This is a genomic window from Aquabacterium sp. A08, from assembly GCF_011742065.1.
In genome coordinates this window covers 1-51,083 of sequence record NZ_JAAQQT010000689.1, presented here as the reverse complement: position 1 = coordinate 51,083, position 51,083 = coordinate 1, and the positions used below count along the sequence as shown (strand labels likewise).

At 70.0% G+C, this 51,083-nt stretch carries 43 protein-coding genes, 1 tRNA gene and 1 pseudogene; 15 read left to right on the top strand and 30 right to left on the bottom strand.

The features are described 5' to 3' along the window. From HA630_RS22515 to HA630_RS19080, 3 genes are all read left to right on the top strand, one after another. Positions 1–1,080: ATPase, T2SS/T4P/T4SS family (locus HA630_RS22515; RefSeq protein ID WP_208300174.1), on the top strand; the 1,080-nt coding region annotated here is incomplete at its 5' end. A gap of 44 nt (positions 1,081–1,124) precedes the next feature. Further along, positions 1,125–2,339 (top strand): type II secretion system F family protein, encoded by a 1,215-nt coding sequence (locus HA630_RS19085; protein WP_166836861.1) that lies wholly within the window; start codon positions 1,125–1,127, stop codon positions 2,337–2,339. A 14-nt stretch (positions 2,340–2,353) separates the two neighbouring features. Then, positions 2,354–3,145 (top strand): exodeoxyribonuclease III, encoded by a 792-nt coding sequence (locus tag HA630_RS19080; protein WP_166836859.1) that lies wholly within the window; start codon positions 2,354–2,356, stop codon positions 3,143–3,145. A gap of 45 nt (positions 3,146–3,190) precedes the next feature. On the opposite strand, the gene ntrC is transcribed toward HA630_RS19080, so the two are convergent. The 6 genes from ntrC to HA630_RS19050 form a co-directional block, all read right to left on the bottom strand. Further along, positions 3,191–4,729: a nitrogen regulation protein NR(I) gene (ntrC, locus tag HA630_RS19075; protein ID WP_166836857.1), complete on the bottom strand. Its 1,539-nt coding sequence runs from the start codon at positions 4,727–4,729 to the stop codon at positions 3,191–3,193. A gap of 84 nt (positions 4,730–4,813) precedes the next feature. Beyond that, positions 4,814–5,902: a nitrogen regulation protein NR(II) gene (gene glnL, locus HA630_RS19070; RefSeq protein ID WP_166836855.1), complete on the bottom strand. Its 1,089-nt coding sequence runs from the start codon at positions 5,900–5,902 to the stop codon at positions 4,814–4,816. Beyond that, on the bottom strand, positions 5,899–6,435 hold the full coding sequence (locus HA630_RS19065) for a hypothetical protein (RefSeq protein ID WP_243855529.1): 537 nt from the start codon (positions 6,433–6,435) through the stop codon (positions 5,899–5,901). The genes glnL and HA630_RS19065 overlap by 4 nt, the downstream gene beginning before the upstream one ends. Before the next feature lie 158 nt (positions 6,436–6,593). Beyond that, positions 6,594–8,009, bottom strand: coding sequence for a type I glutamate--ammonia ligase (gene glnA, locus HA630_RS19060; protein WP_166836853.1), 1,416 nt, complete (start codon positions 8,007–8,009; stop codon positions 6,594–6,596). A gap of 148 nt (positions 8,010–8,157) precedes the next feature. Beyond that, entirely contained in the window at positions 8,158–8,988 is an 831-nt protein-coding gene (locus tag HA630_RS19055; protein ID WP_243855528.1) for a molybdopterin-binding protein, read from the bottom strand. A 6-nt stretch (positions 8,989–8,994) separates the two neighbouring features. Continuing rightward, positions 8,995–9,906 (bottom strand): EI24 domain-containing protein, encoded by a 912-nt coding sequence (locus tag HA630_RS19050; protein WP_166836851.1) that lies wholly within the window; start codon positions 9,904–9,906, stop codon positions 8,995–8,997. Between the two features lie 48 nt (positions 9,907–9,954). On the opposite strand from HA630_RS19050, the gene HA630_RS19045 reads away from it, so the two are divergent. Continuing rightward, on the top strand, positions 9,955–10,773 hold the full coding sequence (locus tag HA630_RS19045; RefSeq protein WP_166836849.1) for an alpha/beta fold hydrolase: 819 nt from the start codon (positions 9,955–9,957) through the stop codon (positions 10,771–10,773). 12 nt (positions 10,774–10,785) lie between these two features. Here HA630_RS19045 and HA630_RS19040 read toward each other — a convergent pair whose 3' ends face one another. Beyond that, positions 10,786–11,526 (bottom strand): 16S rRNA pseudouridine(516) synthase, encoded by a 741-nt coding sequence (locus HA630_RS19040; RefSeq protein WP_166836847.1) that lies wholly within the window; start codon positions 11,524–11,526, stop codon positions 10,786–10,788. Positions 11,527–11,651: 125 nt separating this feature from the next. On the opposite strand from HA630_RS19040, the gene HA630_RS19035 reads away from it, so the two are divergent. Further along, positions 11,652–12,233: a DUF2062 domain-containing protein gene (locus HA630_RS19035; protein ID WP_166836845.1), complete on the top strand. Its 582-nt coding sequence runs from the start codon at positions 11,652–11,654 to the stop codon at positions 12,231–12,233. A gap of 1 nt (position 12,234) precedes the next feature. Here HA630_RS19035 and HA630_RS19030 read toward each other — a convergent pair whose 3' ends face one another. The 5 genes from HA630_RS19030 to HA630_RS19010 are packed head-to-tail and all read right to left on the bottom strand — an operon-like array spanning position 12,235 to position 17,349. Then, complete coding sequence (locus HA630_RS19030; RefSeq protein WP_166836843.1) at positions 12,235–13,518, bottom strand: heme biosynthesis protein HemY; 1,284 nt, start codon at positions 13,516–13,518, stop codon at positions 12,235–12,237. Between the two features lie 16 nt (positions 13,519–13,534). Next, complete coding sequence (locus HA630_RS19025; RefSeq protein WP_166836841.1) at positions 13,535–14,791, bottom strand: uroporphyrinogen-III C-methyltransferase; 1,257 nt, start codon at positions 14,789–14,791, stop codon at positions 13,535–13,537. Positions 14,792–14,793: 2 nt separating this feature from the next. Continuing rightward, positions 14,794–15,558: a uroporphyrinogen-III synthase gene (locus HA630_RS19020; RefSeq protein ID WP_166836839.1), complete on the bottom strand. Its 765-nt coding sequence runs from the start codon at positions 15,556–15,558 to the stop codon at positions 14,794–14,796. Continuing rightward, positions 15,555–16,526 (bottom strand): hydroxymethylbilane synthase, encoded by a 972-nt coding sequence (gene hemC / locus HA630_RS19015; RefSeq protein WP_166836838.1) that lies wholly within the window; start codon positions 16,524–16,526, stop codon positions 15,555–15,557. The genes HA630_RS19020 and hemC overlap by 4 nt, the downstream gene beginning before the upstream one ends. 28 nt (positions 16,527–16,554) lie before the next feature. Beyond that, positions 16,555–17,349 carry a LytTR family DNA-binding domain-containing protein gene (locus tag HA630_RS19010; RefSeq protein ID WP_166836835.1) on the bottom strand — a complete coding sequence of 265 codons (795 nt, stop codon included), beginning with the start codon at positions 17,347–17,349 and terminating at the stop codon, positions 16,555–16,557. 139 nt (positions 17,350–17,488) lie between these two features. Here HA630_RS19010 and argH point away from each other — a divergent pair, with 139 nt between their 5' ends. Then, entirely contained in the window at positions 17,489–18,943 is a 1,455-nt protein-coding gene (argH, locus tag HA630_RS19005; protein WP_166836833.1) for an argininosuccinate lyase, read from the top strand. A gap of 7 nt (positions 18,944–18,950) precedes the next feature. On the opposite strand, the gene HA630_RS19000 is transcribed toward argH, so the two are convergent. The 4 genes from HA630_RS19000 to HA630_RS18985 all read right to left on the bottom strand — a co-directional run bounded on the left by HA630_RS19000 (position 18,951) and on the right by HA630_RS18985 (position 24,009). Beyond that, on the bottom strand, positions 18,951–20,282 hold the full coding sequence (locus tag HA630_RS19000; RefSeq protein ID WP_166836831.1) for a diguanylate cyclase: 1,332 nt from the start codon (positions 20,280–20,282) through the stop codon (positions 18,951–18,953). Beyond that, positions 20,279–21,115 carry an ABC transporter substrate-binding protein gene (locus tag HA630_RS18995; RefSeq protein ID WP_166836829.1) on the bottom strand — a complete coding sequence of 279 codons (837 nt, stop codon included), beginning with the start codon at positions 21,113–21,115 and terminating at the stop codon, positions 20,279–20,281. The genes HA630_RS19000 and HA630_RS18995 overlap by 4 nt, the downstream gene beginning before the upstream one ends. Before the next feature lie 97 nt (positions 21,116–21,212). After that, a complete protein-coding gene (locus HA630_RS18990; RefSeq protein WP_166836827.1) occupies positions 21,213–23,204 on the bottom strand; it encodes a TonB-dependent siderophore receptor in 1,992 nt (663 codons plus the stop codon). A 139-nt stretch (positions 23,205–23,343) separates the two neighbouring features. Continuing rightward, positions 23,344–24,009, bottom strand: a complete 666-nt coding sequence (locus HA630_RS18985; protein ID WP_166836825.1) for a cytochrome c — start codon at positions 24,007–24,009, stop codon at positions 23,344–23,346. A 98-nt stretch (positions 24,010–24,107) separates the two neighbouring features. Between HA630_RS18985 and HA630_RS18980 the strand changes: the two genes are divergently transcribed. The 6 genes from HA630_RS18980 to HA630_RS18955 all read left to right on the top strand — a co-directional run bounded on the left by HA630_RS18980 (position 24,108) and on the right by HA630_RS18955 (position 32,943). Continuing rightward, a complete protein-coding gene (locus HA630_RS18980; protein WP_166836823.1) occupies positions 24,108–24,950 on the top strand; it encodes a MoxR family ATPase in 843 nt (280 codons plus the stop codon). 12 nt (positions 24,951–24,962) lie between these two features. Next, positions 24,963–25,601, top strand: coding sequence for a GNAT family N-acetyltransferase (locus HA630_RS18975; protein ID WP_166836821.1), 639 nt, complete (start codon positions 24,963–24,965; stop codon positions 25,599–25,601). Between the two features lie 16 nt (positions 25,602–25,617). Then, on the top strand, positions 25,618–26,805 hold the full coding sequence (locus HA630_RS18970; RefSeq protein WP_166836819.1) for a VWA domain-containing protein: 1,188 nt from the start codon (positions 25,618–25,620) through the stop codon (positions 26,803–26,805). Continuing rightward, on the top strand, positions 26,802–28,691 hold the full coding sequence (locus HA630_RS18965) for a BamA/TamA family outer membrane protein (protein WP_166836817.1): 1,890 nt from the start codon (positions 26,802–26,804) through the stop codon (positions 28,689–28,691). Before HA630_RS18970 ends, HA630_RS18965 begins: the two co-directional genes overlap by 4 nt. A 68-nt stretch (positions 28,692–28,759) precedes the next feature. Further along, a complete protein-coding gene (locus HA630_RS18960) occupies positions 28,760–32,878 on the top strand; it encodes a translocation/assembly module TamB domain-containing protein (RefSeq protein WP_166836815.1) in 4,119 nt (1,372 codons plus the stop codon). After that, positions 32,869–32,943, top strand: a tRNA-Arg gene (locus HA630_RS18955). Before HA630_RS18960 ends, HA630_RS18955 begins: the two co-directional genes overlap by 10 nt. A gap of 728 nt (positions 32,944–33,671) precedes the next feature. Here HA630_RS18955 and HA630_RS18950 read toward each other — a convergent pair. The 11 genes from HA630_RS18950 to HA630_RS18895 form a co-directional block, all read right to left on the bottom strand. Continuing rightward, entirely contained in the window at positions 33,672–36,191 is a 2,520-nt protein-coding gene (locus HA630_RS18950; protein ID WP_166836813.1) for a DUF927 domain-containing protein, read from the bottom strand. Positions 36,192–36,308: 117 nt separating this feature from the next. After that, positions 36,309–36,650 (bottom strand): PriCT-2 domain-containing protein, encoded by a 342-nt coding sequence (locus tag HA630_RS18945; RefSeq protein ID WP_166836812.1) that lies wholly within the window; start codon positions 36,648–36,650, stop codon positions 36,309–36,311. Beyond that, positions 36,647–36,922 carry a helix-turn-helix domain-containing protein gene (locus HA630_RS18940; RefSeq protein ID WP_166836810.1) on the bottom strand — a complete coding sequence of 92 codons (276 nt, stop codon included), beginning with the start codon at positions 36,920–36,922 and terminating at the stop codon, positions 36,647–36,649. Before HA630_RS18940 ends, HA630_RS18945 begins: the two co-directional genes overlap by 4 nt. A gap of 233 nt (positions 36,923–37,155) precedes the next feature. Next, positions 37,156–37,380: an AlpA family transcriptional regulator gene (locus HA630_RS18935; protein WP_166836808.1), complete on the bottom strand. Its 225-nt coding sequence runs from the start codon at positions 37,378–37,380 to the stop codon at positions 37,156–37,158. 192 nt (positions 37,381–37,572) lie between these two features. Beyond that, positions 37,573–38,616: a hypothetical protein gene (locus HA630_RS18930; RefSeq protein ID WP_166836806.1), complete on the bottom strand. Its 1,044-nt coding sequence runs from the start codon at positions 38,614–38,616 to the stop codon at positions 37,573–37,575. Beyond that, complete coding sequence (locus tag HA630_RS18925) at positions 38,613–38,975, bottom strand: hypothetical protein (RefSeq protein ID WP_166836804.1); 363 nt, start codon at positions 38,973–38,975, stop codon at positions 38,613–38,615. Before HA630_RS18925 ends, HA630_RS18930 begins: the two co-directional genes overlap by 4 nt. Then, a complete protein-coding gene (locus HA630_RS18920) occupies positions 38,972–39,277 on the bottom strand; it encodes a hypothetical protein (RefSeq protein WP_166836802.1) in 306 nt (101 codons plus the stop codon). Before HA630_RS18920 ends, HA630_RS18925 begins: the two co-directional genes overlap by 4 nt. Further along, positions 39,274–39,522: a hypothetical protein gene (locus HA630_RS18915; RefSeq protein WP_166836800.1), complete on the bottom strand. Its 249-nt coding sequence runs from the start codon at positions 39,520–39,522 to the stop codon at positions 39,274–39,276. The genes HA630_RS18920 and HA630_RS18915 overlap by 4 nt, the downstream gene beginning before the upstream one ends. Then, complete coding sequence (locus HA630_RS18910; protein WP_166836798.1) at positions 39,519–39,770, bottom strand: hypothetical protein; 252 nt, start codon at positions 39,768–39,770, stop codon at positions 39,519–39,521. The genes HA630_RS18915 and HA630_RS18910 overlap by 4 nt, the downstream gene beginning before the upstream one ends. A 312-nt stretch (positions 39,771–40,082) precedes the next feature. Continuing rightward, on the bottom strand, positions 40,083–40,463 hold the full coding sequence (locus HA630_RS18905) for a DUF2335 domain-containing protein (protein ID WP_166836796.1): 381 nt from the start codon (positions 40,461–40,463) through the stop codon (positions 40,083–40,085). A gap of 637 nt (positions 40,464–41,100) precedes the next feature. After that, positions 41,101–42,306, bottom strand: coding sequence for an integrase arm-type DNA-binding domain-containing protein (locus tag HA630_RS18895; protein ID WP_166836792.1), 1,206 nt, complete (start codon positions 42,304–42,306; stop codon positions 41,101–41,103). A 109-nt stretch (positions 42,307–42,415) separates the two neighbouring features. Between HA630_RS18895 and HA630_RS18890 the strand changes: the two genes are divergently transcribed. Then, entirely contained in the window at positions 42,416–43,762 is a 1,347-nt protein-coding gene (locus HA630_RS18890) for a voltage-gated chloride channel family protein (RefSeq protein ID WP_166836790.1), read from the top strand. 78 nt (positions 43,763–43,840) lie between these two features. Here the strand turns inward: HA630_RS18890 and HA630_RS18885 are convergent, their stop codons facing one another. From HA630_RS18885 to HA630_RS18875, 3 genes are read right to left on the bottom strand one after another with little or no spacing between them, the layout of a single operon-like run. Further along, positions 43,841–46,561, bottom strand: coding sequence for a bifunctional diguanylate cyclase/phosphodiesterase (locus HA630_RS18885; RefSeq protein WP_166836788.1), 2,721 nt, complete (start codon positions 46,559–46,561; stop codon positions 43,841–43,843). Beyond that, positions 46,561–47,541 (bottom strand): TRAP transporter substrate-binding protein, encoded by a 981-nt coding sequence (locus HA630_RS18880; protein ID WP_208300173.1) that lies wholly within the window; start codon positions 47,539–47,541, stop codon positions 46,561–46,563. Before HA630_RS18880 ends, HA630_RS18885 begins: the two co-directional genes overlap by 1 nt. 50 nt (positions 47,542–47,591) lie before the next feature. Further along, positions 47,592–49,235, bottom strand: coding sequence for an iron ABC transporter permease (locus HA630_RS18875; RefSeq protein WP_166836784.1), 1,644 nt, complete (start codon positions 49,233–49,235; stop codon positions 47,592–47,594). A 41-nt stretch (positions 49,236–49,276) separates the two neighbouring features. Here HA630_RS18875 and HA630_RS18870 point away from each other — a divergent pair, with 41 nt between their 5' ends. Together HA630_RS18870 and HA630_RS18865 are read left to right on the top strand one after the other, a co-directional pair. Beyond that, the gene (locus HA630_RS18870) at positions 49,277–50,389 is read left to right on the top strand and encodes an ABC transporter ATP-binding protein (protein ID WP_166836782.1); all 1,113 of its coding nucleotides are present in this window, start codon (positions 49,277–49,279) and stop codon (positions 50,387–50,389) included. A 149-nt stretch (positions 50,390–50,538) separates the two neighbouring features. After that, positions 50,539–51,083: pseudogene (locus HA630_RS18865) on the top strand (NADP-dependent malic enzyme); the annotation flags it as partial.

The following is a 51,083-nucleotide window of genomic DNA, read 5'->3' as shown; positions in this document are numbered from 1 at the left end:
CACCAGTACCGGGTGCGTTTCCGGATCGATGGCGAATTGCGCGAAATCGCTGCGCCGCCGGTGGCCATCAAGGACAAGCTGGCTTCTCGCATCAAAGTCATCTCAAAACTCGACATCTCCGAAAAGCGCATCCCGCAAGACGGGCGCATGAAGCTGAAGGTCGGCCCGGACAAGGTGATCGACTTCCGCATCAGCACCCTGCCCACGCTGTTCGGCGAGAAGATCGTGATCCGGATCTTGGACCCGAGCAGCGCGCAGATGGGCATTGAAGCGCTGGGTTACGAGCCCGAAGAGAAGGAAAAGCTGCTGGAAGCGATCCACCGGCCGTACGGCATGGTGCTGGTGACCGGCCCGACCGGTTCGGGCAAGACGGTGTCGCTCTACACCTGCCTGAACATCCTGAACCAGCCCGGGGTGAACATTTCCACGGCGGAAGACCCGTCGGAGATCAACCTGCCCGGGGTGAACCAGGTCAACGTCAACGAAAAGGCGGGGCTGACCTTCGCCTCGGCGCTCAAGGCCTTCCTGCGGCAGGACCCGGACATCATCATGGTGGGCGAGATCCGTGACCTGGAGACGGCGGACATCGCCATCAAGGCGGCGCAGACCGGGCACATGGTGCTGTCCACCCTGCACACCAACGACGCGCCGTCCACCCTGACGCGGATGCTGAACATGGGCATTGCGCCGTTCAACATCGCGTCCAGCGTGAACCTGATCACCGCGCAACGGCTGGCGCGGCGGCTGTGCAAGCAGTGCAAGGTGCCGATCGAGGACCTGCCGGACGTGGCCCTGCTGGAAGCGGGCTACCGGCCCGAGGATCTGGACGGCAGTTGGAAGCCTTACAAACCGGTGGGCTGCAGCGCCTGCAACAACGGCTACAAGGGCCGGGTGGGCATTTACCAGGTGATGCCGATCACCGAGGCGATGCAGCAAATCATCCTGCGCGGCGGCAGTGCGTTGGAAATTGCCAACCAGGCGCGGGCCGAAGGTGTACGCACCTTGCGCGAATCGGGGTTGCAAAAGGTTAAACTGGGTATCACGTCACTGGAGGAAGTGCTGGGCTGCACCAATGAATGACGGACGCGCGCCTCCGACACACACACCGACACCGCGGGGGAAACATGGCCACGGCTAGCAAAAGCGTCAAGGAATACGTGTTCGAGTGGGAGGGCAAGGACCGCAACGGCAAGACCGTGCGCGGGGAATTGCGCGCCGTGGGCGAAAACCAGGTCCAGGCCAGCCTGCGCCGCCAGGGCATCCTGGTGCAGAAGGTCAAGAAGCGCAAGATGGCCTCGGCCAAGCGCATCAAGCCCAAGGACATCGCCATCTTCACCCGCCAGTTGGCGACGATGATGAAGGCCGGTGTGCCGCTGTTGCAGGCCTTCGACATCGTGGGCCGGGGCAACCCCAACCCCAGCGTCACCAAGCTGCTCAACGACATCCGCACCGACGTGGAAACCGGCACCTCGCTGAGCGCTGCCTTCCGCAAGCACCCGCTGTACTTCAACGCGCTGTACTGCAACCTGGTGGAGGCCGGTGAGGCCGCGGGTATTCTGGAAGACCTGCTGGACCGCCTGGCCACCTACATGGAGAAGACCGAGGCGATCAAGAGCAAGGTCAAGTCCGCGCTGATGTACCCGACGGCAGTGATCGTGGTGGCGTTTGTGGTGGTGGCGGTGATCATGATCTTCGTGATCCCGGCGTTCAAGGAGGTGTTCTCGTCCTTTGGCGCCGACCTGCCCGCGCCCACGCTGGCGGTGATCGCGATGAGCGAATTCTTCGTCGCCTACTGGTGGCTGATTTTTGGCGGCCTGGGTGGCGGCATTTACTTCTTCCTGCAGGCCTGGAAGCGCAACGAGAAGGTGCAGCGCTTCATGGACCGGCTGCTGCTGAAGGTGCCGGTGTTTGGCGCGCTGGTGGAAAAGTCCACCGTGGCGCGCTGGACGCGCACCATGGCCACCATGTTCGCCGCCGGCGTGCCGCTGGTGGAGGCGCTGGACTCGGTGGGCGGGGCCTCGGGCAACTCGCTCTACGCCGACGCGACGGTGAAGATCCAGCAGGAGGTGTCCACCGGCACCAGCCTGACCATGGCCATGACCAACGCCAACATCTTCCCGTCGATGGTGATCCAGATGTGCGCCATCGGCGAGGAATCCGGCTCCATCGACCACATGCTGGGCAAGGCGGCCGATTTCTACGAAGCCGAAGTGGACGACATGGTGGCCGGCTTATCCAGCCTGATGGAGCCGATCATCATCGTGATCCTGGGCACGGTCATCGGCGGCATCGTGGTGTCGATGTACCTGCCCATCTTCAAGCTGGGGCAAGTGGTTTGAGCCCGACGACGGCCTTGCGCCTCGCCACCTGGAACGTCAACTCCCTGGGCGTGCGCCTGCCGCAGGTGCTGGACTGGCTGGCTGCGCAGGCCGCCGCCGACCAGCCGGTGGACGTGCTGGCGCTGCAGGAACTCAAGCTGACCGACGACAAATTCCCGGCCGAGGCGCTGGCCCAGGCCGGCTACCACGCGGTCTGGTTCGGCCAGAAAACCTACAACGGCGTGGCCCTGTTGTCGCGCACACCGGGCCGCGACGTGGTGAAGAACATCCCCGGCTTTGCCGACGAGCAGTCGCGGGTCATCGCCGCCACCTACGGCGAAGGCGCGGCCGCGGTGCGCGTGATCGGCGCCTACTTCCCCAACGGCCAGGCCCCCGGCAGCGACAAGTTCGCCTACAAGATGCGCTGGCTGGAGGCCTTGCGTGCCTGGGTCGCCGACGAACTGGCCCGCCACCCCCAGCTGGCGCTGGTGGGCGACTACAACATCACCTTCGACGACGCCGACGTCTGGGACCCGGACGGCCTGCGCGACACCATCCACTGCACCACCGAGGAACGCGCGCACCTGCAGGCCCTCATCGGCCTGGGCCTGCACGACGCGCACCGGCTGTTCCCGCAGGTGCCCAAAAGCTACAGCTGGTGGGACTACCGCATGCTGGGCTTTCAGAAAAACCGCGGCCTGCGCATCGACCACATCCTGGTCAGCGACGCGCTCAAGGCGCGTGCCACGGCTTGCACCATCGACCGCGCGCCGCGCAAGCTCAAGCAGCCCAGCGACCACGCCCCGGTGGTGCTGACGCTGGACTGAAGCGCCCGCCCGGCGACCCGCCTGTTCGGCCGGGTGGCGCGGGGCTCACTCCAGGTGCAGTTCCTGGATCTTGCGGGTGATGGTGTTGCGGCCGATGCCCAGCTTCTGGGCGGCCTCGATGCGCCGGCCCCGGGTGGCCTGCAGCGCGGTCTGGATCAGCCGCGACTCGAAGCGGCGGCTCAGCACGTCCCACACGTCTTCCCGGCCGTCCGACAACAGGGCCAGCGCCTCTTGCTGCAGCCCGCTTTCCCAGCCGGCCTCGGGCGACACGGCCACCGCCGCCGGGGCGGCGAGCGGCGCGGCCACCGGCAGCGAAACGTGCAGGGGTGCAGCAGCGGGGTGCGCCGCCTGGGCCGTGGCCACAGCGGTCGCGGCCGGTGGCTCGGCGCCCGTCGCGGCCGCCCCCACGGCGCCGGCCGGCAGGGCCCCCAGCACCTCGGGGGGCAGGTCTTTCACGTCGATCAACTGCGCCGGCGCCATCACGGTGAGCCAGTGGCAGATGTTTTCCAGCTGGCGCACGTTGCCGGGGAAGTCGAAACCGCACAGCACCTGCAGCGCGGCGTCGGAAATCCGCTTGGGCTCCACGTCCAACTGCTTGGCGCTGACCTGCAAGAAAAACCGCGTCAGCACCGGCACGTCCTCGCGCCGTTCGCGCAGCGCCGGCAACCGCAGCCGGATGACGTTGAGGCGGTGGAACAAATCCTCGCGGAAACCGCCTTCCTTGACCTGCTGCTCCAGGTTCTGGTGGGTGGCGGCCACCACCCGCACGTTGGCCTTGACCGCGCTGTGCCCACCGACGCGGTAGAAATGCCCGTCGCTCAGCACCCGCAGCAGACGGGTCTGCAGGTCGAACGGCATGTCGCCGATTTCGTCGAGGAACAGGGTGCCGCCCTCGGCCTGCTCGAAGCGGCCGCGGCGCATGGTCTGCGCGCCGGTGAAGGCGCCGCGTTCGTGGCCGAACAGCTCGCTCTCCAACAGGTCTTTGGGAATGGCCGCGGTGTTGATGGCCACGAACGGCCCCTTGGCGCGCGGCGAGTGCTTGTGCAGCGCGCGCGCCACCAGCTCCTTGCCAGAACCGCTCTCGCCGGTGATCAGCACCGTCACGTTGCTCTGGCTCAGCCGGCCGATGGCGCGGAACACGTCCTGCATCGCCGGGGCCTGGCCCAGCATCTCGGGCGCGGCGCTGAGGCGCTCCTCGGCCACCTCCTCGCGCTGGCTTTCCTCCACCGCGCGGCGGATCAGCTCCACCGCCTTGGGCAGGTCGAAGGGTTTGGGCAGGTACTCGAAAGCGCCGCCCTGAAAGGCCGACACCGCGCTGTCGAGGTCGGAAAACGCGGTCATGATGATGACCGGCAGGCCGGGCATCTGCTTTTTCACCTTGTCCAGCAGCTCCAGGCCGGAACCGCCGGGCATGCGGATGTCGCTGACCAGGATTTGCGGGCCCTCGTCGTCCGCGTCGGCCAGGGCGTCGAGCACCTCGCGCGGGCTGGTGAAACTGCGGGTGGGCAGGCTTTCGCGCAGCAGGGCTTTCTCGAGAACAAACCGGATGGATTGGTCGTCGTCCACGATCCAGATGGGTTTCATGCGCGCATTCCTGTACTTGTCATCGGTCCCCCTGCCCCTTGTTCGTGTCTGTGGCGTCACCTCGGGCTCGACTGGCCACCGGTTTCAAGGCAGGGGGATCAACAACTTGAAATCGGTGCGGCCCGGCTCGCTGTCGCACTCGATCAGGCCGTGGTGCTGCTGCACAAAGGTTTGTGCCAGTGTCAGCCCCAGGCCAGAACCGCCGTCGCGCCCCGACACCAGCGGGTAGAAGATGCGGTCCTTGATCTCGTCGGGCACGCCGGGCCCGTTGTCGATCACATGCAATTCCAGTGCCAGCCGGTAGCGGCGCTTGCCGAAAGTCACCTGGCGCTGCACCCGGCTGCGGAACACCAGCTCGGCGTCGCCCGCGGCGATGCGGTCCTTGAGCGCGTGCGCCGCGTTGTGGGCGATGTTGAGCACCGCCTGGATCAGCTGCTCGCGGTCGCCGCGGAACTCGGGAATGGAGATGTCGTAGTCGCGCACCACCTTCAGGCCGCGCGGGAATTCGGCCAGGATGAGGGCGCGCACCCGTTCGCACACCTCGTGGATGTTGACGTCGCCCACCACCTGGGCCCGGCGGTGCGGCGCCAGCAGCCGGTCCACCAGGGTCTGCAGGCGGTCGGCCTCGTGGATGATGACCTGGGTGTACTCCACCAGTTCGCGCGAGTCCAGCTCCATCTGCAGCAGTTGCGCCGCGCCGCGGATGCCGCCCAGCGGGTTCTTGATTTCGTGCGCCAGGTTGCGGATCAGCTCCTTGTTGGCCTGGGCCTGGTCGATCAGGCGCTCCTCGCGCTCCTGCCGCGCCTGCTGCTCCAGCGGCAGCAGTTCCACCACCAGCTCACCGGGCACGTCGCTCTGCGCCAGCACCACGTGCACCGACAGCGGCTCGTGGTTCAGGCGCTTGAGGTGGGCGTCGTAGCGGATGACGGCATATTCGTTCTCGCTGGCGCCCTGCAGCGCGTTCTGCAGCAGCTCGGGGGCGGTGAACCAGTCGGTCAGCGGCACCCCGGTGATGCTGCGCCGCGACAGGCCAATGGCGTCTTCCAGCGCGTTGTTGACGAACTGCACGTGGCCGGCCGGGTCGACCACCGCCACCAGGGTGGCCAGCATGTCCAGCGCCTGGAAGCGCTGAGACAAGGCCGGTTTGGTCTTGCGCGGGGCGGCCCGGGTCATCGCGCCGCCGGGGCCAACCGGCCCAGTTCGCGCTGGATGCCGGCGACATCGCTCTCGGCCCGCTCCAGCCGGGCCTTCAGGTCGGCCACCCGCTCCTGGTAGCGCTGCGGGTTGCTGCGCTCGCTGGCCAGGCGCTCCGGCTGGCCGCTGTTGTACTCCTCGCGCAGGTCGCTCAGGCGTTCCTCGGCGCGGCGCAGTTCGGTGGTCAGGATCTGCCGGGCGTCGCTGTCGCGGGCGCGCTGCTCGCTGCTGTCCACCCGCTCGCCCGGGCTGCGGGCGGCGTTCGCTTTGGCCGGCGCGGCGCCGGGGCGGGCCTCCGCCGCCGGACTGCCGGCAGCGGCCGGGCGCGTGCCTTCGACGATGGTGAGGTTGCCCCCCTCCACCAGCCGGCAACCGCGCGCCTGGGCGTTGCCCGGGTTGTTGGTGTATTCGTTGCCGCAGCGGTAAATCGGCGACTGGGCCAGGGCCGGCCCAGCCCCCCACAGCAGCAGGCCCGCCGTCACAGCGAGCAATCGGGTACGGGTCACAGTCATGGATGGGTCTGCACAGCGGGTTACGGGCGCCACGCGCCCACACAGCTCAGGGATTTCCAGTATCGCCGAAAAGTGCCCGGGCGCCCGCCGTGGGCGGCCCACAACGCAAAAGGGACGGCTTGCGCCGTCCCTTCAGGGCCTGTGCCGGGCGAACCCGATCAGAGGCTGAAGTACATGTCGAACTCGCAGGGCGACACTTCGACGCGGCTGCGGGTCACGTCCTGCATCTTCAGTTCGATGTAGGCGTCGATCATGGAGTCGGTGAACACGCCGCCCTTGGTCAGGAAGGCGCGGTCCTTGTCCAGGTGCTCCAGCGCCTGGTCCAGGCTGTGGCACACGGTCGGCACCAGCTTGTCTTCTTCCGGCGGCAGGTGGTACAGGTCTTTGGTGGCGGCTTCGCCCGGGTGGATCTTGTTTTCCACGCCGTCCAGACCGGCCATCAGCAGCGCGGCAAAACCCAGGTAGGGGTTCATCATGGGATCGGGGAAGCGGGCTTCCACGCGACGGCCCTTGGGGTTGGCCACGTAGGGGATGCGGATCGAGGCCGAGCGGTTCTTGGCCGAGTAGGCCAGCTTCACCGGGGCTTCGAAGTGCGGCACCAGGCGCTTGTAGCTGTTGGTGGTCGGGTTGGTGATGGCGTTCAGGGCACGGGCGTGCTTGATGATGCCGCCGATGTAGTACAGGGCGAAGTCGCTCAGACCGGCGTAGCCGTCACCGGCGAACAGGTTCTTGCCGTCTTTCCAGACCGACTGGTGCACGTGCATGCCGGAACCGTTGTCGCCGTGGTAGGGCTTGGGCATGAAGGTGGCGGTCTTGCCGTAGCTGTTGGCCACGTTCTGGATCACGTACTTCTGCAGCACGGTCCAGTCGGCACGCTCCACCAGGGTGGAGAACTTGGTGCCGATTTCGTTCTGACCCGCGCCGGCCACTTCGTGGTGGAACACCTCGACCGGGATGCCCAGGGATTCGAGGATCAGCGACATTTCGGCGCGCATGTCCTGGGTGCTGTCCACCGGGGGCACGGGGAAGTAGCCGCCCTTGGTGGTGGGACGGTGACCGCGGTTGCCGCCTTCGAGCTTGGCGCCGGTGTTCCAGGGGGCTTCGTACTCTTCGATCTGGTAGAAGCTGCGGCCGGGCTCGGTGCTCCAGCGGACTTCGTCGAAGATGAAGAATTCGGGTTCCGGACCGAAGAAGGCGGTGTCGCCCAGGCCGGAGGACTTCAGGTAGGCTTCGGCGCGCTTGGCGATGGAGCGCGGGTCGCGGTCGTAGGACTTGCCGTCGGCCGGCTCCAGCACGTCGCAGTTCAGGATCAGCGTGGTTTCCTCGAAGAACGGGTCGATGTTGGCCGTGTTCGGGTCGGGGATCAGCTGCATGTCGGAGGCTTCGATGCCCTTCCAGCCGGCGATCGAGGAACCGTCAAACGCGTGACCGGAGACGAACTTGTCTTCGTCGAAGTGGGACACGGGCACGGTGGTGTGGTGCTGTTTGCCACGGGTGTCGGTGAAGCGGAAATCGACGAACTTGACGTCGTTCTCTTGCACCATCTTCATCACGTCTGCGACGGTCTTGGCCATCAGATATCTCCTGGTCAGGAAAGGACAATAAAACTGGACTGTTCCGGGTCAGCAGGAACCATGCCAACCCACCCCCCTCAGGGGCGGGGCCGGGCCCCACCGAAGAAGCACTTTTTTGGTGCATTCAATCACATTTTTGGTGCAAACTTCAACGCACCATTTCGGGACCGAGCCGGGCGCTGTGGGCCTGCAGGCCCATCAGCAGCGCGGCGTAGGCCACGTCCACCAGTGTAGCCGCACCCTTGACGCCGAGCTCGATGTGGCGGCCGTAGGTGGGGTGGTCCACGCTGGGCAGGCTGAACACCTTGATGCCGGGGTGGTCGGCCTCGATCTGCTCCATGAGCGGCGTGAGGGTGGCCTCCAGGGCACCAAAAACGATCACCGAGCGCTCGCGCTGCGGCACCCGCCCGGGCCGCCCGGCGTGGTCGCGGTCGAGCACGGCGGCGATCATGGGCCAGGCCATGACCGGGAAGCCGGGCACGAAATGCACCTCGCCACCGCCAGGGCCCAGGCAGCTGAAGCCCGGGATCTTGTTGTAGGGGTTGGGCAGGATGCGCGCGCCCACCGGGAACACGCCCATGTTGAGCCGGTGCACGTTGTCGGGTCGGTCCGGGTCGAAGGTTTCGCCCTGCTCGCGCGCGACGTCGCGCATGCGTTCTTCGATCAGCGCCCGGGCCTCGGGGTGCAGGGCCAGCGCCACGCCCAGCGCGGCGGCGGCGCACTGGCGGGTGTGGTCGTCGGGCGTGGCGCCAATGCCGCCGCAGGAAAACACCACCTGGTCGCTGGCGAAGGCGTCGCGCAGGGCGGCGGTGATGGCGGGGCGGTCGTCGCCAACGTAACGCGCCCAGGACAGCGCCAGGCCGCGCTCGCCCAGCAGTTCGATGACCTTGGGCAGGTGCTTGTCCTGGCGTTTGCCGGAGAGGATTTCGTCGCCGATGATGATCAGGCCGAAGCCGGGCATGGGGGAGTCGGTGGTCATGGGGGGTCAGGGCAGTTCGCGGGCCTGCACGTCGATCACCTCGCCAGCCGGTGGGCGGGCCGGGGTGGGTGCGGGTGGGGGTCCGGGGGGCAAGGCGTCTTCGGGCGCGGGGCCGGCCGGCGGCGGCGCGCGGCGGGCGGCCTCCAGCGCGGCCAGCAGGTAGTGGGCGAACCAGAGCGAGGCGAAAGCGAACACCAGCGCGTAGATCCAGATGGCCAGCGGCACCAGCAGCGGCGCCAGGGCAATGAACATGGCGCCCGAGGCCCACAGCAGCGTGGGCGCCGCGCCCAGGTAGCCCGACAGCACACCCATGGCCAGCAAAGGCACGCGGTGCTGCTGCAGCAAGGCGCTGCGTTCGGCGGCGCTGGCGTGTTCGGCCAGGGCGTCGAAGGCGAAGACGCGGTAGGTCAGCCAGCCCCAAATGAGGGGCGGCAGCACCAGCACCAGGGGCGGCACCAGCCAGAACGGCAGCGACAGCAGCAGCGCGCCCAGGGCCAGCAGCGTGGACCAGAGCGACCAGGCCACGCTGCCCAGCAGCGAGCCGCCGCGGCGGCGCTCCAGCGCGGGAAAGCGCCGCTGCGCCACCAGATCGACCATGGCCGGCGTCATGAACAGGGCCACCAGCAGCAGCGCCATCACCACGATCAGCGGCGTGGCCAGCACCAGCACCACCAGCGGCGCGAACACGCCGCGCAGGCTGCCGATGCCGGCCGACTCCAGCCAGTTCAGGGCGAAGGAGACCAGTTCCCAGGTCTCCAGCCAGACCATCACCGCGGCAATCGCTGGATCCCAGAAAAAGTAGCCCAGGGCGAAGGACGCCGCCACCATCAGCAGCAGGGGCAGGACGGACAGGGCGATGACGCGCGGGTGCAGGCAATAGGCCACCGAGCGCCAGAATGAACCGAGCAACAATTGCATGGCGCCTAGGATACAGGCAAGCCCGGACCGGCCCGTTACGATGCGGCCATGACCGCGACACCCCCTGTCCCTTCGCCCTCGGCGGCCCCGACCGTGCAGGTCCACGGCGTGGCCCTGGAGCTGCGCCACCTGCCGGCCACGCGCCCCGGACGGGCGCCGCTGCTGTTCCTGCACGAAGGGCTGGGGTCGGTGGCCTTGTGGCAACAAAGGGGGCGCGACTGGCCGGCCGAACTCTGCGCCGCCACCGGCCGGGCCGGCTGGGTCTATTCGCGCCGGGGCTACGGCCAGTCCGACCCGATCGCCGACGTGCGCGGCGCGGGCCGCCACGGCCCCGACTACATGCACCGCGAAGCCTGGGACACCCTGCCCGCACTGCTGCAAGCCTGTGGGGTGGCACGGCCGGTGCTGGTCGGCCACTCGGACGGGGCCACTGTGGCGCTGCTGCACGCCAGCCGCCACCCGGTGACGGCCTGCGTGGCCCTGGCACCGCACGTGTTCGTGGAAGACGTGGCGCTGCGCGCCATCGAACAGGCGCGCCAGGCCTACCTGCACGGCGGCCTGCGCGAGCGGCTGGCGCGCCACCACCGGGACGTGGACAGCGCCTTCTGGCAGTGGAACGACGTGTGGTTGTCGCCGGCCTTCCGCGCTTTCGACATCCGCCGCGACTGCGCGGCCATCGCCGCGCCGCTGCTGCTGGTGCAGGGCGAGGACGACGAATACGGCACCCTGGCGCAGTTGGACGAAATCGAACGGGCCGCGCCCCACACCGTGCGGCAGGTGCTGGCGGCCTGCGGCCACAGCCCGCACCGCGACCAGCCCGACGCGCTGACGCGGGCCGTCGCCGGTTTTCTGGCGCCGCTGCCCTGAGCGGGTGCGGCCTCAGGCCTTGGGTCGCGCGGCGGTCAGGCCCGCCACCTCGGCGGCGCTGAGCCAGCGCCACTGGCCGGGCGCCAGGTCGGGTGGCAGCACCAGGTCGCCGACCTGGCTGCGGTGCAGGGCCTCCACCCGGTTGCTGACCGCGGCCACCATGCGTTTGACCTGGTGGTATTTGCCTTCGGTCAGCGTCAGGCGCAGGCCGTGCGTGCCGACGGCCTCGCAGGCCGACGCGCGCACCGGCTTGGGGTCGTCGTCCAGCACCACGCCGGCCAACAGCCGCTCCACCTGCTGCGGGGTGACCGGGTGCTTGCAGGTGGCCTCGTACACCTTGGGCACGTGGTGCTTGGGCGAGGACAGGCGGTGGATGAACTTGCCGTCGTCGGACAGCAGCAGCAGGCCGGTGGTGTCCTGGTCGAGTCGGCCCACGGCCTGCACCCCACTGGCCGCGCCCGACGGCCGCGAGCGCAGGGGGCTGGGCAGCAGCGTGTAGATGCTGGGCCAGGCGCCGGGCTTTTGCGAGCATTCGTGGCCGGTGGGCTTGTGCAGCATCAGGTAGGCATGGGCCTGGTAAACCCAGCGCTCGCCCTGCACATGGAACACCAGGCCCTCGGGGTCCACGTCTTCGGTCGGGTCGCCCACCGGGCGCGGTGGGTCGCCCAGGGTGACGCGGCCCTGCTGCACCAGGCCGCAACAGACGCGGCGGGTGCCAAAGCCTTGGCTGTAAAGCATGTCCTGCAATTGCATGGCCGCGAGCATACCGCCAAAGCCCGGGGGCGCCGCGGGGCAGGGGCGGCGCTGACACGAAAGTGCCGTGCCGATCGGCGACAATTTCGGGTTGCATGCGGCGCGCATGCCCCCTTACCCCGCCCATGAAACACCGCCTGAAACGCCTTCTGCCCACCCGCGACAGCCTGCTGCAGCACCGCTGGCTGGGCTGGCTGGGGCCGCGCCTGCAACACCCGCGCCTGTGGCACATGAGCCGCAAGGGCATCGCGCTGGGCCTGGCCCTGGGCATGTTTTTCGGCCTGCTGATTCCGGTGGCGCAGATCCCGTTTTCGGCCACGCTGGCGGTGCTGCTGCGCGCCAACCTGCCGGTGGCGGTGGCCAGCACGCTGGTGACCAACCCGGTGACCTTCGGGCCGGTGTACTACGGCGCCTACAAGCTGGGCAAGCTGGTGCTGCTGGAAGACCACCCCAGCCAAGAGGAGCTGCAAGGCCTGCTGGAGCAGCACGCGGCACACCAGGCCCAGGAAGCCGAAGCAGGTTTTTGGGCCGGCTTGCAGCACGCCCTGGGGCAGCTGGGTCAGGTGGGCAAACCGCTGGTGGTCGGTCTGGCCATCGTGGCCAGCTGCACCGGGGTGGCGGTGTACTTTTTGGTCAACCTGCTGTGGACGCTGAAGGTGCGCTGGTCGCGCCGTCGGCGCCTGCAGCGCCGTCCCGGCGCGCGCTGAGTCAGACCAGCGCGGCCTGCTTCCAGGCGGCCTGGGCCGCGTCGCCGTCGCCGCGCTCTTCGGCCAAGCGGGCCAGGCTGCGCCAGGTGCGGCGGCGCAGTTCGGCGTCCTGCAGGCCGCGGCTGGCCTGCTCCAGCAAGAAGGTGGCCTTGCCCCACAGCCGCTGCTGCAAAAAGACTTGGCCCGCCAGGTACTGCAAGCCGGCGTCGTCAGGGCGGGCGCGCTGGGCCTCTTCCACCCGGGCCAGCCACTGGGCGTCCAGCCGGGGCAGGGCCGATTCCAGCAGCACGATCCAGCGGCGGCGCTTGCCGTCCGACAGGCCGTCGTAGCCCTTCCAGACGCTGACCAGGGCGTCCTGCACCAGGCGCTGCACGGCGGGCGGCCAGGGCTCGCCGTCGCGCGTGGCAGAGCCGGCCAGGGCCTGCCAGCGCTCCAGCATGGCCAGGGCCAGGTCGGGGTGGTGGCGTTCGGCGCTGTCCAGCCCCTGCCACAGGCGCTGCAGCTGGGTGGCGTCGTGGGTGTCACGCAGGGCGTCGAGCAGCAGGCCGCGCAGCACGCTGTCGGCCGCGTCGCGGGTGAAGGCGCGGTGTTTGGCCAGCAGGCGCACCATGTCGATGGCGCCGTCGGTGTCGTGGCGCAACTGCGCCAGCCGGAGCTTGAGACGCACCGCCTGGATGCGCCGCGCCACGCCCTGGGGCAGGTCGGCCAGCCAGCGCTGGGCGGCGCCGGCGTCGCGCGCCTCCAGCGCCCAGGCGGCGGCGCGCAGCAGGGCGCCTTCGCGGGCCGGGCCGGCCTCGGGCGGCTGACCGGGAGCCACGGCAGCGGCCAGGGCGCGGTCGCGCCGGTCGTGGCTGCCGAGCGCGTGGGCGGCTTCGGCCGTCAGCAGGTGGGCCAGCACCTCCAACTGGGCGCGGTGGATCACGCCCTGCGGCGGCAAGCTGGCCAGCAGCTCGGTGGCCTGCTGGGCCGCGCTCTGGGCCCGCACAAAGCGGCCCGACAGCTGGTAGGCCAGCGCATCGAGCACCTGGGCGTAGACCGCCCGCTCCATCTGGCTGGCGCGCCAGCGCTGGGCCTGTTCGGGCAGGCTGCGCAGCAGGGCCAGCCCGCGCAGGGCCAGGTACAGCAGCACGAAGCTGCCCACCAGCGCGAACAGCACCAGGTTGAAGGACAGGTCGATGCGGTAGGGGTGCCAGAACAGGGTGACGGTGGCGTGGTTGTCGCCGACCAGCAAGGCCAGGGCCACCGCCAGGGCGGCGATGAAGAGGAACCAGAACACGCTTTTCATGCCGACAGCTCCGGGGTCAGCGGCCGCTGGCGGCCACGGCCAGGGCGGCCAGGGTATCGTCGGGCCGGGGCAGCGCTTCCTGGCGCAGGTCCTGCTGCAAGCGGGTGAGGGTCTGCAGGGTCAGGCGGGTGGCGGCGGCTTCGGTGTCGAAATAACGCTCCACCAGGCGCTGGGTGGTCTGCACGTCGGCCTGGGCGGTGTCGAACTGGCGCGCCAGCAGGCCCAGGCGGGCGTTGAGCAGCAGCAACTTGAGGTTTTCGCGCAGGTAGTAAGACTGCTCGGGCGCCAGCAGGGCAGCTTCGGGCTGGTCGATGCGGCTGACGCGCACCAGGTCGGCGGTGCCCTGGCGCAGCTGCGCCCACCAGCGCGCCGCGGTCTGGCTGCGCCAGGCGTTGAAGCGGGCCCAGGCCTGGTCGAAACCGGAAGGGGTGGTTTCCGGCGACGCGGCGGCGGGCTCGGCCGGTGCCTGGGCAGGGTCGCCCGGGGGCGCAGTCAGGGGCTTGGCCGTGGCTGGGGTGTCGGTGGCTTGGACGGGGGTCGTGTCGGCTGAAGACGGTGGCCCGGCTTGGGCGGCAGCAGGGGTGCCCGCAACGGCAGCGGGGGCCGGGAGGCCGCCCACCGCGTTGCGCAGCGGCAGTTCGTCAAGACCGCGCACCAGTTCGTCCAACCGGCTGGCCAGGGCGGGCACGTCCACCAGCGCGGCGGCGCGGATGCGCTCCACGTCGCGGGCGATGGCGCGCTGCACCGGGTTCAGCCGGGGCTGGGCGGCGCGTTCGATGCGCTGCTCGGCGCCCTGCAGGGCGGAAATCAGCGGCTGGGCGCTGCCGGTCAGCTGGCTTTGCTGCAAGGCCAGGCGCACCGCGGCCTCCAGGTCTTGCACCAGGCTGTCGTCGCGCGAGCGGGAGACGCTCAGCATCAGCTCCTCGAGCTGGCTGCGCTGCAGGGTCACCTCCGACAGGCGCAACTCGGCCACGCCGAGCCGGGCCTGCAGTTCCTTGGCCTGGGCCTCGGCCTGGGCGGCCAGGGCGCGGGCCGAAGCGGCCTCGGCCAGGGTGTCGGTGCTGCGGCGGGCCAGGGCTTCTTCGGTTTTGCCCAGGCGCTGCCAGAGCAAGCCGGACGCACCCAGCGCAGCGGCGGCCAGCACCAGCGCCAGCCAGAGCGGCAGCGTGGAGGGCCGACCCGGGGCCGGCGCGGCCATGGCGGCGCCCGCCAGGGGGCTGGGGGCCGCGGCGGGGCCGGCGGGTGGCGGGGGGGTGTCGTCGGGGTAAGACATGGTCAATGCAGCGATTCTAGGGTGCGCAACACATCGGGCAAAGCCGGGCGCGTTTCCAGCACACGGCCCCAGCCCTGGGCGCGCGCGGTCTGGGCGATGCGCGGGTGGGTGGCCAGGGCACGGGCGGCGGCCCAGTCCTGGCCGGGCAGCAGCGCGGCCAGGTGCGCCAGCGCCTCGGAGCTGCTGAACAGCCACCAGGCCCCAGCGGCGGTCCAGGCGCGCGCCTGGGCGGCGTTGGCGGAGGTCCAGACCGGTGCGCGGCGCTGGTAGGCCACGCAGCGGCCGACCTGGCCGCCGGCGGCGGCGCACTGGCGGGCCAGCCAGTCGCGGCCGGCGTGGCCGTCGCCCGAAACGCCGTGCACGATCAACAGCCGGTGGCCGGGCCGCACCTGCGGCGCCACCCGCGCCCACAGCGCTTCGGAGTCGAACTGCGCGGCATCGGGCGGGGGCTGGTCGATCTGGCCGAGCGGCACGCCGGCCAGGCGCAGGGCCCGGGCGGTGCCGGGGCCGGGGGCCCAGCAGCGGGCGGTGACGGCCGCCGCGGCCGGTCCGGGCGCCGACCAAAAACGGTCCACCGCCTGGGCGCTGACGAACATCAACGCGTCGAAAGCGTTGGTCTGGCGGCGGATGTGGGCCAGGGCTTCGGCGTCGGGCGGACCGGCGATGTCGATCAGGGGCAAGGCATGGGCCTCGTGGCCGGCAGCGCCCAGCGCCTGCACCCAGGTGGCGGCCTCCCGCGCCGGGCGGGTGACGACCACCAGGCTCATGCCGCCGGGCCGGGCGCGCCGGCGGCCCGCAGCAGGGCGGCCGCATGGCTGCCCAGCGCCTCGGCCGCGGCCAAGGAATCGAGCGCGGCCTCGGCCTGCACCCGCACCACCGGGCGCTGGCCGTCGGGGTCGCCCCAGGCCGCGTCCAGCCGCAGGCACGGGACCGCGGCGGCGGGGTCGCCCTGCCAGGTGGCAAACGCCGCCAGCGGCATGGAGCAACTGCCACCCATGGCGCGCGAGACGGCGCGCTCGGCCGCCACCGCCCACCAGGTGGGCCGGTGGGCCAGCGGCGCCAGGGCCGCGGCCACCTCGGGGCGCTGCACCCGCACCTCAATGCCCAGGGCGCCCTGCCCGGCCGCCGGCAGCATCTCGTGCGGCTCGAAAATCTTGCGGATGCGTGCGGCCAGCCCCAACCGCTTCAGGCCGGCGGCGGCCAGCACGATGGCGTGGTACTGGCCCTCGTCCAGCTTGCGCAGGCGCGTGTCCAAGTTGCCGCGCAGCGGCTCGATGCGCACATCGCCACGGCCCAGGCGGTCCAGGGCCTCGCGCAGCAGCACCACGCGGCGCAGGCTGGAGGTGCCCACCACCGCGCCCGGCGGCAGCGCGGCCAGGTCGGCGCAGTGCGGCGACACCCAGGCGTCGCGCGGGTCCTCGCGCTCCATCACGCAGGCCAGGTCGAAGCCGGGGGGCAGCTCCATCGGCACGTCCTTGAGCGAATGCACCGCCAGGTCGGCCCGGCCCTCTTCCAGCGCCACTTCCAGCTCTTTCACGAACAGGCCCTTGCCACCGACCTTGCTCAGGGCACGGTCCAGGATCTGGTCGCCCTGGGTGGTCATGCCCAGCAGGCCGACACGGTGGCCCTGCGCCTGCAGCAGCGCCCGCACGTGCTCGGCCTGCCACAGGGCCAGGCGGCTCTCGCGGGTGGCGATCGTCAGGGACAAAGGCGAAACGGCGTCGGACACGGGCATACCCCCCTCAAAACAAAGACCGGCGATGCTAGCACGCGCCCCCGGCCAGCACCTCGCGCACCGCGGCCAGCTGCCGGCGCGAGACGGCCACCGGCTCGTCCACCCCGTCCAGCCGCAGCCACCAGCCGTCGGCGGCGTCGTGGGCGTCTTCGGGCAGGCCGGCAGGGCCGTGGCCGCGCTCCAGCGACCGGATGCGGTGGCGCGCCACCAGGGCGTTGCGGTGCACCCGCAGCCAGCGCGGGCCGTGCGCCTGTTCCAGCTCGTGCAGTGAGCCGTCGAAAATGTGGCTGCGCTGCGGCGTGCGCACCGTCACGTACTTGAGCTCGGCCTTGAGGTAGACGATGTCGTTCAGCGGCACGCGCTCGGTCCGGCCGCGGTCGTGGATGAGCAGGAAATCGGCCTCGGACGGCGCGCCGGGGGCGGCCGGGCGCTGCCCCAGCCAGCGCTGGGCCTTGTCCAGGGCCTGTTGCAAGCGCTCGGGCCGCACCGGCTTGGTCAGGTAGTCCACCGCCTCCACCTCGAACGCCTGCAGCGCGTGCTCGGCATGGGCGGTCACGAACACCACCGCCGGCGGCTGCGGCCGCTGGCGCAGCCGGCGCGCCAGCTCCAGCCCGTCCATGCCGGGCATGTGGATGTCGAGCAGCACCACGTCCCAGGCCTGGTGCTGCAACTGCTCCATGGCCTGCACCGCCTGCGCCGCTTCGCCGACGCTGGCGGCGGCCGGCCCCCCCACCGTGCCAAGGGCATGGCAGTCGGCCAGCAGGGCGCGCAGGCGCGCCCGGGCCAGCGGCTCGTCGTCCACGATCAACACCCGCAATGGCATGGCCCCACCTCCCTGTCGGTCAGGGCTGCCCGGCGCCGGCGCGGCGGCCGTGGGCGGCCCGATAAAATTGTCGCTTCCGCGCTTGCGCCCATTCTTTCAAAAAACGCCGCGCTTGTCTGCGCCCGGCCCGCACCACACCATGTCTGCCAACCAACTCGACACCAAATCCCAAGCCTGGTCCGCGCTCTTTTCCGAGCCCATGAGCGAGTTGGTCAAGCGCTACACCGCCAGCGTGTTTTTCGACCAACGCCTGTGGCAGGCCGACATCGCGGGCAGCCTGGCCCACGCCGACATGCTGGCCGCCCAAGGCATCATCGGTGCCGACGACCTGGCCGCCATCCAGCGCGGCATGGCGCAGATCACGCAGGAGATCGAAGCCGGCGCCTTCGAGTGGAAGCTGGACCTGGAAGACGTGCACCTGAACATTGAGGCGCGCCTGACCCAGCTGGTGGGCGACGCCGGCAAACGCCTGCACACCGGCCGCAGCCGCAACGACCAGGTGGCCACCGACGTGCGCCTGTGGCTGCGCGGCGAAATCGACGTGATCCGCGGCCTGCTGAGCGAATTGCAACGGGCGCTGGTGGACATTGCCGAACAGAACGTGGACGTGATTTTGCCGGGCTTCACCCACCTGCAGGTGGCCCAGCCGGTGAGCTTTGGCCACCACCTGCTGGCCTACGTGGAAATGTTCGCGCGCGACGCCGAACGCCTGGCCGACGTGCGCCGCCGCACCAACCGCCTGCCGCTGGGCAGCGCCGCGCTGGCCGGCACCACCTACCCGCTGGACCGCGCCCGTGTGGCGCGCACCCTGGGCATGGTCGATGAAGCCGGCGAGGCCCAGCTGTGCCAGAACAGCCTGGACGCCGTGAGCGACCGCGACTTCGCGATCGAATTCACCGCCGCCGCGTCGCTGACCATGGTGCACATCAGCCGCCTGAGCGAAGAGCTCATCATCTGGATGAGCCAAAACTTCGGCTTCATCCGAATCGCGGACCGTTTCACCACCGGCAGCTCCATCATGCCGCAGAAGAAGAACCCCGACGTGCCCGAACTGGCGCGCGGCAAGACCGGCCGGGTGGTGGGCCACCTGATGGGCCTGATCACCCTGATGAAAGGCCAGCCGCTGGCCTACAACAAGGACAACCAGGAAGACAAGGAACCGCTGTTCGACACGGTGGACACCCTGAAGGACACGCTGCGAATCTTCGCCGAGATGATCGGCGGGCAATTGAACCCGGCCACCGGTGAGAAGGAAGGCGGCATCACGGTGAACCGCGAGGCGATGGAGCAGGCGGCCCTGAAGGGCTACGCCACCGCCACCGACCTGGCCGACTACCTGGTGAAAAAGGGCGTGCCCTTCCGCGACGCGCACGAGACCGTGGCCCACGCGGTCAAGGCCGCCACCGGCCACGCCTGCGACCTGTCGGAGCTGCCGCTGAACGTGCTGCAAGGTTTCAACCGCCTGATTGAAAAAGACGTGTACGAGTGCCTGAGCCTGCGCGGCAGCCTGAACGCCCGCAACACCCTGGGCGGCACCGCGCCGGCCCAGGTGCGGGCACAAATTGCCCGCCACCGCGCCCGCCTGCAGGGCTGACCCGGCTTCAGGCCGGCAGGGCCGGCGCCAGCTCCACCCGGTTGCGGCCGCCGTGTTTGGCCTCGTAGAGCGCGGCGTCGGCCCGGTCCATGAAGCGGTTGAGGCTGAGTTCGCGCGGGTCGAACGCGGCCACGCCGAAGCTGGCGGTGTAGCGCAGCGTGTCGCCGTAGGCGTGCAGTTCGCTGCTGGCCACGGCCAGGCGCATGCGCTCGGCCACGCGCACCGCCTCGGTCACCTCGGTGTTGGGCAGCAGCACCACGAATTCCTCGCCACCCATGCGGCCGATCACGTCCACCTCGCGCACCTCCTGCGCGATGGTGTGGGCAAAACTGGCCAGCACCGAGTCGCCCATGGCGTGGCCGTAGGTGTCGTTCACGGTCTTGAAGTGGTCGAGGTCGATCATGATGAGCGACAGCGGCAGGCCGTAGCGCAGGGCGCGCTGCATCTCGGTTTCGGCCGACTCGGTGAAGGCGCGGCGGCTGGACACGCCGGTCAGCGGGTCGATGCGCGCGGCCATTTCGGCCGCCTCTTTCTGCCGGCGCAGTTCCTGCGTGGCCACCTGCACCTGGGCCCGCAGTTCCTCCTGGCTCAGCGCCACCCGCTCGGCCATGGCGTTGACGCCCAGGGCCAGCGGCTCCATCACGCCCGCGCCCTCGGCGTCGGCCCGGGCGCTCAGGTCGCCGCCGGCAATGCGTGCCACCACCGCGCTGACGTGGTTGAGCGGCGCGGTGACGCTGGAGGCGATGAAGCTGGCCACCACCGCCGCCAGCAGCAGCGCCAGCACGGTCACGGCCACCGCCCAGAGCAGCACGTCGTTCTTCTGGCGCTGCAGCGCGTCCAGGGTGAACTCCATGACGACGTGGCCCATCAACTGGCCGCGGGGGTGGGCGGGCCGGGTGGCGCCGTCGTTCCAGTAGGGGTCGTCCGACACCAGCAGCGTCAGGTACACCGGCTGGATGACCAGCAGGTTCTGCTCGGTGATGCGCAGCAGCGCGTCGGGGCCGAACTCGGGCAGCGGATACGACAGCTTGCCGGCCAGGCGTTTGCCGTCGGGGTTGAGCGGGTACACCGCCACGCCGCGCATCTGCGGGTCGCCGGCCAGGTTGGCATCGACCAGGCGCTGCAGGCTGTCGCCGTCGCCGGCGAACAGGGGAAATTCGGCGGCGCCGCCCAGCTGCTTGGACGCGGTCTGGGCCCGGTCGCTCAGGGCGGTGGTCAGCTCGCGGCCGTGGCGTTCCAGAAAGCCGAACAGCAGCATCAGCACCACGATCACCGCCGGCAGCGCGGCGGCCAGCCACAGGCGCAGCCGGATGCCCAGGGCCTGGTTGCGGGTTTTCATGGGCGACCCTCCTGGCGGCGCAGGGCGGCCTCCAGCTCGGACGCGCTGCGCAGGTCCAGCGACAGCGAACGCGCCACCTGCTCGTTGACGGCCACGGCAAAGCCCTGGGCCAGCGCCGGCGCAGGCAGCGCGCGGCCGGCCTGCCACTGACGCAGGGCCTGCAACACCTGCTCGGCCACCGCCTCGACCGGGGTGTGCAGGGCCAGGGTGGCGCCGGCACGGACGTGGCCGGCGGAATAGCTCAACAACGGCACGCGCTGGCGGTAAGAGGCGATCAAGATGTTTTGCAGCGCTTCGGCGCTGAACAGGGACGGGTCGGGCAAGGCCAGAAAGACGTCGGCGGTTTGCAGCACGGTTTGCAGGGCGGGGTACAGCTCGGCCGCGGGCGTGTCGACCTGGGCCTTGACGGCTTGCAGGCCGCGGGCCTGGGTGGCGCGGTCCACGGCCGCCTCCTGCGACCGCGAGGCGGGCCCCAGCAGCACCCCCACCCGGCGGCGCTGCGGCAAGGCCAGCCGCAGCAGGTCCAGGCAGCGCTCCACCGGCTGGTCGAGCCAGACGGCCGACGAACCTCTGGGCAACTGGGCCGCCAGCGGGCGGTGGGCGCTCTGGGGCAACAGGGCGGCGAGGATGGGCACGTCGGCCCAGGCGGGCGACTGGGCGGCGCGTTGCTGGGCTTCGCGCAGGGCCTGCACCCCCAGGGTCAGCACCAGCGCCGGCAGGGTGGCCGGGGCCGTCTGGCCCACCCGCACCGCGAAGGTCAGGCCCAGCCCTGCCCCGCCGCGCTGCAGGGCCGCGCCCAGGGCAGCGTACACCCCCCCGGCGTCGGAAGACAACACCTCCACCCCACCCCGCTGCGCCCAACCGGCCACAGGGAAACCACTCGCCGAGACGACCGCGGCGGTCAACAGGCGGCGGCGGTGGGTGTTCAGCTCAGAACTCCAGTTTCAGGCTGGCGTAAGCCCGGCGGGTGAACACCGACGGCACCCGACTGGTGAACTCCGCCTGGTCGCCCCCCAGGGCCTGGACGGTCACGGCGGCTTCGGCACGGGTCTGGCCCAGCCGAAACTGCTTGGCCACACGGACATCGACCTGCTGCGTGGACGGCAGACGGGCGGCCTGGGTTCTCCAGGTCATGCCACTGTGGCCGTGGTACAGGAAGGAGACATCCCAGTCGTGGGGCAACTGCTGGAACCAGGCCAGAGTGGTGAGCTGGCTGGGCGGCAAGCGTTCGGTGTAAAAAGTGGCCGGCAGCCCCGCCGGACGCAGCAAACGGCTGAAACTCTGGTTCAACAGCACGCGCGAGCCCGACCAGGGCTCCCAACTGAGCTGGTACTCCAGGCCCCGCACGCGCAGGCTGGAACCGTTGGCAAACTCTTCCACCTGCCACGTCACCAATCCGGGAACGGAAAACACGTAGCCGTTGCGTTTGGCCACCTGCTGCGAGAAGCGCTCCTCGTAGCCGCGAACGTCCAGACTGAGACGGGCCTCGGGCCAGCGGCCGTAGTAACCGACCTCGTAGGTGGCCAGACGCTCTGGCTCGATGGTTTGGCGCGATTGCAGCAAAGGGAGGTCAAAACTCTCCAAAGGCGCAGGCAGTGGGACGTGGACGCGGTAATCCCCGTACTGCTCCAGCAGGGTCGGCGCCCGTTTGGCCCTCGATGCGCCCAAACGCAGCGTGTGGTCGGGCGAGGGCTGGTAATTGAACATCAGCCGCGGGGCGCTGTACACGCCCGACCCCTCGTCGTCGCCCACCAGCCAGCCGGCATTGAGCAACCACCGGTCGGTGAAGCGCCACTCGGCGTTGCCAAACACGCGCCACTCGCGGTTGCGAACCCGCTCCCCCGTGTAAAACAGCTGCGGCGACACCGCGCTGTCCTCCTTCCAGCCTGCGCCCCACACCCCACGGAGGTCGGGGCCCAGGGACTTCTGGTGCTGGAATTCGGCATTGAGTCGCCGGTCGTTGTAGCTGGTGCTGACCACGACCGGCACGCCCAGGCTGGTGTTGACGAAAGCGTCGCGGTTGCGGTCCTCGTCCCAGGAAAAAGACCACTGGAACTGCTCGTCGCCCGCCCAGCGATGGACCCCGGTCGCACTGACGAAGCGGTTGTCAAAGTCCACCGAGCGCACCGGGTTGCCCGAGCTGGCGGGTTCGCCATCCCCGAGGCGGCTGTTGGTGAGTCCCGCCTGCAAGGTCACATCGACGCCCGGCGCCCACTGAAAATCGCCCCGCCATTTGAGCGAGGTCTGCCGGGTGTCGTCGTTGACGAAGGCATAGCCGGTGTCGCTGCGCTGGGACAGGCTGAGGCGCTGGGCGGCGCTGGCGTCGCCCCAGCCGAGCCGCACGTGGGCGTCACCAATGCCGGCCTGGCCGCGTGTCACACCGACACCGTGGCCCAGCGTGTCGAGGGCGTGGCGGGTGATGACGTTGATGACACCGAACAGGGCATTGGCGCCGTAAGCGGCCGAATTCGAGCCGCGCAGCACCTCGATGCGCTCCACGTCTTCCAAAGCCACCGTGGCCATGCCGCGGTTGGTGCCACCGAGGTAGGTGGACGAATACACCGACCGACCGTCCACCAGCACCAGGTTGCGGGTGCCGAAGTCGTCGATGGGGGCGTGGTAGGCGGCCACCGGGTTGGCGCCGTTGTAGCCCGACACCATGTAGCCCGGCACCAGCCGCAGCACGTCGGCCAGGGTGCGGGCGCCGGAACGCCGGATGGTGTCGCGGTCGATCACTGTGACCGCGCCGGGCGTGTCACTCAGGGGCTGGGCCAGACGGGTCACGGTCAACACCACCGGCACCGGCTCGAAGAAGTCGTCCTCGGTCATGCCGGTGTCGGCCTGGGCCGATGCGGCCGCCAGCGCCAGCAGCGCCCAGCCCAGCCGCGCCCGGCGGGCGTGACGCGGCGTTGAAACAGACAAACGTGATCGGTGGCGCATGACGAAAATACCGGCGGCGGCGGGGCTCCCTGGATGACAAAACGCCTATCTTACCTGCCCGCCCGGGCCAAAAAAAACGCCGGCACGGGGCCGGCGCGGGGTGCGGTGCAGGGGCGCGGCTTCAGCGGAAGCGCGGCTGCGGTTTGGTGGCCAGCTCGCCGTCCAGGGTGGCCAGGTAGTTGGCGATCTGCTTGAGTTCGGCCAGGGTGAACTGCTTGGCGATGCCGCCCATGATGGGGTTGGCGCGGCCGACCACGTTGCTGTTTTCGACGGTGTAGGCCTTCAGGGCCACGTACAGGTAGTCGGCGTGCTGGCCGGCGATCTTGGGGTAGCTGGGGTCGATCGGTTTGCTGAAGTTGGCGCCGTGACAGGACACGCAGGCGCCCTTGTCGAGCAGGGCCTGCACCGCGGCGCTGGGGGCCTTGACGGCCTCGGGCGCGGTCACGCCGGGGTTGTGGCCGGCGTAGAAGGCGGCCAGGTCGGCGATGTCTTGCTCGGTCAGCGAACCGGCGATGCCGCGCATGCTGGGGTGCTTGCGCTCGCCCTTCTGGTAGGCCACCAGGGAGGCGGCAATGAACTTGTCCGACTGGCCCGAAATCTTAGGCACCTTGTGGATTTCGGGGAAGCTGTTCTGGTAGCCCGGGATGCCGTGGCAGCCGATGCACATGGCGGCCTTGGATTCGCCGGCCTTCACATCACCGGTGACCTGCGCGGTGGCGCCGAACGACAGGGCAAGGGTCGCGCTGGCGACAACGGTTTTCAGCAGGGTAGACAACGGTGTGTTCATTTTGCAAGCACAATCAGAAGGACGTTTGACAAAAATCAACGCGCGATTATATAGACTCGTGCGTCAGCACCAACCCCCGCCCTGCCGCGCCCACGCCCATGAAATTCACCGGCTCCCAGAACTACGTCGCCACCCAGGACCTGATGCTCGCGGTCAACGCGGCCATCACGCTCAAGCGCCCGCTGCTCGTCAAGGGCGAACCCGGCACCGGCAAGACCATGCTGGCCGAGGAGGTGTCGGCGGCCCTGAACATGCCCTTGCTGCAGTGGCACATCAAATCCACCACCAAGGCACAGCAGGGCCTGTACGAGTACGACGCGGTCAGCCGCCTGCGCGACAGCCAGCTCAACGACGACCGGGTGCACGACATCCAGAACTACATCGTCAAGGGCGTGCTGTGGCAGGCCTTCACCGCCGAGCAGCCGGTGGCGCTGCTGATCGACGAGATCGACAAGGCCGACATCGAATTCCCGAACGACCTGCTGCGCGAGCTGGACCGCATGGAGTTCTACTGCTACGAAACGCGCGAGCTGGTGCGCGCCAAGCACCGGCCGCTGGTGTTCATCACCTCCAACAACGAAAAAGAACTGCCCGACGCCTTCCTGCGCCGCTGCTTTTTCCACTACATCAAGTTCCCCGAAGCCGCCACGATGAAGCATATCGTGGACGTGCACTTCCCCGGTCTGAAGGACGAGCTGCTGACCGCGGCGATGAAGACCTTCTTCGACGTGCGCCAACTGCCGGGGCTGAAGAAAAAGCCCTCCACCAGCGAGCTGCTGGATTGGCTGAAATTGCTGATGGCCGAGGACATTCCGGCCGAGGCGCTGCACAGCCCCGACCAGAAGGTGAGCGTGCCGCCGCTGGTGGGCGCGCTGCTGAAGAACGAACAGGACATTGCCCTGTTCGAGAAGCTGGTGTTCATGAACCAGCGCAACCGCTGACACCCCACCACCATGACCGCCCCGCCCTGGCCCGACACCGTGACGCTGCACGGCCAGCACGTGCGGCTGGAGCCGCTGTCGCCCGCGCATCTGGGCGACCTGCAGGACGCGGTGCGCGACGGCGAGCTGTGGCGGCTCTGGGTCACCGCCGTGCCCACGCCCGAGGGCATGGCCGCCGAGATCGAACGCCGCCTGGCCCTGCGCGCGGCGGGCAGCATGTTGCCGTGGGCGGTGGTGTCGCTCCTGCCCGGGCCGCTGCAAGGCCGTGCCGTGGGCATGACGACGTACATGCACATCGACGCCGCGAACCGGCGGGTGGAAATTGGCTCCACCTGGTACCGCCAGGCGGTGCAGCGCACGGCGCTGAACACCGAGGCCAAGCGCCTGCTGCTGACCCACGCCTTTGAGACGCTGGCTTGCATCGCGGTGGAATTCCGCACCCATGCCCTGAACCAAGCCAGCCGCCGCGCCATCGAACGCCTGGGCGCCCAGCTGGACGGCGTGCTGCGCAACCACCAGGTCAACCGACACCCGGACGCCGGCGGCTCGCTGCGCGACACCTGCGTTTACAGCATCACCGCGGCCGAATGGCCGGCGGTGCGGGCGCACCTGCAGCACCAGCTCGCCCGCCCCCGGCCCCTGCCCGCCTGAACCCGGCCCCCACCCCATGCTGATCGATTTCTTCTACACCCTGCGCGCGGCCAAGCTGCCGGTGTCGGTCAAGGAATTCCTGACCCTGCTGGAATGCCTGCAGCAGGACGTGGTGGGCCCGCGCACGCCCGACGCCTGCACCCTGGACGACTTTTACTACCTGGCCCGCACCGCGCTGGTCAAGGACGAAAAGCACTTCGACAAGTTCGACCGCGCCTTCGCCGCCTACTTCAAGGGCGTGGAGCAGCTGGCCGACTTCACGAAGGAGATACCGGCCGACTGGTTGAAGAAAGAAATCGAGCGCCTGCTGAGCGACCCGCAAAAAGCCAACGCGCCCAAGATGGATTGGGACGAGCTGATGGAGACGCTCAAAAAACGGCTGGAAGAGCAGAAAGAACGCCACGAGGGCGGCAGCAAGTGGATCGGCACCGGCGGCACTTCACCCTTCGGCCACGGTGGCCACAACCCGCAGGGCATCCGCATCGGCGGCAAAGGCGGCAACAAAAGCGCCGTGAAGGTGTGGGACCAGCGCGCCTACCGCGACTACGACGACACCCAGGAACTGGGCACCCGCAACATCAAGATGGCGCTGCGCCGGCTGCGCAAGTTCGCCCGCGAGGGCCACGAGCTGGAGCTGGACCTGCCCGACACCATCCGCGCCACCGCGGCCAACGCCGGCTACCTCGACATCAAGATGGTGCCCGAGCGCCACAACAACGTGAAGGTGCTGCTGCTGATGGACGTGGGCGGCACCATGGACGACCACATCCAGCGGGTGGAGGAGCTGTTTTCCGCGGCCAAGAACGAGTTCAAGCACCTGGAGTTTTACTACTTCCACAACTGCGTGTACGACTACGTCTGGAAGAACAACCGCCGCCGCTACGCCGAAAAGTTCGAGACCTGGGACATCATCCGCAAGTACAACAAGGACTACAAGCTGATCTTCGTGGGCGACGCCACCATGAGTCCCTACGAAATTTTGCAACCCGGCGGCAGCGTGGAATACAACAACGAGGAAGCCGGCGCCGAATGGCTGCAACGCCTGACCCACGCCTTCCCCAAGTTCGCGTGGATCAACCCAGAGCCGCCCGGGGTCTGGCAGTACCGGCAAAGCATCGCCATCGTGCAACAGCTGATGGGCCAGCGCATGTACCCGCTCAGCCTGAAAGGGCTGGAAGAGGCCATGCGCACCCTGACCAAGTGACGCGCCGGCCCGCCTTCCCGACCGGCGCGGCCCGGCCACCTGCCACACGCCGGGCCTGGCTGGCTTGGGGCCTGGCTTGGAGCCTGTGCACCGGCGCCAGCGCCCTGGCCCAAACCGCGTCCGAACCCGCCCCCCCCGCGGCGGCCACCCGGGCCGAGGCGGAACGCGACGCCTTTGCGCTGGAGGTGGACGCCCCCGCCCCCTTCGACGGCCTGCTGCGCCGCCACCTGGAGCTGGTGCGCTTCCAGCGCCTGCCCGACCTGGGCCGCGCCGAACTGGAGCGGCTGCTGGCCCAGACGCCCGACGACGTGCGCCAGCTGCTCGGCACGCGCGGGCATTTCGCGCCCACGGTGGACCTGCACCTGACCGACACCGACGGCACGCCGCCCCGGGTGCGGTTGCGGGTGGTGCCGGGCCCGCTCACCCGCATCGCCAGCGTGCAGCTGATGCTGCAAGGCGCCGCCCAGACCGAGGCCGCCGCAGCGGCCCAGCGGCAAGGCCTGCAGGACGGCTGGGGCCTGCCGGTGGGCCAGCCCTTCCTGCAATCGGACTGGGACGGCGCGAAAAACCGGGCCCTGCGCGGCTTCACCAGCCAGCGCTACCCGCGTGCCCAGATCACCACCAGCCTGGCCGACATCGACGCCGCGCAATCGGCCGCCCACCTCTACCTGGAGCTGGACTCCGGCGCCGCCCACGGCTACGGGCCGGTGACCGTGCGCGGCAGCCGCCGCTACGACCCGGCCCTGGCCGAGCGCCTGGTGCGGCTGGCCGGCGTGCGCCCCGGCACCCCCTACGACGAGGCGGTGCTGCAAGCGGCCCAGCAGCGGCTGGTGGACAGCGGCTACTACGCCTCGGCCTTTGTGGTGCTGGGCGACGGCGACGACCCGGCCCACAGCCCGGTGGAGGTGCGGGTGCGCGAAGCACGGTTGCAGAAAATCACCGCCGGCGTGGGGGTGAGCACCGACAACGGCCCCCGCCTGAGCCTGGAACACACCCACCACCAGGTGCCCGGCCTGGGCTGGCGCGCGGTCAGCGGCCTGCAGCTGGAGGGCGATGCGCGCAGCCTGGGCACCGAGTTCAGCGCGCCGGTGGACGAACGGGGCTGGCGCTGGATCACCGGCGTGCAGTTCCAGCGCCAGCGCGACGACCCGCTGCTGACACGCAGCCAGCAGTGGCGCCTGGGCCAGGCCCAGGACGACCCGGCGCTGGACCGCAGCTTTTTCCTGCAGTACGACCGCGCCCGGGTGGACAACCCCGAGCTGGGAACGGTGGGCGAACCCGAGTCCGCGGTGAGTGCCCACTACGCCTGGACGCGCCGGCGCTTCGACAACCTCACCACCCCCACCCGCGGCCACGGCCTGGCGGTGGAACTGGGGCTGGGCGTCACCCTGTCGCAACAGCGCCAGCCTTATTTGCGCACCCGGGCCCGCTGGCAGGCCTACTGGCCGCTGGCCGCCGACAGCGCCCGGCCCAGCCGCCTGGCGCTGCGGCTGGAAGGCGGCGGCGTCTGGAGCCGCGGCAACACCCCGGTGCCCGCCACGCAGCGCTTTCTGGCCGGGGGTGACAACAGCGTGCGCGGTTACGGCCTGCGCACCCTCGGCGTGCCGCTGGCCGGCGGTGGGGTGGAAGCCGGCCGCTTGCTGACGGTGGCCAGCCTGGAATGGCAGCGCCCGGTGTGGCTGGACGGCGGGCGCAGCGCCTGGGAAACCAGCGTCTTCCTGGACGCCGGCGCGGTGGCCGACCGGGCCCGCGACCTCGACCCCCAGCTGGGCGTGGGCGCGGGCGTGCGCTACAACAGCCCGGTGGGCCCGCTGCAGGCCGACCTGGCCTACGGCCTGGACAGCCGCCGCCTGCGGCTGCACCTGAGCGTGGGGTTCACGTTTTGACGCACGACCCGCCACCGCCCCCAGCGGCCCCCGGGCCCGTCCCGCCACGGCGCCGCGGCTGGGCCGCCGTGGCCGGACTGGGCCGCGCCACCGGCTGGCTGCTGGGCCTGCTGGGCGCCGCCGCGGCCCTGCTGGCAGCGCTGGGCCTGAGCGCCTGGCTCTGGAGCGCCAGCCCCCAGTCGCTGACACAAACCCTGCAATGGGCCAGCGACTGGCTCGCCGAAGGCGACGAGCGCCCGCTGACCGTCGAGGGCGTGAGCGGCACCCTGCGCACCGGCGGCACCGTGGAGCGCCTGCGCTGGCAGCGCGACGGCCTGACGGTGGAGCTGCAAGGGCTGGCGCTGCGCTGGCCGGCCCAGCTCTGGACCGAGGTGCTGCTGCAGCGCCGGCTCACGCTGGAGACCGCCACCGTGGCCCAGCTGCGCGTGCGCGACGAACGCCCGCCCCAGCCCCCCGAGCCCCTGCGCCCCCCGGACAGCCTGGCCCTGCCGTGGCTGGCACAGGTCGGGCTGCGGCTGCAGATCGACGCGCTGTGGTGGGACACCGACCGCCCCGTGCGCCTGGGCCCGCTGCGCGCCCGTTACGACTACACCCGCCCCGGCGACGCCCCCGACGCCCCGCCCGAACACCGGCTGGACCTGCAGGAACTGGCCTGGCAGGGCGGCCACTACACCCTGCAGGCCCGGGTGCAGGCCCTGGCGCCCATGGCCCTGCACGCCACCCTGAGCGGGCGGCTGCTGGCCGAACGACCGGGCCACACCACACCGCTGCCCCTGCAGGCCGACGCCACGCTGCAAGGCAACCTGGCCGGGCCTGAGGCCGCCCTGCAACTGCAAGCCGAAGTGCGCACCGGCGCCCAGCCGGCCGTCGCCAGCGCCCCCCCCGCGCTGCAGGCCCAGGCCACGCTCCGGCCCTGGGCCCCGCTGCCCGTGCGCCAGGCCGACCTGACCCTGGCGCAACTGGACCTGGCCAGCTTGTGGCCCGGCGCGCCCCGCACCCGCCTGGGCGGCCGCTGGCAGGTGCGCAGCGGCGACACCCCCGCCGACGCCAGCACCCCCGCCCAGGCCCTGGCCACCAGCGACTGGCGCCTGGCCGGCAACCTGCACAACGACCTGCCCGGCCCCTGGGACCGCCAGCGCCTGCCCGTGTCGCAACTCGACACCGAGCTGCGCTGGCAAGCCGGGCAATGGCACTTGCCGCGCCTGCAAGCCCAGGCCGCCGGCGGCACCCTGCAGGCCCAGGGCCGGGTGCGACTGGCGGACGGCCAACCCGCCGCCTGGGAAGGCACGTTGCAGGCCCAGGGCGTGCGCGCCAGCGCCGTGCTGAGCACGCTGGCCGTGCAAGCCTTTGACCTGGACCTGAAAGCGCAACAGGCCGCGACCAGCCCTGCCGACACCATGGCGCCCCAGACCACCGCCACCCTGGCGCTGCGCCCCGCCGGCCCGCTGGCCACGGCCCGGGAACTGCCCGCCCCGCAGCTGCAGGCCAGTGGCCGCTGGCAAGCCGGCGCCCTCACCCTGGACACGCTGGCCCTGCGCGCTCTGGACGCCCAGGTGCAGGCCAGCGGCACCCTGCAAACCCAGCCCCCGGTCTTCGACGGCCAGGTCCAGCTGGACCTGCCGGGCCTGAACGCCCGCTTCGACGGCATCGCCGCCACCCCCGGCCCCACCCCGGCCCGCACCAGCGCGGCCCAGATCGCCCTGCGCGACGCCACCGCCCTGCACCGCTGGCTGCTGCAGACCGTGCAGCAACTGCAGCGGGCCTGGCCGCAGGCACCCTGGACCGCGCCCGTTTTGCAGGCCCTGCGCCCGCTGGACGTGCAAGGCGAAGCCCGCCTGGACGCCCACTGGCAGACCCCCCCACCCTGGTTCGGACCCGGTGGCCCGGGGCCGGCCGCGCCCTGGTCGCTGCGGCTGAGCGTGCCACGCGCGCAACTGCGCAGCGCCGACCCTGCCGGGCTGGACCTGGCGTTGCGCGACTGGCAGGCCGACGGCCAAGGCCAAGGCACCGACTGGCAACTGCGCCACAGCGGCCAGAGCGCCCTGGGCCAGGGCGACGGGCGCTGGCAGACCCGGCACACCTTGGCGCTGGACGGCCAGCTGCGGCGCGACCCCCAGGGCTGGGCCGGGCAAGCCCGCGTCCAGCAGCTTGAATTGCAGGCCCACAGCGCGGCCCAGCCTTTGGGCGCGCGCGTGGAGGCCACCGGCCAGCCCCTGCTGCAGTGGCTGGCCAACGGCGACCTGAGCCTGCAGCCCGGGGGCCTGCGCCTGCAGCCGGTGCCCAGCGGCTCGCGCGCCCTGCCACCGATGGCGGCCGGCCCGCTGACCCTGGCCTGGAGCACCACCCGCTGGACACAAGGCCGCTGGGAAGGCCAGGGTCAGCTGCAGGGGCTGGCGCTGAGCTGGCTCAACGCCGCCCTGAGCAGCGACGCCGCGCCGCAAGGCCCCCTGCCCCAGGCCGGGCTGGTGGGCGACCTGCTGTTCGACGGCCAGTGGGACCTGTCCCTGCCGCTCACGCCGGCGGCCGCCAGCGGTGCCCCGGCGCGCGCCCGGCTGCAACTGCAGCGCGCCAGCGGCGACCTGAGCCTGCTGTCCGGCAGCGGCCCGCAGGCCGAACGGCTGCGCGCCGGGCTGCAGGCCGCCAGCCTGGCCGTCGGCCTGGACGGCACCGCCCTGCAGGGCCGGCTGCGCTGGGACAGCCAGCAGGCCGGGCAGGTGCAGGCCGAACTGCACACCACGCTGGACGCCCCCCAGCCCCAGCGCCCGCACTGGAATTGGCCGGCCCAGGCGCCGCTGCGCGGGCAACTGCAGGCGCAGCTGCCACAAATCGGCCTGTGGTCGTCGCTGGCCCCACCGGGCTGGCGGCTGAGCGGCCGCCTGCAGGCCGACGCCACCCTGGCCGGCACCCGCGAACAGCCCGCCTGGCAGGGCCGCTTGCAGGCCAGCGAACTGGCCCTGCGCTCCCTGCTCGACGGGCTGGAATTCAGCGACGGCGAATTGCAGGCCAGCCTGTCCGGCGAGACCCTGACCATCGATCGGCTGCGCCTGCGCGGGGCCGGCGGCGGCACCGGCGGTTGGCTCACCGGCCAAGGCACGGCCACCTGGCCGCTGCTGCCCGGCACCGGCGCCGGCCCGCGCGAACCGGCCATCGACCTGCGGCTGCAGGCCGAACGGCTGCGCCTGCTGGCCCGGGCCGACCGGCGCCTGACCTTGTCGGGCGACGTGCAGGCCCAGCTGCGCGGCCCCCGGCTGGACCTGAGCGGGCGGCTCACCGCCGACCAGGCCCTGTTCCTGCTGCCCGACGAAACCACGCCCCGGCTGGGCAGCGACGTGGTGGTGCGCGGCACCGAGCGGCCGCCCGGTTTCGGCGCCGGCTCCCCGGTGCGCACCCAGGTGCGGCTGGAATTCCTGTTGGGCGACGACTTCCGCGTGCGCGGCCTGGGCCTCGACACCTACCTGAGCGGGCGGCTGCAGATCGCCGCCACCCCGCCGCAAAGCACGCCCCAGCTGACCGGCCAGGTGCAGACCGTGCGCGGCAGCTACCGCGCCTACGGCCAGGCGCTCAACATCGAACAGGGGCGCATCCGCTTCAACGGCCCGGTGGACAACCCGACGCTGGACATCCTGGCCCTGCGACCGCACCCGAGCCAGCGGGTGGGCGTGGCCATCGGCGGCACGGCCCAGGCCCCGCGCGTGCGCCTGTACGCCGAACCCGACATGCCCGACAGCGAAAAACTGGCCTGGCTGGTGCTGGGCCGCCCGGCCAGCGGCGCCGGCGCCGAGGCCGCCGTGCTGCAGCAGGCGGCGCTGGCCCTGCTCAGCGGCAGCGGCAGCGCCAACGACGGCAGCCTGACCCGCGCGCTGGGGCTGGACGAACTGTCGCTGCAGGGCGAGTCCACCAACGCGGACGGCAGCACCCGCGCGGCCGCGCTGACGCTGGGCAAACGCATCTCCAACGAGCTCTACGTGAGCTACAGCCGCAGCGTGACCGGCGCCCTGGGCACGGTGGCGGTGTTCTACGACCTCTCGCGCTACCTGACGCTGCGGGCCCAGGCCGGCGACGACAACGCGATCGACCTGGTCTTCACCCACACCTTCGACGGGCGCGCACTGCCGCCCCGAACGCGCAACGGCGACCGCCCGGCCGCGCCAGAGCCGACCCGTACAATCGCACCGACCTCGCCGTAGTTCAATGGATAGAACGGCCGCCTCCTAAGCGGCAAATACAGGTTCGATTCCTGTCGGCGGGACCAAACTTTAAGCCGGAAGCGTTCGCAGCCTTCCGGCTTTTTCTTTTTCTCATTGGTAAGGTTTCTATTTCGCTTCCGTGTACGTCCGCTGGAGTCTCCCACAATCCGGACATTTATGGGGGCACATTGGGGGGCACAAACTCCGAAAATGGGGGCACACGGTGAAGATGCCCCACCGCGGGGCGCCAGGTCTGCAAACACAGGCTTTCATATGCGAGGCCGGTACAAGGGCCACCGATGCAGGGAGTACCCCCCTCCCAAAACCCTCGCGCACAAAAATTTGGGGCACCGGTCGGTCTAGCCCATGGGCGTCCACACTTTTACTCCCCCCCTCGGGGGTGGGGGTTGACCTGGCGCAGGGGCAGTCACCAAGTCCAGGCCACGCGGCAAGCCCCAACCCAGGCACCCCAAAGCCCCGGCCAGTCACCCGGCGCGGGGCTTTTTCTTTCGGCTCTTGTTCTTTTTTACCGGGGACACCGGGGACAAATCCGAAAAACCCGTGTAAGCCTTTGTCAAAATTGAAGAATTCTGTCCCCGGCAGCACCGGGGACAAACCCAAATCGACCGGGGACACCGGGGACAAATCTTTTCGGGGTCGTTCGCACAAGTCCAGCACCTGACCGGGCGTCCTGTTCCTTGGTGCTGGACCCCTCACACACCGAGAATGGCAGCGCGAAGAAAGCCCCGGCCGCCCCGCCTATCGGCGGCCCAGCAAGCCCCGCATACAGGGCCTACAGATCAAGGTCAAAGATGTTGGCAGTGATGCGGTAGCACCGGGCAAGCCCCACACCGGGCAAACGCTCCTTGACGCTGTGCCGGCCCTTCTCTTTGACAACCAGACAGCCATGTTCAACCAGCACGGCGGCCACGGCCTGGGCGTCGAAGCCCTGGCACACCTCACCCTTGAACACCTCGGACAGCACGAAGTATTCAACCGACACGCCCTCACCGAACGCGGCCGGCATGCGTTCGCCGTAGTCCGCTTGGTGGTCGGCGTTGGTCTTGATGGGCTCGCCTCGGTCGTTCAACATGCGGCGTAGGCCGGCCCGGTGCAGGGTCTTGCTGTTGTGGTCGTCGGCCGCCCGGTGCCACCAAGTGAAGCGCCCTTCCCCGTGCGCCTCCAGGAAGCGCCGCACCTGGCGCAGCATGGCGGTCACCTCGCCATTGCCGATGCCCCCACGGGCAGCCAGCCAGGCATTGAAGCAAGCACGGGCGGCCCGCTCACTCTCACCCGCTGCCCAGCCCGTCAGGCCCGCAGTGGTGGCCAACTCACCGGCCGCACCCACCAGGGCAAAGCGGGCGCCCACGCGCTCCACCTGGCCGCTGGCGGCCTCGGGCACGATCTGCAACGCCAAGCGCCCCGCAGCCTCACGAATGCGGGCCTTGAGGCCGTCGGCGTTCTCGGTCAGCCATTGCAACCAGTCACGGCCGGGGGCGCCGTACACGGTGCCGGCCTGCCCCACCACCTGGCGCGAGAAAGCGGCGCCACCGTCCAGGCCGTGCAGGTTCTCGAAAGCCCCCAGCCCCTGGCCAGCATCGGCCGGTATATCGGCCATGCGCACTTCTTGGCCGGTGCGGGTGCGCTTCATGCCTTCGGCCATGTGGTCGGCCAGGCCCAGTTCGCCAGCACTCAGGAACAGCAGGCGCCAGGAAAGACGGGCACGGGCCGCACCGCTGCGGGTGGACCGGGCCTTGCTCTGTTCGTTGGCCAGCATGTAGGCGCACTCGCCGGCCGTCTTGGGGTCCACCTGGGCCAGTTCATCCAGGATCAACAGCCCGTCACAGTGTTGGGCTGCGATGGCCTCCAAGGCGTTGTCCGTGGTGCGCCAGCGCTGCAGATAGCTGGGGCCACCGTACACGCTGGCGGCCACCTTCAAGGCTGTGGTCTTGCCGCTGGAACTGTCACCCCGGAAGTGAAAACCCCCGCTCTCCACACCACCAGGGCGCAGCAGCGGGCCAGCAAACGCACAGGCCACCGCGAACACAAGGCGCGAATTGCCGGCACACAACGCGCCCACGCGGTCGCGCCATTGCTCTGCCGTGCCCTTCACACGGAAGGTGTTTTCCTGGGCGTTCTCGCTCTGAAATACGATGCGTTCGGCATCGTCGCCCACGGTTTCATGCGGCAGCACAAAGGCGCGGCCATGCCAGCCCACGCGGTCGGTGCAGGTGGCGTAATCGTTAGGCGTGCGGGTTTGGATGTATTGCGTCAGCAGGTTGCGGGCGCGTGGGCTGGTGGCAATGCGCAGGCCCATGCCCAGCAGCGTGGCGCGGTATTCGCCACCGTCACCGGCCAGCATGCGGGCGGGCATAGCCCATTGCTTCAGGCGGCCCAGCGGGTCGGCAAAGTTCAACAGGTAGCCCCAGCCATGGCCGTCCTGGTCGCGGGTCAGTGCGTCCACATCCAGGCGGCTGCACACCCATTCGGGCTTGGTCGGTTCGCCGTCTTTGTCCACCCCTCGGTGAAACACGCCTTCGTCCACCACCATGAATCGGTCCCAATCGGGCACGGGCTTGTCGGGTGGCGCTGCAGGCGCACCAGGCGGCGAAGCTGGGGGCGCACCGGGCGGCACAGGTGGGCCGCTGGCGCCGTTTGTTGGGGCTGGCCCTGCCCTGCCCTTGGCCCTGGCCTGTTTCGCGTCCTGGGCGGCTTGCTGTTGGGCAGTGTGGGAATCAATGGCGACCTGCACAAGCCCCCGCACGACATCGAGGCCGGCAGCACCGCCCACGTGTTGGTGCAAATCGTTGAAGTCGCTGCCACCATCGGGGAGGCCCTCGGGCAACACCACTAGGCCGCGTACCGCCTGGGCCGCTGCGCTAGCCTTCATACGGCCGGGGTTGATGCCGGTCTGTGCCTCGGTGTCGCGGTCGTCGTCGCCACACACCACCAGCAGCGCGGCCGGGTGGGCCTTGCGCAAAGCGCAGGCCACGTGTTGCAGGTTGCCGGCATCGAAGGCCACCGCCACCGGATAGCCCGTGGCCTCAAACAGGCTGGCGGCCGTGGCGTAGCCCTCGGCAACCAATAGCACGGCCGGCGCGGTGCCGGCGTTGCCCAGCGCATGGCCCAGTAGGTGCCACAAACCGGACTTGCGGCCACCCTTGCCGAACAGCTTTTCAGGGGCACCGCTGGCGGGTTTCTCGGGAGCAATGCGCTGCAGGTTCCACAGAGTGCCGGCCGCATCGCGCAAAGGCACCAGCAGCACGCCACCAGGCGCAAAGCGCACCCCGTGGGCCTGCACCCCTTTGCGCACCAGGTAAGGGCTGGCGCCGGCCTCGCTGGCGACCTCCCACTGCGCCAGCGCATCGGCAGCGGCTGCGGCGTGTCGGGCCTCGGTGTCGGCCTGTTCCTGGCGCTGGCGCTCTGCCCGCTAGCGCTCGCGTTCGGCCAGCTCGGCAGGCGTGGGTGCGGTGGGTGCCTGGCCGGCCTTGGGCAGCGTGAAGCCGTGCTCCTTGGCCAAGTGCAACAGCGTGGCCACGCCCACACCGCCACCGGGCTTGATGCTGCGCCAGGTAGAGCGCACCCCGGCTTTGTCGTAGCGGTCGGCATCGCTGGCGCTCCAGGCGTCGAACAGGTCAAAGCCCGTGCCGTCCGGGTATTCCGCCTTGATGGCCATGCCCACCCGCGCCCATTCGTCGCGAGGCAGGCCGGCCGGAACAAAGGCCAGCGCCTGGCGGATCAGTTCGGGCGTGATGGGGGTTTGCGGGGTCATGCGATCAGGTCTAGTTCGCTCTGCCGGTCGTCTTTGCTGCGCAGCACGTACAGCGCCACGCGGTTGACGCTGCCGTCAGGGTTGATGTGTTCGGTCCATTGCCGGCCGATCTGGTGGCCAGCACAGCGCAGCTCGTGAATGCGGGCCGTGGGGTCGGGTGCGTTGCATCGGTCCTGCAGTTGCGCACCCGTGGCGGGGCTTTGCTGCAGCGCGGCCAGGATGGCGGCACGCTGGGCAGCAATGCCGTTGTAGGGGCGTGCTGGCGTTTGCACGGCGTCACCTCACCGCCCCCTGCGGCGGCGGCGCTGCACCAGGGCACGGGCCACGATGCGGGCGGCGGCCAACAGGCAAGCGCCCACCACGTAAGCCCCCATCACGGTCGCCGTCGCCGGCCGCCAAAGACCAGGCCCACCAATTAAGGTGGCCTCTGCCTGGCGCACGATTTCATCCACCACCGCCAACACGTTGTCACCCTCTTGGGCTGTACGGCCTTGTTGGGGCCGGGTCATTGCACGGCCCCTTCGGTGATGCGGGCCTGAATCCAGGTCAGCACGGCCGCTTCACTCCACACCGCCATGCGGCGGGTGATCTTGGTACAGGCGGGGAATTTGCCGGCCTTCATGAGGTCGTAAATCGTAGTCTTGGACGCGCCAACCAAGACCATCACTTCGGGTAGACGCAAGAGGCGATCACGGGGCACAACGGGTTTTTGAGCGTGGACAAGTTGCATGGTCGGTTCCTTTCGTATCCGCCCTAGACCGTCACAGCGATGGCGGGGCGTGAAGGAATTGGAAGACCGGCAAAACCGCCGATCAAGTCACCGCTTTGCCGATGCAACAGCCATACCGCCAGGCCGCGCAGCGCCTAGCAATGGGGCAAATTGGAAGCGGCAAAGATCGGCAAACGCTGCCGATCTGATAGGTCAGGCCGCGCCCTTCTTTGGCGCCCTCAACGCTTCGGCCACTCTGCCCATCGGTGATGCCGGCTTAAGGTAGGCGTCCCGCCGCCGTCTTACCTCTCGGTCGCTCAGACCGACCTCAGACACCACGGCGGCCACTGGCGAGGCATGACCTTGCTTTTCCAGTTCGCCAATCCGCTCGTGGATGCGCCTTCCGGTCCATTCGGGTTTCTGGTCCTTCACCAGCACGCGGGCCGGGGCCGAAGCCGGCGCCGCATTCACAGCCGCGCCCCATCCATACAACTTATTCGCCCGTGTTGCCAGTATCGAAATGAAGGCTTCGGCAATGGCCACGCCAGCTTCAGGCTCGGGCCTTTTCGCACGAACCGCTACCTCAATCCGTACACGCTCACGCAACAGGAACAGACGGCGCTCAGCCTCGGGCTTTGCCCTCCAGGCGGCAAGCTCTGGGCTCACGTTGTCGTCTATCCCCGCCCTCTCATCAAGCATCAAGGCCAACGGCACCTGACGGGCAAACTGGGTGAAGCCACTGCCATCATCAACAAACGGTGTCGCCAACTCACGATCCACACCGCGCACGGCGTCCCAAAATCCCCACTCCCGCAACTCGCCAGGATCAGCGGCTGGGTTTTCGTATTGGGTGAAATGCAGGCACTCCAAGTCGGCGGGCTGCAGGGCGCCCAGTACCTTGGCAATGGCCTGTTGAAGCGTCAAACCATCTCGGTCCGCCATCCAGTGCACCAGGTCATTCAAGGCCACTAGCTCGGCGCCCTCGCGGGTCCGCATCACGCCGTAGCGGCCACGCGGCTTCCACCCAGGTTCAGGCACCACTAGGCTGAGTCTGGCTAGCCTACCGCGTTCAATCGACGTGACGTTATCGGCCCGTCCCTTGGGCTTGTTCTTGGCTGCCATGTGCATTCCCGTGGATGCGCCCCCGAAAGAAAGCCCCAGCAGGCGGGCAGGGAACTCCCGCTTTTCGGTTCGCGGGCCTAGCTGGGGCATGGTCATTGTGCACATGCCCTGGATGGCACGGGTGTGTGTGCTCATGGCTGCACCTGCACCCCGGCCGCCAAGTGGCCGCCGGCGCTGCTTTTAGGGCTGGCGCTGGGCAACTGTTCTGCCAAGGCATCCAGGCCCGCCAGGACGGTTTCTAGCCCGCCCCGCAGGTGGTGCGCAACCGCCCGCAATTCGGCTTCGCCATCACGGCCACAGGCCGCCATGCTGGCCAGCGCCAGCAGTTCACGGCACCGGCCATGCACAAAGCCCAACAGCATTTCAGGGGATGCCGCCGCATTCAGTAGCAACACAGGGCCAGTAGCGCCAGCCTGAGCAAACAAATCGCAACCGGCCGGGGTAATGTCCACGTGCCCGGCTGGCACGGTAGCGGGCGCGGTGGGGGTGCTCATGACTGGCCCTTCACAGCAGTTGCCAGGTGGTGCTCTTCGGCCAACTGGCCCACATCGGGCACCGAATCATCCAGGGCCACGGCACACACCTTGACCAGCGCCAGCAGACGGGCGGCCATGCCACGCACGGCAAGGGGGTATTCCACGCCCATTTCATCGCTGGCGCGGGCGCTGTTGGCTTGGTCTATCAACGCTTGGGCCAAAGCCCCCGCCTCCCACATGGCATCCAAGGCCGCCAGGTGGCGGGTTTTGTCCAGGGTCACGCTGCCGTCAGCGTGTTTGATCCATCCGATCGATTTCATGATGATTTTCCTTCCAACTCGTTGAACATGCGCACCAGGTCACGCGCCACCCATGACACCTCGGAAATCAATTCACCGGCGTTGATCGGGTCCGGGTTGTTGATGCCACGAAACCACCGTTTCACCTCCGGCACACCCCCTGCAATCGCCTCCAGTTCGGCCAGCTTGTGGCTGGCTTGGCCTATCCACTCAATGGCGGTCAACAGCGGTTGCACATGGCACTCTAGGTCAATGTGCGGGGTCATGCTTGCACCTCCCCGGCCAGGTTGGCGGCCTCGCTGGCGCGTTTCAACAGGGTGGCGGCCCGCACCGCGCGGGCGGTGGCCAGGCGCAGCCTGGTGGGGTTGCAGTCCACCGCCCGCAGGCAGTGCAAGGCCGTGGCCAAGGCGTTTTCAGCCAGGCCGTGCAGGCGCAGGGTTTCCGGGTCGGTGGTGTTGCCGTGGGTCGGCTGGGGCGGTGCAGCTGGGCGCACCAAAGCAATGGCATTGGCCATGGGTGAGGCTCCTGAACGAGACTACAAACCCACGCGGTGCGTTTTCAAGCGCAACGGGTGGACGGGATGTTGAAAACACGGGTTCAGCCGTGCGGCCATCCTTGCGGGTAGGCCCATCCCGCCCAAAACCTTGGAGCGTGCACACGCGTGCACAGCCCCAGAAATCAGACGTGACAAAACCCCGCTGTACGGTGGGGGTTGCAACCGCTGAACCAAAGGTGTTTTCAAGCACCGGGCCTTTCGGCTTGCGGCCATTATGGCACGGCGCCGGGGCGGGGTGTCAAGGGGCGGCGGGCTGGCGCTGCCCGGGTCTTATGTCTTGTCTCTGACGAACTTGCCAATCAGCGCCATGATGGGGACACCCACAATGGCCACGCTCACCGCCCAGTGAGCGCCTATGTACGCGGTGTAAACAGCGCCAGCCATTGCCGCCAAGGTCATCACAGCCCCCAGCAGCTTGCCGCCCAGCGTGTCCCAAATCTCGGCCCGCATGGCTTTTCGATCCATGTCGATGCGGTGGGCCTGTTCGTTTTCTACCATTCCCATGATGCGCTCGGCCCCGTTGGGAATGATGTCGTTGAACTGCGCCAGGGCATCAGGGGGCGGTAGGGGGCCCGACCAGTTGGCCGCCACCAGGTGGCGTGTGGCCTCGGGCTTAGGCGTGGTGTGCTGAACCGGCTTTTTTCCGCTCATGCTGCAAAACGCTACCGAACACCCGCCCAACGCGCTCAACGTCACCACGCATGCGGTCCAAGTCAGACCCTGCCACCGTGCGGAAATGGTGGCGCTTTTCAACCTCGCCAGGCAAGCCGAAGCCGCTCAGGACAGCCCTGAGGAATGCGGTTTGGCGTGACTTGGTGCGTTTCATGGTGAATGGGAATGTAGCACAGGGCCCCTTATGAACCCCTCCACCCCCCCATAGTTCCCCATGGCCGCAGCAGCGCCAGCACCCCCGCCCCGGCCGGATGGCGTGTGCCAGGGGAAGCCCCTCCCGCGCTCATTTCCGGCAACGTCCGCACAAGCAAAACCGGGCAGGCCAGGGCATGGGGGGGAAGGGAAAACCGTAGCTTTGTAGGTGTGAATGAGTGAATTTCTTTCACATACTGATACCGTCCCCACTTTGCCCCCGGTTTGTCCCCGCTTTGTCCCCGGTTGCCTTTTCACTTCAAACCCTTACAAATCCTGGCTTTTCGGGGGTTTGTCCCCGGTGTCCCCGGTGTTTTGGCGGGAAAGGTGCCCAAGCAAACGCCCACCACCCGCAGCAGGCGCAAAAAAACCGCCCTGGCCTACCTGGCTGGGCGGTGTTTACGGCTGGCGCTGGGCTTCAGGCTCAGGCCGCCCGGCTGGAGAACTTGACCACGTTCCCTGCCTCGCGCCCGTCCAGGTAGTCGGCCCACCACTGCATCAACTTGGCGCGATCCTTCATGTAGGTGGACCGGTGGTAAGCGGCCCGCACCTGGTTGCGTTCTACATGGGCAAGCTGGCGTTCGATCACATCCGGGTTCCAACCGCATTCGTTGGCCACGGTGGAAAACAGCGCCCGGAACCCGTGGGCGGTGGCCTGGTTCTTGTAGCCCATACGCGCTAGGGCACTGTTCAGGGTGTTCTCGCTCAAGGGCTTGCTCGGGTAAAACGGACTGGGGAAGGCCAGTTCCTGGTCGCCAGAAAATGCCCGCATGCTGTGCAGCACTTCCAGGGCCTGCCGCGACAAGGGCACCCGGTGCTCGGTGCGCATCTTCATGCGGTCCGCTGGAATGACCCACAGCGCCCCCGCCAGGTCGAATTCGGACCAGCGTGCCCCCCGCACCTCACCGGGGCGGGTGGCGGTCAACACCAGCAGCCGCAGGGCGTGCAAGGTGTGCGGGTCGCCCTCGTAGGCGGCCAGCTTGGCCAGGAAGGCTGGCACCCCGGCCTCTTTCAACGCCAGGCGGTGGCGCACCTGCCGGGGCTTGAGGATTTCGGACCCCACCAGGTCCAGCATGGGGTTGTGCTCGATCCGCTCATGCACCAGCGCCCACCGGAAGGCCGCTTTCATGCGTTGCAACACCCGGGCCGCCATGTCCCCGGAACCCCGGGCCTCGATCTTGGCCACCGCCCGCTTCAGGTCCAGCGGCGCCACCCCGGCCATGGGCCGGTCGCCCAGCTCGGGGTAGATGTTGGCCTCCAGCGATGCGCGGATGCGGGCCAGCGTCACGGGTGCCCAGCGGGTCGCCTGGTGCTTGAGCCAGTCCTCGGTGACCGCCCGCAGGGTGTTGGCCGCCTCGTGCTTGGATTTGGCCTTGGCCTGCTGTTTGAGCGCCCCGGGGTCTTGGCCTTCGGCCAGGGTCTTGCGGGCCTGGGTGGCCAGTTCCCGGGCCTGCTTGAGGCCAGTGGCCGGGTAAACTCCCAACGCCAAGCGCTTTTCTTTGCCCCCGTGGCGGTACTTCAGTCGCCAGTAGCGGCCGCCGGCCTGGGTCAGTTCCAGGTACAGGCCGCCCCCGTCGAAGTGTTTGCCGGGTTCTTTGAGGTTGCGCAAGGCCGCGTCGTTTAACTTCATACTGGTCACCGTCGATGGGTTGGGGGCACATTTGGGGGCACATTGGGGATTTTCCCCGTTTTCCTCCTATGAAGTGTGATCCCTGTCGGCGACCACCTTGGTGAGCCGCATGCCCTTCCTGCACCGCCCCGCCCTCCTGGACCTGTTGCGCTACGTCGCCCAGTGGCTGCTGCTGGCCTGCGGGGTGGCTGTGCTGGCCGGCAGCGCCTCGGCCGTCTTCCTGTTCGCCCTGGACTGGGCCACCGACACCCGCAGCGCCCACCGCTGGCTGGTCTGGCTGTTGCCACTGGCGGGCTTTGCCGTGGGCTGGGTGTACCTGCGCTACGGCCAGTCGGTGGAGGCGGGCAACAACCTGCTGATCAACGAAATCCACGACCCGAAAAAGGTGGTGCCGCTGCGCATGGCGCCGCTGGTGCTGGGGGGCACCGTCGTCTCGCACCTGTTCGGCGCGTCGGTCGGGCGCGAAGGCACGGCGGTGCAGATGGGCGGCGCCCTGGCCGACCAGTTCACCCGCCTGTTCCGGCTGGGGCCGGACGACCGACGCCTCCTGCTGATGGCCGGCATCAGCGCGGGCTTCTCGTCGGTGTTTGGCACGCCCCTGGCCGGGGCGGTGTTCGGGCTGGAGGTGCTGGCGCTGGGCCGGCTGCGCTACAACGCCTTGCTGCCCTGCCTGGTGGCCGCGGTCGTGGCCGACCAGGTCGGGCGGCTCTGGGGCGTGCACCACACGCACTACGCCATCGGCGCCGTGCCGGGGCTGACGCCCTGGGTGCTGGCGGCGGTGGGGATCGCTGGCATCTGCTTCGGCCTGACGGGCAAGCTCTTTGCCGAACTGACCCACGCCCTGTCCAGCGGGATGAAGCGCGCCATCGCCTACGCGCCGCTGCGGCCCCTGGCCGGCGGCGCGGCGGTGGCCGCCAGCGTCTGGTGCCTGGGGGCCGACCGCTACGTCGGCCTGGGCATCCCGGTGATCGTCGAGGCCTTCGAGCAGCCCGTGCCCTGGTACGACGCCGCGGCCAAGCTGGCGCTGACGGTGGCATCGCTGGGCAGCGGCTTCAAGGGCGGCGAAGTGACGCCGCTGTTTTTCATTGGCGCCACGCTGGGCAATGCCCTGGCGCCGCTGCTGGACCTGCCTTTTGGCCTGCTGGCGGGGCTGGGCTTTGTGGCGGTGTTCGCGGGCGCGGCCAACACCCCCATCGCCTCCACGCTGATGGCGATGGAGCTGTTTGGCGCCGAGGTGGGCGTGTTCGCGGCCACGGCCTGCGTGGTGAGCTACCTGTTTTCCGGCCACAGCGGCATCTACCGTTCGCAGCGGGTGGGCCAGGCCAAGCACCGCCACGCGCCCGAGGGCATCCCGCTGGGCGACCTGCCGGCCCACCGGCGGGCCGAGGCTCAGGCGGAGGCCCAAGCCTTGGAAAAACCGCCTGAACGGCCCGACCCACCCGCGCCGCCGCGCTGAACGGCCTGGGCTGCCAAAGCCCAGCCACCGTCGGCCGCGCCAGGCCACAACCGGGGGCAGGCCACGCCGGGGTAACGCTCAGGCCGAGCCCTGCGCCGCCACCCAGGCCTCGAAGGCGTCGGCCTCCAGCGGCCGGCTGAACAGGTAGCCCTGGAACTGGTGGCAGCCGTGCCGCTGCAGAAAGCCGCGCTGGTCTTCGGTTTCCACCCCTTCGGCGATGACCGCCAGCCCCAGGCTGTGGCCCAGGGTCAGGATGGCGCGGACGATGGCGGCGTCGTTGGCGTCGTCCAGCAGGTGGCGCACGAAACCCTGGTCCACCTTGAGCTGCTCCAGCGGCAGGCGCTTGATGTAGCTCAGCGACGAGTAGCCGGTGCCGAAGTCGTCCAGCGCAAACTGCACCCCGTGGCGGCGCAGCGCGTCCATCTTGGCGACCAGGCTGTGCACGTCCTCGGCCAGGGTGCTTTCGGTCAGCTCCAGTTTCAGCCGCGACGGCTCGGCCCCGGTCTGGGCCAGCAGCTGCAGCACCTGCGGCACAAAGTCGGCCTGCTTGAACTGGTGGGCACTAACGTTGACCGCCAGCGTCAGGTCGCGCAGCTGCGGGTCGCGCGCCCAGGCGGCCAGCCGCTCGCAGGCGCTCTGCAGCACCCAGTGGCCCAGTTCCAGAATGAAGCCGGTCTGCTCGGCCAGGGGAATGAACTGCGCCGGCGACACCGCGCCGCGCTCCGGGTGCCACCAGCGCAACAGGGCCTCGGCCCCCAGCGCCCGCCCGCTGTCGTCCACCTGGGGCTGGTAGTGCAGGCGGAACTGGCCCAGCGCCAGCCCCTGGCGCAGGTCGGCCTCCAGCGCGGTGCGCACCGTCAGCGCCACCTGCAGGGCCGCGTCGTAAAAGTGGTAGCGGGCGCGGCCCCGGCGCTTGGCCTCGTACATGGCCAGGTCGGCGTGCGACAGCACCTCGTCGCCGCTGAGTGCCGGCGGGTGGCCGAACAACGCCACGCCGACGCTGCCGCTGCAGGCGTAGGCCCGGCCCGCCGGCTGGAAAGGCTGGGCAAAGATGCCGATCACCTGCTGCGCCAGGGCCTGGGCGCGGGCGCTGGCCTGGGCCACGTCGTCGCCCAGGCCACCGGCCAGCACCACGAATTCGTCGCCCCCGAAGCGGGACACGGTGTCGCTGTCGCGGGCGCAGGCACGCAGGCGCTGGGCCACCTGCTGCAGCAACTCGTCGCCGCTGGCGTGGCCACGGCTGTCGTTCAGGGTCTTGAAGTCGTCCAGGTCGATCAGCAGCAGCGCGCCTATGCCCTGGCCCCCATCGGCGCCGCTGAGCGCGCGGTGCAGGCGATCGGTCAGCAGGCGGCGGTTGGGCAGGCCGGTCACCGGGTCGTAGTAGGCGAGCTGCTCGATCTCGGCCTCGGCCTGGCGCTGGCGGGAAATGTCGCGCACCAGGCCGACGAACATCACCCGCCCGGCCTGCTCGATTTCCGACACCGCCAGGTGCATCGGGAAGGCGCTGCCGTCGCGGCGCCGGCCCTCGACCTCGCGGCCACTGCCCAGGATGCGCGACACCCCGGTCGCGCGGTAGCGCGCCAGGTGGCGCGGGTGTTCCCCGGCTTGGGGCTCGGCCATCAGCAGCCCGACATCGCGCCCGAGCACGTCGGCGGCGGCGTGGCCGAAAATCCGCTCGGCGGCGGGGTTGAAGCTGAGCACCCGGCCGCCCTCGTCCAGGGTGATGACGCCGTCGATCACGTTGTCGAGGATGGCCTGGGTGTGCTGGGCCGCTTCGGTCAGGGCGCACTGCTGGCGGGCGATGGCGCGTTCGCCGGCGCGGATGGTGCGCAGCATCAGCAGAGACAGCAAGGCCCAGACGGCCAGCAGGCCGGCGGTGAGCCCCAGCGCCTGCCACAGCGGCGGCGCGAAAACCGGCCAGTGGGTCTGCCACTCGTCGTACACCACCTCCACCCGCAGGGGGGTGCCCGCCACGGCCTGGCCCACGGCGGTCAGGCGCTGGCCGGTGACCGGGTCGGTCCAGTCGGTGCGGTGCGGGCCGCCGTTCTGGCCGGGCGCCGCGGCCCCGGCCGCGTGCTGGAAGGCCAGGGCGCGCGGGTCCACCGGGTCGACCACGCCGGTCAGGGCCGCGCCGCTGCGGGCGTCCCACACGCGGTAGCGGGCCTGCGGCAGCACGGCGCGCAACTGCTGCTCCAGCTCCCGCACAAAGCGTTGGGGGTCGTGCAGCAGCCAGACCTGGGCGTCCCCCTCGACCGTGCGGGCCTGGGCAAAGGTCAGCACCAGGCTGCCGGCCGGTGGGCAACGGGCACCGGGCTCGGCCGCGGGCATCACCCACAGCAGCGAGGTTTCTATGGCGGCGCGTTCGGCCAGGAAGCGCGGGCAGTAAGACGCCAGGGGGTGGGCGCCGGGCACCGCCCCGGCCCCCGACAGCACCAGCCCATTGGGCTGGACCAGCAGCAGGTCGAGCGTGCCGGGGATGAAGGCCACGAACTGGCGCAGCAGGTCCTGCAGGGCCTGGGGGCCGGCGCCGCTGAGCAGGGTGGCCTGGTTGATCTGGACCACCAGCTGGCGCACCAGGTGTTTCTGCACCTGGAGCTGGTCGCCCACCGCGCCGGCCTGGCGCTGCACCACCGCCTCCACCTGCTGTTGCAGCTGGGCGGTGCCGCCGTGCCACTCGTCCCAGCGCTGCAGGCCCACAAACGACAGCACCAGCAGCAGCACCAGCGCGTTCAACAGCGACACCAGGGTGCCGGGTCGGCGCGCCAGCCGTTGCCACAGGGCGGTGATGGGGCCGGGCATCACAGGGCCTGGATCTGGTCGAACAGGCGCAGGCCCTGCGGCCCCCCCAGCGCCCGGGCCACGTCGCGCAGCACGGGCTGCAGCCCGTCCGCCTGCCACGGCACCCAGGTCAAGCGCCCGGGTTCGGCCAGCCAGCGCGCGTCGCGCTCCTGCTCCTGCCGGGCCAGTTCGCTGCCCCAGGCCGAGGCCTCGTCGGCGCAGGCGGCCACCAGTTCGCGCTGGGCCGCCGTCCAGCCCGCCCAGCGGGCCGCCGACGCGAACACGAACTGCCGCTGCGGCATGTGGTTGCTGGGCATCAGGTGGCTCTGGTGGGCGTGCAACTGGCCGGCGCGCACAAAGTTCGGCGGGTTCTCCTGCGCGTCCACCTTGCCCAGGCGCAGGGCGTCGGCCAGATCGGGGAAGGGAATGGGCACCGTCTCGGCACCCAGCCGGCGCCAGACGGCCGTCCAGGCCGCGTCGGGCGGCAGGCGCAGGCGCAGGCCGGCCAGGTCGGCCGGGCGGGCAATGGGCCGGTTGGCGGTGAGCATGCGCGTACCGACGTAGTGCCAGGACAGCACCCGCAACCCCGCCGCGTCAAGCTGCTGGCGCAGGGCCAGCCCCACCGGGCTGGCGTAGGTCTGCAAGGCGTGGTCCACGCTGCGGTACAAAAAAGGCAGGTTCACCACCAGGTACGCGTCGCCCAGGCTGCCCACCACCACGTCGCCGGCCACCGTCAGGTCCAGCGCCCCCTGGCGCAGCAGCGACAGGTGTTCGCGCTCGTCGCCCAGCACCGCCGCGCCGACGACGCGCACCCGCAGCGCCCCGCCGGAGCGCTGCGCCAGCCGCTCGGCCAAGCGCTGGGCGATGCGGTCGGGCATGCTGCCGGCGGGGAACTGGTGCCCCAGGGTCAGCACCCGGGGCCCGACCGGGCGGGCCCATGCGCCACCCGCCCCGGTCGAAACCAGGGCCGCGGCCCCCGACAACCACGTGCGTCTGCGCATCCGATGTTCCAGAAATAGCAGACTTGAGCTTACACGAAACTCGCCTCTGCTCAAACGCGGCTGCGCAGGGTCCGGCTCAGCAGAATGACCGGGATCAACCCGACCAGCACCAGCGTGAGCGCCGGCAGCGCGGCCTCGCCCAGGCGCTCGTCGCGGGCCAGCTGGTAGGTGACCACCGCCAGGGTGTCGCTGTTGAACGGCCGCAGCACCAGGGTGGCGGGCAGCTCCTTCATCACGTCCACGAACACCAGCAGCGCGGCCGCGGCGGTGGAGCGGCGCAACAGCGGCCAGTGGACCCGGGCCATCAGCCCGAGGCCGGTGGTGCCCAGCATGCGGGCAGAATCGTCCAGGCTGGGCGGGATGCGGGCGTAGCCGCTCTGCACCGACTGCAGCGCCACCGCGGTGAAGCGCACCAAATAGGCCCAGACGATGCCCAGCGCCGTGGCCGTGACCCAGTACCCCACGCTGGTGTCGGGGCGGGCGGCCTGCAGCCAGCCCACCGGCAGCAGCAGGCCCACCACCACCACCGCGCCGGGCACGGCATAGCCCAGGCCCACCACGCGGGTGACGCCGCCGGTGAGCCAGCCCGGCTGGCGCCGCTGGGCAAAGCCCAGCGCCAGGGCGGCCAGGGTGGCCAGGGCCGCGCTGAGCCCGGCCAGCCACAGGCTGTTGCGCGCCCATTGCAGAAACGGGGCCCAGGGCAGTTCGTCCCAGCCGCCCAGCAGCGGGCGCAGCATGAACCCCACCGGCAGCACAAAGCCGAACAACACCGGCAGACCACAGGTGGCCCAGGCCGCCCACAGGCCCCAGCGCCGCAGGTGGGCCGGCTGGGCCTCCGCGCCGCTCTGGCGCCCGCCCCGGCTGTTGACGAAACGCAGGCGCCGCTGCGCCCGGTGCTCCAGCCACAGCAGCAGGCCCACGGTGGCCAGCAGCAGGGTGGCCAGTTGCGCGGCGGCCAGGCGGTTGTCCATCACCAGCCAGGCCTTGTAGACGCCGGCGGTGAAGGTCTGGATGCCGAAGTAGCTGGCCACCCCGAAGTCGGCCAGGGTTTCCATCAGCGCCAGCGCCACACCGGCGGCCACCGCGGGGCGGGCCAGCGGCAGCGCCACCTCGCGGATGCGGCGCGACAGTGGCGCGCCCAACAGACGGGCGGCCTCCATCAGCTGCGCGGCGCGTTCGCTCAGGGCGGTGCGGGCCAGCAGGTACACATAGGGGTAGAGCGAAAAGGTGAACACCCAGACCGCGCCCCAGGTGTTGCGCACCTCGGGGAAGACGCGGCCCTGCCAGCCGAAGGTGGCGCGCAGCCAGACCTGCAGCGGGCCGGAGAACTGCAGAAAGTCGGTGTAAGCGTAGGCCACCACGTAGGCCGGCATGGCCAGCGGCAGCAGCAGCGCCCATTCAAAAGCGCGCCGGCCGGGAAAGTCGAACAGCGTCACCGCACTGGCCGTGCCCATGCCCACCACGGCCACCCCCAGCGCCACCGCCAGGCACAGCCACAGGCTGGTGCCCACGTACTCCGGCAACACGGTGTCGGCCATCTGGCGCAGCACGTCCAGCGCGGCGGCGTCGAACTGCCACCACGACGCGGCCAGCGCCAGCACCGGCAGGGCCAGCAGCCCGGCAAACAGCAGCAAGCCGCACTGGGCCAGCGCAGCGCCCACACGGGCCAGGGTCGGGGAAGGTTTTTGTGCCATATCAACGCAAATGAGAATGGTCATTATCTACAATGTGCCGTATGTTCCTGACCGTCTCGCAGTTGTCCATCCAGTACCCCGGCGCCGCCCAGGCGTCGGTGGACGGCGTGTCCTTTGGCCTGGCGGCCGGCGACATCGGGGTGCTGATCGGCCCGTCGGGCTGCGGCAAGACCACGCTGCTGCGCGCCGTGGCCGGGCTGGAACGCGCCAGCGGTGGCAGCATCCGCCTCGGCGGCGAGGTGGTCAGCAGTGCCCAGGCCCACACCCCGGCCGAGCAGCGCCGCATCGGCATGGTGTTCCAGGACTACGCCCTGTTTCCGCACCTGGACGTGGCGCGCAACGTGGGCTTCGGCCTCAAGCACCTGGGCACGCGCGAGCGCCAGGCCCGGGTGCAGGAGGTGCTGGCCCTGGTCGGCCTGGACGGCCTGCAGGGCCGCTACCCGCACGAACTCTCGGGCGGCCAGCAGCAGCGCGTGGCGCTGGCCCGCGCGCTGGCGCCCAGCCCGCGCCTGCTGCTGCTGGACGAGCCGTTTTCCAACCTCGACGTGGACCTGCGCGAACGCCTGGCGCACGAGATCCGCGGCATCCTCAAGGCCGCCGGCGCCACCGCCCTGTTCGTCACCCACGACCAGCTGGAGGCCTTCGCCATCGGCGACGTGATCGGCGTGATGCACCAGGGGCACCTGCACCAGTGGGACGACGCCTACGCCCTGTACCACCGCCCGGCCACGCGGTTTGTGGCGGAATTCATCGGCCACGGCGTGTTCACCCCGGCCCAGATCCAGCTCAGCGGCGACGAGGTGGTGGTCCACACCCCGCTGGGCGCGCTGCAGGACGTGGAGGAATGCCCCCTGCCCAGCGCCTACGAGGCCGGGCTGTGCGACGTGCTGCTGCGCGCCGACGACATCGTTCACGACGACGACGCGCCGGTGAAGGCGCGCATCGTGCGCAAGGCCTTCCGGGGCTCCGAGTTTTTGTACACCCTGCGGCTGGACAGCGGCGAAACGGTGATGACCCACGTGCCCTCGCACCACAACCACGCCGTGGGCGAGTGGATCGGCATCCGCGTGGCGGTGGACCACGTGGTGACCTTTGAACGCGGCGCCGGCGCCGGGGCCCCACCCGCGCCGGCGGCCCCGCGCGTGCCGGCCTGAACGGCGGCTCCGCACCGAGCCGAACGGCCCCGGCCGCCACCCGTTCGTGCCCGTCCGCGCCCGGGTGGCGCGGTACACTTCGCGCAGACCGGGCCGCGCCACGGCGGCCCCACGGTCCTCAGACCCCATCATCACAGGCTGCCCCACCCATGACCCCCGCCGAACAAGCCCTGCGCGACGCCGCCCTCGACTACCACCGCTCCCCGAACAAAGGCAAGATTTCGGTCAACCCGACCAAGCCGCTGTCCAACCAGCGCGACCTGAGCCTGGCCTACTCCCCGGGCGTGGCCTTCCCCTGCCTGGCGATCGAGCAAGACCCCAAGCTGGCGGCCGAGTACACCAGCCGCGGCAACCTGGTCGGCGTCATCACCAACGGCACCGCCGTGCTGGGCCTGGGCGACATCGGCCCGCTGGCCTCCAAGCCGGTGATGGAGGGCAAGGGCTGCCTGTTCAAGAAGTTCGCCGGCATCGACGTGTTCGACATCGAGCTGGCCGAGCGCGACCCGGACAAACTGGTCGAGATCATCGCCAGCATGGAGCCGACGCTGGGCGGCATCAACCTGGAAGACATCAAGGCGCCCGAGTGCTTCTACATCGAAAAGAAGCTCAAGGAGCGCATGAACATCCCGGTGTTCCACGACGACCAGCACGGCACCGCCATCATCTCCAGCGCCGCGCTGCTGAACGGCCTGGA

Bases quoted from the DNA above. Each gene is read 5' to 3' on its own strand.
- HA630_RS19085 (WP_166836861.1), top strand. From the start codon at position 1,125: ATGGCCACGGCTAGCAAAAGCGTCAAGGAATACGTGTTCGAGTGGGAG.
- ntrC (WP_166836857.1), bottom strand. From the start codon at position 4,729: ATGAAACCCATCTGGATCGTGGACGACGACCAATCCATCCGGTTTGTT.
- glnL (WP_166836855.1), bottom strand. From the start codon at position 5,902: ATGACCCGGGCCGCCCCGCGCAAGACCAAACCGGCCTTGTCTCAGCGC.
- HA630_RS19065 (WP_243855529.1), bottom strand. From the start codon at position 6,435: ATGACTGTGACCCGTACCCGATTGCTCGCTGTGACGGCGGGCCTGCTG.
- glnA (WP_166836853.1), bottom strand. From the start codon at position 8,009: ATGGCCAAGACCGTCGCAGACGTGATGAAGATGGTGCAAGAGAACGAC.
- HA630_RS19055 (WP_243855528.1), bottom strand. From the start codon at position 8,988: ATGACCACCGACTCCCCCATGCCCGGCTTCGGCCTGATCATCATCGGC.
- HA630_RS19050 (WP_166836851.1), bottom strand. From the start codon at position 9,906: ATGCAATTGTTGCTCGGTTCATTCTGGCGCTCGGTGGCCTATTGCCTG.
- HA630_RS19045 (WP_166836849.1), top strand. From the start codon at position 9,955: ATGACCGCGACACCCCCTGTCCCTTCGCCCTCGGCGGCCCCGACCGTG.
- HA630_RS19040 (WP_166836847.1), bottom strand. From the start codon at position 11,526: ATGCAATTGCAGGACATGCTTTACAGCCAAGGCTTTGGCACCCGCCGC.
- HA630_RS19035 (WP_166836845.1), top strand. From the start codon at position 11,652: ATGAAACACCGCCTGAAACGCCTTCTGCCCACCCGCGACAGCCTGCTG.
- HA630_RS19030 (WP_166836843.1), bottom strand. From the start codon at position 13,518: ATGAAAAGCGTGTTCTGGTTCCTCTTCATCGCCGCCCTGGCGGTGGCC.
- HA630_RS19025 (WP_166836841.1), bottom strand. From the start codon at position 14,791: ATGTCTTACCCCGACGACACCCCCCCGCCACCCGCCGGCCCCGCCGCG.
- HA630_RS19020 (WP_166836839.1), bottom strand. From the start codon at position 15,558: ATGAGCCTGGTGGTCGTCACCCGCCCGGCGCGGGAGGCCGCCACCTGG.
- hemC (WP_166836838.1), bottom strand. From the start codon at position 16,526: ATGCCCGTGTCCGACGCCGTTTCGCCTTTGTCCCTGACGATCGCCACC.
- HA630_RS19010 (WP_166836835.1), bottom strand. From the start codon at position 17,349: ATGCCATTGCGGGTGTTGATCGTGGACGACGAGCCGCTGGCCCGGGCG.
- argH (WP_166836833.1), top strand. From the start codon at position 17,489: ATGTCTGCCAACCAACTCGACACCAAATCCCAAGCCTGGTCCGCGCTC.
- HA630_RS19000 (WP_166836831.1), bottom strand. From the start codon at position 20,282: ATGAAAACCCGCAACCAGGCCCTGGGCATCCGGCTGCGCCTGTGGCTG.
- HA630_RS18985 (WP_166836825.1), bottom strand. From the start codon at position 24,009: ATGAACACACCGTTGTCTACCCTGCTGAAAACCGTTGTCGCCAGCGCG.
- HA630_RS18980 (WP_166836823.1), top strand. From the start codon at position 24,108: ATGAAATTCACCGGCTCCCAGAACTACGTCGCCACCCAGGACCTGATG.
- HA630_RS18975 (WP_166836821.1), top strand. From the start codon at position 24,963: ATGACCGCCCCGCCCTGGCCCGACACCGTGACGCTGCACGGCCAGCAC.
- HA630_RS18970 (WP_166836819.1), top strand. From the start codon at position 25,618: ATGCTGATCGATTTCTTCTACACCCTGCGCGCGGCCAAGCTGCCGGTG.
- HA630_RS18945 (WP_166836812.1), bottom strand. From the start codon at position 36,650: ATGACCCCGCAAACCCCCATCACGCCCGAACTGATCCGCCAGGCGCTG.
- HA630_RS18935 (WP_166836808.1), bottom strand. From the start codon at position 37,380: ATGCAACTTGTCCACGCTCAAAAACCCGTTGTGCCCCGTGATCGCCTC.
- HA630_RS18930 (WP_166836806.1), bottom strand. From the start codon at position 38,616: ATGAGCACACACACCCGTGCCATCCAGGGCATGTGCACAATGACCATG.
- HA630_RS18925 (WP_166836804.1), bottom strand. From the start codon at position 38,975: ATGAGCACCCCCACCGCGCCCGCTACCGTGCCAGCCGGGCACGTGGAC.
- HA630_RS18920 (WP_166836802.1), bottom strand. From the start codon at position 39,277: ATGAAATCGATCGGATGGATCAAACACGCTGACGGCAGCGTGACCCTG.
- HA630_RS18915 (WP_166836800.1), bottom strand. From the start codon at position 39,522: ATGACCCCGCACATTGACCTAGAGTGCCATGTGCAACCGCTGTTGACC.
- HA630_RS18910 (WP_166836798.1), bottom strand. From the start codon at position 39,770: ATGGCCAATGCCATTGCTTTGGTGCGCCCAGCTGCACCGCCCCAGCCG.
- HA630_RS18905 (WP_166836796.1), bottom strand. From the start codon at position 40,463: ATGAGCGGAAAAAAGCCGGTTCAGCACACCACGCCTAAGCCCGAGGCC.
- HA630_RS18895 (WP_166836792.1), bottom strand. From the start codon at position 42,306: ATGAAGTTAAACGACGCGGCCTTGCGCAACCTCAAAGAACCCGGCAAA.
- HA630_RS18890 (WP_166836790.1), top strand. From the start codon at position 42,416: ATGCCCTTCCTGCACCGCCCCGCCCTCCTGGACCTGTTGCGCTACGTC.
- HA630_RS18885 (WP_166836788.1), bottom strand. From the start codon at position 46,561: ATGCCCGGCCCCATCACCGCCCTGTGGCAACGGCTGGCGCGCCGACCC.
- HA630_RS18880 (WP_208300173.1), bottom strand. From the start codon at position 47,541: ATGCGCAGACGCACGTGGTTGTCGGGGGCCGCGGCCCTGGTTTCGACC.
- HA630_RS18875 (WP_166836784.1), bottom strand. From the start codon at position 49,235: ATGGCACAAAAACCTTCCCCGACCCTGGCCCGTGTGGGCGCTGCGCTG.
- HA630_RS18870 (WP_166836782.1), top strand. From the start codon at position 49,277: ATGTTCCTGACCGTCTCGCAGTTGTCCATCCAGTACCCCGGCGCCGCC.